The sequence below is a fragment of the Nitrosospira lacus genome (genome assembly GCF_000355765.4).
Taxonomy (GTDB): Bacteria; Pseudomonadota; Gammaproteobacteria; order Burkholderiales; family Nitrosomonadaceae; genus Nitrosospira; species Nitrosospira lacus.
On sequence record NZ_CP021106.3, the window covers coordinates 2,649,224 to 2,706,894 of the forward strand.

The window sequence follows — 57,671 nt, forward strand, 5'->3', positions numbered from 1 at the left end:
AAAGATGCTTTGCTGCCGGTATGGATGATTATCTTGCCAAGCCGGTTGAGCTGTATGAATTGGTCGACAAGCTTGACAGATGGCTTCCCATCCCCGCTGCAGGAAGCGCATCATCCGAGGAATTGCCGTATGGGAATACGAAGTGGCACTCCAGCACGATATCGGTCAATGCGGCCATTCCTATTGACCGATCAGCACTTGCCGGCATCTCGGGGGGTGATGAAATAATCGAACGGGATATCCTGATCGACTTTCGTCGCGTCAATGACGAAGATGCAATCATGCTCAGGAACGCCGTGATCAAAGGCGATAATCCCCAGATTATCCGTGCCTCGCATCGCATCAAAGGCGCGAGCACGATGATCGGAGCTATCAATCTCGCCGCGGTTTGTGATCGTATCGAGAGCGCCAGCCGCTCCGACGATCAGGCGGCGATCCACGCGAGCATGAGCGATTTTAGCTACGAGTTGAACCAGTTAAATACCTATCTGGATACATTTGACGCTTTGTATGCGAAGTCGCGAGAAAAATCCAAAAAAAGCCGCAGGTTAAAATGACCATGCCGATAGCGAATTTGCGCTTCCTCGTCGTGGACGATCACGAATTCCAGCGTGCGATGTTAAAACGAATGCTCCAATCTCTCGGCGCACAGCATATATACGAGGCAGCCGATGGTATTGAAGCGCTCGACATTCTGCGCCGTGAAGATCGGTGCTTCGATATTATTCTCAGCGATCTTGAGATGCCGGAGATGGATGGCATGGAATTCATCAGGCATTTGGGAGAGCTCACAACTGGCGTTTCAGTCATCCTCATCAGTGCCTTGGAGCCGTCTCTTATAGCTTCGGTCGAGACCATGACACAAGCATATGGCATCAATCTCCTCGGTGCCATGGAAAAACCTATCCTGATGCCGCAACTTGAAGCACTGATCAGTCTCCACAAGCCCTGTCAAACAAAACAGAAACAGTCATGTGTTGCGCAGGAGTTCACGCTGAAGGAGATTATCGACGGACTGAGAAGCAATGAATTTGAAGCTTTTTTTCAGCCCAAGTGCGAATTGGCTACAGGGCATATAACCGGAGCCGAGGCGCTTGCACGCTGGCGTCATCCGGAAAAAGGCATTATTCCGCCGGCCGCATTCATCAAACCAATGGAAGACAATGGACTCATTGATGACCTCACGTGGATCATGCTCAGAAAAGCTGTGGCGTTTCGCCCCATGTGGGGGGATATAAGCCGGAAAGCAGGAACATTGTCTGTTAATCTGTCCACCCAATCGCTAGGCGAAGTCGACATGGCCGGCCGGATCATAGAGATTGTGCACACCGAAAAACTTGAGCCCGAGCAAATAATTCTGGAGGTGACGGAGTCAGCAGCCGCGACCGATGTCGGCAAGGTGCTGGAAAATCTCTCGCGCCTGCGCATGAGGGGCTTTGGCTTATCCATCGACGATTACGGTACCGGTTATTCGTCAATGCAGCAGCTTATGAGAATTGCATTCACCGAACTCAAAATCGATCGTTCCTTTGTCGCGGATGCAATAAAACATGAATCCGCGAGAGTCATTCTTGAATCAAGTCTTAATATGGCAAGAAAACTCAAAATGAAAACGGTTGCTGAGGGCGTTGAAACCCAACCGGACTGGGATTTGCTCTGTGAGCTCGGCTGCGAGTGCGCCCAAGGATATTTTATCGCGAAACCGATGGAAGCCGATGCTTTTGCGGATTGGATTCAGGATTGGGAACGGGCTGTATGATCTTAAGCTTACCGGCGCTTCCGATGGGATTAAATAGCGATCAGCCCGCTCGATTTGCCCGCTCTTTTCGTTTGTATCTCTATCAAGCTTGGAAATCCGTGCGTAACAGCTCGTTCGAGCGCGGATTTCCGATTCCGTGCCTTGTCATAGCCAACCCCGCTCCCTCGTCATGCCGCCAGATTACAACGCAGGAGCGCGGTCATCAAGAAAACCGCTGAAGTTTGCGACAGCTTGGATAAGATTAAATAATTCGGTGGGAGCACATGGTTCTTAACAATTTCAGTCGGCCCGGTCTTACTGCTCTACTTGACAAAATAATGAGATAACTCCGTCAGTTATTTGTCCCGCTCCATCTGCCTCACTCTCTCAAAGAAGCATACCGCCGCCGCTGCGGCTGCGTTCAACGATTCGGTTCGGCCCCGCATGGGAATGCTGATTTGCTCGCCGCTTGCCTGCAGCACCGCATCCGACAGCCCCACACCCTCATTGCCGAACACGAACGCGATCGAGCCGGTCAATCGGGTCTGGTAAAGACTTATTTTCGCGCACAGCGTGGTAGCAATGACCTTGCCGCTGAACGCTCGCGCTACTTCCACCAGATCGGATCGTTCATGAACACGCAGCAGAAAATGTGCGCCCATGGCGGCACGCAGCGTCTTGGGCGACCAGGCATCCGCGCAACCATCAGAAAGATAGACGTCGCTTGCACCCGCGGCGGCGGCGGAACGCAGGATGGAGCCCAGATTTCCGGGGTCCTGTATGGCTTCGAGCAGCACACAAAAAAGGGCGTCCCTTTCACCCCCATCCTGAGCTGCAGGCTTGATTGCGGCCGGAGGAATGCATATCAGCGCCATAATACCGATGGGCGTTTTTACCGGAGAAGCCTCGCGGAACAGTGCGTCGCTCAGCACAACCATGTCTGTGCCCGCTTTCTGCTCCGCCAGCAAACGCTTTATCTCCGTGTTCTCGCAACCCGACACGCTCACGATAAGGGTTTTTGGCGAACCTGACGCCAGAAAGTAGGCGCTGATCAGATGAATGCCGTCAAGCAGCGTCAATCTGGTTGCTCTACGTTGCCGGGCGGAATCTTCCAGCTTGATGAGTTGCCTGAAGAACGGATTATCGCGAGAGGTAATGACTTTCATCGAATTTCATTGACGAGCCGATACGAAGTACTTTCCGACTAGGCCACATCTGCGCCTGTCCCCTGCCCAAATGATTCCATCGGAATCGCCTGGTATTTGACCTCCAGGATTTCCAGCTCTTCCGTTCCGCCCGGCGCGCGCAATGTCACTACGTCCCCTTCCTGCGCCTTGATCAGGGCTCGTGCCATGGGCGAAATCCAGCTGATGTAGCCTCGGGATGTATCAATCTCGTCAACGCCCACGATTGAAACCGTTTTTTCCTCGCCTTTCTGATTGGCGAAGGTGATCGTGGCACCGAAGAAAATTCTGTCTGTATCGTCCCTCGGCGCGGCAGGGTCCACGACTTCGGCCATATCGAGCCGCTTGGTGAGAAAGCGAATGCGCCGGTCGATTTCACGCAGCCGCTTCTTGCCGTAGATATAATCGCCGTTTTCCGAACGGTCGCCATTCCCAGCGGCCCACGATACCATAGCCGTCACCTGGGGACGCTCCTTGTTCATCAACCAGAGAAACTCATTCATCAGCCGCGCATAGCCGCCCGGCGTGATGTAGTTTCTACTTCCGGTGGGAATAGGATTGACAGCTTCTTCTTCGCCAACATCCTCGATCGGCTCGGTTTCCTTGGTAAATGCCTTATTCATGTGCCGAACACCTTCTCTCAAGTAGAATGGACCTGATCCAGCTACCGGTTATTATATGAATAATCCCGCCTCTCATTGGCACCATCTCTCCGCAGCGCCCCATCGCGGTATGTTCCTGGCCGGCACGCTGCAGGGAGTGCTGACGCTATTATGGTGGGTAGTCGAGCTCGCCGGACGCTACGGCGTCGCCGGCACCGCATCAGCATGGAGCATTGCTCCGACTTGGGCGCATGCTTTTCTGATGATTTATGGTTTTTTCTCGTTCTTTATCCTGGGCTTCCTGTTCACTACTTTCCCCAATTGGATGAATGGAGAAAAAATTCAGCCACGGCACTTTTCCGCTTCCAGCCTGCTGATGGCAGGTGGCATTGTGCTTTTTTATCTTGGTTTGGAGGCTGGTGAACTGATTGCAGCCGCAGGCGTTGCGACGCTGCTGACGGGATTCAGTATAGCGATTTATGCGCTGCTGCGCGTTCTATTCGGAGTAAAGAATCAGGACAGGCGCCACTCAATTGCCGCCAGTCTGGCGCTGATAGGCGGTTGGTTGGGCATAGCCGCTTGTCTGCTGTGGTTATTGACAGAAAACAGGGCATTGCTGGATTTTTCCCGCAGCGCCGGGATCTGGTTTTTCCTGCTGCCAATTGTCATGACCGTCAGCCACCGCATGATTCCATTTTTCTCCAGCCGGGTACTTGAAGATTATGTGCTGATCAGACCCTACTGGATACTCTGGCTGATGCTTGCCTGTTCAGCGGGCCACGGCATATTGCAGTTATGGGAAGCGGCATTCTCCTACCTGTGGCTATTTGATCTGCCGCTGGCCGCAAGCGCCTTGTATTTATCTTTTACCTGGGGATTATTACGCAGTTTCCGTGTCCATCTCCTGGCGGTGCTGCATATCGCATTTGCCTGGCTGGGGCTGTCGATGCTGCTGTATGGTATGCAGAGCCTGGTGTTTCTGGCTAGCGACGGGACATTATTGATATTCGGCCTTGCACCCTTGCATGCACTTGCAATCGGGTATTTCGCCAGCATGGTGCTGGGGATGGCTTCACGCGTCACGCTTGGACATTCGGGACGGCCGCTTGTGCTGGATAAACTTGGTTGGCTGCTATTTCTGGGATTTCAGGCCGCTGTTTTATTCAGGATACTTCCGGATATCCTGCCCGCCGCCAGCGGTATGGCCCCTGGCTTGTACATGCTGGCAGGATTGACCTGGCTAATCTGTTTCACGCTCTGGGCGGTCCGCTATGCACCGCTTTACTGGCGACCTCGAGTTGACGGCAAGCCCGGCTAGTTACGCCAAAAGTCGTTTAGATTCAGATCAACAATGGCAAGAGCGAAATGTTAAAAATGACTAGATTTGACACCAGACAAGACGCAAGGAGGCGCATAGTATTCCTGTGCAACGACAAGCAACGCGCGTGACGCAATCCAGTCATTTTTTTAGCAGCATGTGCTGCGCCTCGCGTGTGGCGCCCAGTAACCCGGCGTTTGGGTTCATGACAACACGCACAGGGATCTCACTCATCAGCTCGGAGAAACGCCCCTTGGCGCAAAATGCCTTCATGAAACCGCCTTCCTTCAATTTGTCGATGATTTTGGGTGCAATGCCGCCCGCTACGTACACGCCTCCGCGGCTCAGCGTTGACAGCGCCAGATTCCCGGCATAAGCACCGTATATTTCAACAAATAAATCCATCGCCATTACTGCAAGGGGATGCTTATGATTGAATGCGAGATCTGCCACCCGCGCCGCGCAGTCACCCCCTAGACTGGCTTGCACCGGGTCCGGGGCATCGTTCGGATGATGAAAATTGAGAAACTCGAAAATATTGGTCAATCCCGGTCCGGATAGTAGTCGCTCAACCGATACATGGCCAAACTTCTTCCGTAAATATTGGAGCAAGTGATCTTGCAATTCATCTGCAGGAGCAAAATCCACATGCCCTGCCTCGCTGGGCAACGGTATATAACGGTCGCCTTGCCAAATCAGCCATGCCACGCCCATGCCGGTGCCCGCACCGAGCACAACACCCATCTCCTTGTCGTAAGACACCCCCGCCTGCAACGCCACGAAATCGCTTGCAGATAAAATCTCGATGCTCAACGCCACGGCTTTAAAATCATTGATGAGCTTGACGGCGGGAATGGAGAATTCTCTTGCGATAGCCGCGCTATCCATCACCCACGGCAAATTGGTAAGACTCGCCCTCTGCTTCGTGATCGGCCCTGCCACCGCAAAACAGGCAGATGCCGGATTGCCACCCACTCCGGCCATCGCGGCACCATCCAGAAAATCCCTGAGCATATCGGAAAAATCCGGATAGTCACGGCTGGGATAGCGGCGTTCGTAGCACAACTGCATATCGCCATCAGTCGCCTCCGCCGCTCGCAGCAAAACCTTTGTGCCGCCAATATCGGCGCTGATGAAGTATTCGCTCATGATTCGATCCACCGTTGTGCTGGATCCTGGCGGTAAAACAATGCCAGCTGCTCATACACCGCTGAAAAATGTATTTTCACTACCAGCGGCATCTCAAAAAATGCTTCACTCATGACAGCAAAGAACTCCGCAGGGCTCTCGGCTGCGTAGGGATCGATATAAGAGCCTAGACCAGGATCGATGTCATGTTCGATATGAGAATCGATAATCATTGCTTCCACCGCATCCACCTCCACGCAGAAATCCGCATAGGCTTTGCTGAATACTTCACTCCACGCTTGCTGGCTCATGCCGGCATGCAACGGAGGCGATCCGTTGGCGTCACCGTTCAGCATATCGAGCTTGTGAGCGAATTCGTGTATGACCACATTGTAGCCGACACCCGCCCCCACCGCGGCGGCATCTTCCCAGGAAAGAATCACCGGTCCGCCGAGCCAGGATTCACCCGATACCGGCTCGCTCGCGTGATGCACCACCCCGGCCTCATCGGCATATTCGTAGTCACGAATGAATTCACCGGGATAAACAATAATTTCGACCCAACCGTCGTAATAGTCCAGGTCGAGATTCAGAATCAGAATACAGGCCTGGGCCGCTATCACCACATGCATCTCCTCGGTGACAATCAGTCCATGCGCCCCGCTTATTTGCTTGGCATGAAGAAACAGCGTGACGCATTCACGCAGGCGCTTCAGCTCGATCGGGCTCAGGCCCCGTAGAAACCCGAGTTGCGCCAGCGTTTTTTTCCAGAGATCGTCGGGGATGGATTCGTTTTCAAGAATGCGGTGTCGATACCAGTCTTTAAAATTCCAGGACATTAAAGAACCTTTGATTCAGTCCCCAAATGACTGGCAAGGGGCGCGACGTCAGGGTTCCTAAAATCAGTCCTCACCGGATTCCAGTGCATGTTTGCTTTCCAATTCCGGAACATCCACGTCGACCGCGTCTATTCGTGCAAAACGCTGACTGATCTTGCGGCTGGAAATATGCACCTCCTCCACATCCTGGTTGGCTTGGCGGATATGATCGGCGAGCTTCTTCATGCGTTCATCAAAACGCACAAAATCCTTACCGAGCCGGGAAAGCTCGTGCTTGATGATATGCACCTGCTCACGGGTTTCCATGTCCTTCAGCACCGCGCGCGCAGTATTCAATACCGCCATCAGCGTTGTCGGCGAAACTATCCACACCTGCTTCTGCATGGCGTAATCCACTACATCGGAATGATACGCATGGATCTCGGCGAAAATCGCCTCGGCCGGGACAAACATCACCGCGCCGTCACAAGTTTCCGGCGGCAGGATGTATTTGCCGGCGATATCATCCACATGTTTTTTTACGTCGACCTTGAATTGCTTTTGCGCTGCTGCCCGGCTGGCTTCATCCACATCGCGGTCGAACATGCGATGAAAGTTTTCCAGGGGAAATTTTGAATCCACCGCAACCATACCTGTGGGCGGGGGCAATCGCAAGACGCAATCCACGCGACTGCCATTGGAAAGCGTGTACTGCATGGTGTACGCAGCCACGGGTAAAATATTGCGCACCAGTGCTTCCAATTGCACCTCGCCGAATGCACCGCGCGAGCGTTTGTCGCCCAGCAGTTCCTGCAAACTCACCATGTTCGTGGTGAGACTGTCTATTTTTTTCTGCGCCTCATCGATGGTTGCAAGCCGCGTCATGACGCTGGTAAAAGTTTCGTTGGTTTTCTTGAATCCTTCGTCAAGGCGCTCGGTGACACGTCCACTGATGTGGTCCAATCGCGCTTCCACCGTTCCACGCAACTGCTCGGAAGTTTTAACAAGCGCTTCGGATAGCCGGTCACCCTGATTCGCAAGTCCTTCATGCAAGTCCTTGAGCATGTCGCGGTGCTTGTCCTCCATCATCCTCGCTTGTTGCCCCAGCAGGTCACGCACCATGGACGAAAGCATGCCCAGCCTGATCACCAGAAAAGCCATGGTTACCAGCAGGATGGCGGCGGCGGTAATAATCAGCAGGGTTTCAGGCATTATGTTGTAAAGTATACTGGAGAAACTTGATTCGCAAGCAGCTTGTCGGACTTCCTGCCTTTCTGTGTTTTTCAGCCCTGTCAAATCCGGCTGGCAGCAGGAAAGCCGCTGCCATACACCCATCACCGAGGTGGAAACCCCGTTAGGGGATTATATCGCTCGCTTTCCATCTGATGCCTCTGCCATTTACTCTGCTGGTGTCTCGCGCGACCCTGATCACCGGACTGCTGGGCCTGTTCATTTTTTTGTTCAAGCCGCTCTTTCCGGGCTTTTCTCCCGACCCTGCGCCTCTCGTCCGTAGCCTTCTGCTGTTTTATCTTGTCCGTAGCGTTCTGTTGCTCCCATGGCTTCACCTCCCATGGCTTCGGTTCCTGGCCTTGCTGCCTACTCTCCAGTCCCAATCCTGGTTGACTATTTTTCTGCGCTTGCTGCCTCGCCGGATTCGTTCCGGGTTCTCGCTGTGTCGAAAAAGCATCTTGATATGCCATGGCGGCGGGTTGCCAGCCCAGTGCGGCAAGGGTGGCGAATGCTGTCCAGAAGATTCTTCTCATGTGTACTCCTTTGCGAATAGTGTCTAGCTTGCGTTCCCGATAAATCGACACAGCCAAGGGTTATCGATTAATTACGTTTTGCTACATTTACTTATCGACAGAGCTCGTTGGTGCTTGGAGAGGATAACTGATCTTCAAGCCATCCGCACGCGCCCATGGTGTCAATATATGAGGTTTCCGTGCCCCGGCATTGATGATGTCTTCCACCCGTATACCGCGCAGGACAAGCGCATCGCCGATCAATGAACGGTGACAGCGCCACGGAACCGCTTCAGCGCACATCAGCGCGCAGCGCTCATGCGCCACGAATTCCATGACATCCTGCACATTCGTGGCGAATTCCGGGCTTTGCATGTAATCGGCATAGCCGCGAAAAGACGCATTACGCCAGCCTCCATTGATCGAATCCTTCCGGGGGCGGCGCAACCCGCCGAGCCCCGCCAGGTGCGTATATTTGATGCCGGAGGCTCGCAGAATGTCCGGGAGCGTTTCCTTATTGAATTGGGGATTCTGCCGGGAACGCGGCATGGTGCGCACATCAAGGACATGTGTAACTTCATTTGCTTTCAACAGATTGATAAATCCATCCAGTGACCGTGTTGAATGCCCGATGGTACATATTAAATCAGCCACCGGATGTTTATCCCCCCTTACGCTTGGCCCACTGGCGAAAATTGCAAAGGAACCCTGGCGCTATTGCTATTGCGCTGATCCGGCCGGGGGCGCCGCAATGCAGCCGAACCGCGATGCGTTGAGTGCCACATCGGCACGTGCCCACACCTTTTTGAAGCGTGCCTCGATCAATGCCGCCTGGCCGTCCTTTTTTTGTGCGCGCAACGTCTGCAACAACCCGTAAAGCGCCCAACCGTTGTTACGATTCTTGCGCAAATCTTCCCAATACACTGTCTCCGCTTCGGCTGTGCGCCCCGCTTCCAGCAGAATGGCGCCCAGCACCAGCCGTGGGGGAGACTGCCATTCCGACGGCTCCGTGTAAACCAGCGCATCCTCAAGACGAACCGCCCGGTCAAGGTGCGCAATGGCGGAAGCGAACTGTCCCCGGGCGGCCTCGATCTCGCCAGCAAGCACCTCGGGACCAATACTCAATACGTCGCGTGCGGTATTCAACGACATAAGCGGCCAATCCAGCGACCCATTCTTCATGATCCCTCGCAGCGCTTCCAGCTCTTGCTCGGCTTGCGGCAACTGCCTGGTTGCCGCAAACGCCAGGCCGCGCACATAATGCCAGCCCCCCTTAAGAAAAGCATTGGTAGCCGGCGGCGCCGGTTCCTGAAGAATCTCGTTCCACTTCCCGAATTTCGCGTATGCCCAATACGGTGTGACACGGAATGTTCCCGTTCCCGGCACCGCATCCAGCGCCGCATCATCTATCGTGCTTGCCAGCTTTCGCGCCGATTCGATCGCAAGTCGGCTTTGCCCATCCATCGTGGCGGCAAACCACAGAAAGTGAATGTTATGGGGAGTGTACATGATAGGGTACATTCCCTGCACATGACTATGCGACAGATACTCCTCGTCGGCCGCGATGGCAAGCTGGTTACTCTTTATTGCATCGGCATAGCGGCCCACGCGCTGATAGATATGCGACGGCATGTGTACCGCATGTCCGGCCGCCGGCATCAGCGTAAGAAGAGTATCGGCCGCCTTCTCTGCCCGCTCGGGCGTACTCGTCGGCTCGACGAGGTGAATATACATATGCACCGCGCCCGGATGCTTCGGATTGCGCCGCAGCACCTCTTCGGTCAGTGCGACAATTTCAGCAGTACCCTTGAGCGGATACCCATCCCGCATCCAGTAACCCCAGGAGTTGAGATCCATCATCGCCTCGACATAGAGCATCGCGATGTCGAGATCATCCGGAAAATGCATATGAACTTCCCGCATCGCGTCCGCATAAGCCTGGTTGTTCGCCTTGCGCTGCTCGGAGCTGCCGGTATACCGTTTCTCCAGCGCACCGATGAGCGCCCGCTCGCGCGGAGATGCCTTCGCCATGAGCGAGGCGGCTTTCCGCGCGAGTTCCAGAGCCGTCGCTTCGTCCTTAGGCTCCATCATTGCGTTGATATTGGGCCCAAGCACAAGCGCCTGGCCCCAGTATGCCATCGCAAGCGAGGGATCGAGCCGCGCTGCTTCCCGGAACGCGCGGCCCGCCTCGGCATGGTTAAATGCGTAGGAAAGGTTCAGGCCCTGGTTAACGAATTGCTGGGCTGACTTGTTCCGTGTGCTGACCGGGAATGCATGCGACCCAAGGTTCAACAGCCTGGGTGTAGCCTGATCATTCTGGACAACTCGCGCGTGATGTCCATGGCCAGTCCCGGATACTGTGGATGGCGAGGCACCGTCACCCGTGTGAGCGAAGGTACCGGTAACACTGCTGGCCGTCACCGCCAGCCCCCACATCATGAAATGAAGTGCGCGCAATTGCATGGTTATTTCCTCCTGATTCTTGATTATCCTGAATCCGGCCGGTGGCGCAGCTCCGCGAGGCGCGCCAGACCGAAATGAATGAAAGCCAGGGCCGCCAGCACCGGCGCGAACAGATTGAAAAACGGTATAAATTGTACCAAACCGGTCAGCAGTCCCAGGCCCCAAAGCGACGGGCGATAGGTTAAAAATATCGCGCGCATCTCTTCGCGGCGCGCGTGCTCTGCAAGTGCATCATAACGGAACAGGCGCTGGTTCAGATACGCCGCGGCAATAAATGGGACAACCACTCCCGCGCCGACCATCCACAATGGAATGGTGACAAGCCATATGGCGATAAACATGCCGATGGCGAGCAGGGCATTGAGCAGACTGCCTGCAATGCCGCCGCTGCTCTCGTGTTCGAGTTGCGGGTAGTCGCGATCCGCCACTAGGTGAACCAGCGCTGGCATGGCGAACAAGGCAGTAATCACCAGCGCCGTAATAAAAACCAGCGGCACAAATAGAATCAGATGCGCCACGCCCTGTATTCCATATGCAATCCATCGCGGCTCCACGCCTTCCAGCCAGGTTTGAATGCCGATCGCCGTGAGGCCACTGGCGATCCATCCCGAGAAGGTGCTCCAGAAAACCACGCCCAAAATCAACCACAGCAGAGCAGCCGCCAGGATTGGCCAGATGACAATCCACAAGACTTGAAACCGGAACAAATCGCGAAAAGCGTGCGAAAGCGCATCGAATACGGGGATCATGGATAGTTCTCCTTCGCGGAGCTGGACTCATTGAATTCCACTCTCGCATCGCGGGTCCGCCGCGTAGGCAAATGCGTTGTACCAAGTGGTCCGCTCCCAGATTTCCTTGCACACCTCGGCGCAGACTTCGCGCTCGAACCCGCACATCCCGCCTAGCTTGAAGCGCGCCGTATAGGCACCTGCGCCTTCCCCGCCTTTCAGTTCGATAACAATGCGTGCATTTTTTTCAAAGATGCGCAGTCGATAAGTATTGGTGAGATCCTGATAGAACTTCCTGGGAATAACGAATTCCCTCCCGTCGATGGAAACAACAAAAACCCCGGTGACAAACCGTGGAATCCCGCCATCCATGCCCCACATGCCCGCGTCGACTTCGGGGCACTCACCACTCTTGCATGAACGCTCCCGGAACGAAACGGCAACTCTCTTGCCGGAAGGCGTCACGGATATCTTCTCGTACGCAAACGGAACTGCTTCCGTTTGCGCGAGTGCACCCAGGGACACGAAGGACAATGCAGCAGCAAAGATTTTCAAGAACCTTAACATTGTTCAGACGATGCAGCTATGCTATCTCGATGAATATCTTTTCGGTCTCGGATGCGGTCTTCAATTTAGTGAAAAGCTGTTCAAAAGCCAGCCTGCTTTGGCCGATAAAACCCGTATCTTTCGTCTGGCCCACCAGTATACATCCCTCCGTATCCGCAGCTGTATTTCCGGGATGTATCCGTACCCCTTCAAAGTTAGGCACATTCAAAAAAAGTGGGAGCGGGCGTCCGAATCGCTGGGAATAGTTAATTATGACTTCATAGCGTCCCGCAGGGATGGCTGTCTTCCCCTTGATCTTGACCGGCCGGACTTTATCTTCCAGGGTATAGCATTCAAACTGATTATCCACGTATAGCTTGCCAATCGTGCTATTTTCGGAAAAATCCGTCCTCTCCACCCTCAGCTCCATTTTCATTTCTCCTTTTTTATATGGCGGAAATGACATCATCCCATTTCCTCCTCCGCGCTTTCTCTCTTTTTTTTAAAATAGTATATATACGAATTATTTTCACTATTTCCGCGAGACTATATCGGATCAATGACATGACCCTAAATCCGGCAGTTCAACGCTCATTTATTATATGAGTGCCAAATTTTTTTGCTACTTGATCCACATTTTCTGAGGCAAATCCGCTACAGAAGCGGATTCAGGATGACAGGAGTTGAGCGGATATGCCGTCGTCAGCCACCTTGGGAAGGATGTTAAAAAAAAGCGACAGGATGAGCAGGCGTGGGGTTATTCTCGCCTGGAATTTTGCAAGGATGGCAGGGTCGGTGAACTTCCGGTTCAGGAAGGCAACAACACTTACCCCCGCCGCCAGGTGGTGCCCTGAGATCCATCCTCCAGGATAATGCCGGCATCCAGCAACTCCTTGCGGATACGGTCAGACTCGCCATAATCCTTATTGCTACGGGCGATGAGGCGTTGTTGAATCATTTGTTCAATGTGTTCCTGGCTAACTACGAAATCTCCCATGGTCACGGCATCCTGGAAATATTGCTGTGAATCCTGTTGCAGCAGTCCCAGGACGCCACCCAGGGCCCTCATCAATGCTACATCCATGGGTGATCCGGTTTTATTGATTTCGTTGGCAAGATCAAACAGCACAGCGATGGCATCGGGGGTATTGAAGTCATCGTTCATGGCTTCCCTGAAACGCCGTGCCGGAGCCTCGTTCCAATCTATCGCCTCGCCGGACACGCTTGCCCGGCTTCCTTTCAGCGCCGTGTAAAGCCGGTCGAGCGCACGCTTGGCATCCTCCAGATGCTGGTCGGAATAGTTCAGGGCGCTGCGATAATGCGCACGTAGAATAAAAAATCGCACCACTTCCGGCTGGTAGCAATTGAGAATTTCGCGCACGGTAAAAAAATTGCCGAGCGACTTGGACATCTTCTCGTCATTGACGCGCACGAAGCCGTTGTGCATCCAGTAGTTGACAAAAGGATGGTCATGCGCACCCTCGCTTTGCGCTATCTCGTTTTCATGATGGGGAAACTGCAAGTCCTGGCCGCCGCCGTGAATGTCGAAATGCTCACCCAGATAATGCTCGCTCATCGCCGAGCATTCGATATGCCAACCGGGACGCCCCGTGCCCCAGGGCGAATCCCACTGCGGCTCACCGGGCTTGGCAGCTTTCCACAGCACAAAATCCAGCGGATCTTTCTTGTGCGGATCAACGATCACGCGTTCCCCTGCGCGCAAATCGTCAAGCGATTTTCCGGATAGTTTTCCATAACCCGGGAATCGGTGTACGGCGTAATACACATCCCCATTGGCTGCGGCATAGGCAAGATTCTTATCCACCAGGGTACGGATCATGGCCACCATTCTTTCCACATGCCTCGTAGCCCGCGGCTCGCAAGTGGGTGGCAGGACACCGAGCACAGCGGCATCCTCTTCCATCGCCTGAATGAAGCGGCTGGTCAGAGTTTCGATGGATTCGTTGTTTTCCAGCGCACGTTTGATGATTTTGTCGTCAACATCGGTAATGTTACGCACATAAGTAACATTGAGACCGGTCGCCCGCAGCCAGCGCACCACCATATCGAATACCACCATCATGCGTGCGTGGCCGAGATGGCAATAATCGTAAACTGTCATGCCGCAGACATATATTTTAACGTTCCCGGGCGTCAGCGGAACGAAATCCTGTTTTTCTCTTGCAAGCGAATTATGGATCTTGAGCATCTGGCGAGATTGTGAAATGGACAGGCTTCTTGGTAGAATCGCCAAGCCTCTTGGCAGAAGCCAGAATATTCTGGGCTGGCTCAACAAAAACCGGAGCAGTATAGCACAATGAAAACGCTAAATTTTCGCCAGACAAATGCGTTCATGGCAGCCTGCGCCGCTGCCTTGCTGCTTGCAACTGCTGCCACCTTTGCCGATGAAGGCCAAGAAGTTGCCAAACTTTATAAGCAGGGCAATCTGGCCAAGGCGCTGGAACAAGCGGAGGCTTATCTTGCCACCAAGCCTGGAGACGCCCAAATGCGCTTCCAGAAGGGACTGATTCTTACCGAGCAAAACAGGATTGCGGAGGCCACTAAGGTATTTGCTTCACTATCGGAAGATTACCCGGATCTGCCCGAGCCGCACAATAATCTTGCCGTGCTTTATGCCAGCCAGGGTCAGTATGATAAGGCCAAGAATGCGCTGGAAGCGGCGATACGCACGCACCCCAGCTATTCCACCGCGCACGAAAATCTGGGTGATATCTACGCCAGGATGGCCAGCCAGGCATACGGCAAAGCTTTACAGTTGGACAAGAGTAATACAGCCGCGCAGACCAAGCTCGCGATGATCAAAAACCTGGCTACAATGAGCAGGGGCATTCAACCCGCTTCCTTATCAGCAAGCAAATCATCAGACACAGGTCCAGAAAAAATCGTGGAGAAAGCCCGGGATAAAATGCCGGCGAAACCCGCTGAAAAATTGGTGCCGGGAACCCCCTCCCTTGCTGAAAAACCGGCGGCTCCCGATAGCGGCTCCAAGGAGATCCTTAAAGCCATAAACGCCTGGGCCAAGGCATGGTCCGACAAGGATGCCACCACGTACCTTGCATTTTATGCAGGTGATTTCCATACTCCTCCCGGCACCTCGCGCCCGGCATGGGAAAAAAGTCGCCGGGAGCGCATCGGCAAGCCAAAGTCTATCCACGTCGAAATTACCCATCCCAAAGTCAGCTTTATCGATGAGGCGCATGCCAGGGTGAGTTTCAAGCAGTCGTATCACTCGGATGCGATCAAGAGCACCACCACCAAAACCCTTGAAATGGTCAAGACAGGAGAAGAATGGCTGATACAGCAGGAGCAGGTAGGACGATGAAATCGCCCATGCGCCTGATGTTCCCGAAGCAGGGTTGCGCAATGGCGAAAGCCACGATAACCACAGCCACGCTGGCGGCATACTGCCTTGTAATCCCAGGAGTACTGGCAAGTGAAAGCTCAATCCTGACGGAGCTGTCCATGGCCGGACCGGAAGCTGCGCTCGTCAAAAGCCTGCAGGAAATCGCTGAGAGCCGCGTGGACTCGGCTCTCAGCGGAATCGAGCAGTTACTCAAGACCAACCCCAACTTCCGGCTAGCGCAATTGATCAAGGGGGACCTGCTGCTGGCTCGGGTCCGACCCATTAATGATATGGGCAATACCGGGGGGACACCCCAGCAGGATATTGCCGATCTGCGCGAAGAGGCGCGAGCAAGAATGCAGCGTCATCGGGAATCGGTCCCGCACAATGCGATACCGAAATATCTGCTGCAAATGCCGCCGGAACAAAAATACGCAATCATTGCCGATACTCGCAAATCCCGGCTTTATATATACCAGAATATCCGTGGCGAGGCCCGCTATCTTGCCGATTATTACATCAGCAGCGGCAAGAATGGATCGCAAAAATTGAAAGAAGGCGACAAGAAAACGCCTGTGGGCGTATATTTCATCACCGCCAACCTGCCGCGCGAGAAACTTACGGACTTCTACGGCAGCGGCGCATTCCCGATCAATTATCCCAACGAGTGGGATAAGCGTCATGGGCGCGATGGCTACGGCATATGGCTGCATGGGACGCCCTCGAATACATACAGCCGCCCGCCTCGTGCCAGCGATGGGTGCGTGGTACTCTCCAATCAGGACCTGAATGCGGTGAGCGCGACCCTGCAGGTCGGCATAACTCCCGTCATCATCAGCGACGAAATGGAGTGGGTAAAAACCGATGACACAACCATGCTCCGCAACAAAATCACACAGCAATTGGAAAGCTGGCGGCGCGATTGGGAAAGTGGGAATACCGATGCCTATATCAGGCATTACGGACGTGATTTCTCCAGCGGCAACCAGGGCCTAGCTGAATGGGTACAGCACAAACGCCAGGTGAATGCGGCTAAAAGCTGGATCAAGGTAGGCATCAGCAATGTCGGCATGTTTCTTTATCCCGGCAGGGACGACTTGGTGGTGGTTAATTTCGACCAGGAATATTCCAGCAACAACCTGTCCAATAAAATGAAAAAACGCCAATACTGGATGAAGGAAAATAAGAAAGGCCCATGGAAAATTATCTATGAAAGCGCGGCATAGTTTCTGGTGTTATCATAAAAATGATCGATAAATTTTTTTACGGAAAGCCCATGCATATCATCAAGCTTCTCTCGGTTTTCTCGCTTCTTTTCAGCGCAATTACAATTGCCTACGCCGCCAATCCCCAGGTTGAAATAAAGACCAATTCTGGCACTATAGTGCTGGAACTCTATCCGGATAAGGCACCGAAGACAGTATCAAATTTTTTGAATTACGTGAAGGACGGCTACTATGCAGGCACCGTATTTCACCGGGTCATCCCCGGATTCATGATTCAGGGTGGCGGATTCGACAAGACCCTTAAACAAAAGCCCACAAGACAACCCATTGAAAATGAAGCGGCTAATGGTCTCAGGAATGAGATCGGGACCGTTGCCATGGCCCGCACGCCGGACCCGCATTCAGCATCGGCGCAATTTTTTATCAACGTTGCCAATAACGCTTTTCTCAACCATACCGCGCCTACGCCGCAAGGTTATGGCTATACCGTATTTGGAAAAGTCATAAAGGGAATGGAGGTCGTCAACAGGATCGCCGACGCTCCCACCGGTCCTGCGGGACCTTTCCCGAGCGATGTGCCTAAGGCAACCGTGGTCATCGAAGAAGTCAGACTCATCGCGGCGGGACCCTCTGCCGCAGCCAGCACTCCCACCAAATAAAGGACAAACATGATCAAACTGCATACCAGTCACGGCATCATTACACTTGAACTCGACAGCGAGAAAGCGCCGTTGACTGTTCAGAATTTCATCAACTATGTAAATAGCGGACATTATGACAATACGATATTCCATCGTGTGATTGATGGCTTCATGATCCAGGGGGGCGGCTTTGAGCCCGGCATGAAGCAAAAGCAGACTCGTGCGCCGATTCAGAATGAGGCCGCCAATGGACTCAAGAACGAAAAATATACGATCGCCATGGCACGCACCTCCGACGTGCACTCTGCTTCCGCTCAATTCTTTATCAATGTCGCCGATAACAATTTTCTCAATTACACTTCATCAACCTCTCAGGGTTTTGGCTATTGTGTATTCGGCAAGGTCACGGAAGGCAAGGATGTGGTGGACCAGATCAAGAAAGTAAGAACAGGCGATCGAAGCGGACATCAGAACGTGCCACTGGAAGATGTGGTGGTGCAGAAAGCGGAAGTAGTCCAATAGCCAGATCGTTGGGAAAGCGCCCTTGAACAAAAATTTTCTCTCGCTCTGCCTTGCCACAGCGCTATGCATGTCCACTATGCTGCACGCCCTGCCCTTTGCGGATACCGTGGTCAGCTTCGTCGGAGGCAATGGTTTCGGGATTGACGATGGAATCGTCGATGGAGAGGGTATCGATGATCTGCGGGCGGTAACGGCCGCGATAAGAGCATTGGACGGGACAATAGTTGCCTTGGGTGGCGCCACGGGGGCTCCAGGTACCATCACCATGCATTTCAGTAGTGGCGAGGTGCTTGACGGAACCGGTCCGGATCTCCGGTTTTTTGATACTTTCAGCTTCCTGGACGGATTCAGCCTGGACATCAGCGCTGATGGATCCAGCTTCACGCACGCATTTTCCCTTGCCGGAGATCTGCTGAATTTTTCATGCTCCCTCGCATTCCCGTGCGTTACGAATGTGGACATATCCAGTACGGGACTCAGCGCGATCAGCTATCTCAGGATAACCGCCGCAGGCAACAGCGGACAAGGTTTCCCCGAAGCCTATACGCTTGATGCCGTGGAAGCGCTTAATTTTCGTTCCTCCATCGCCGTTTCCGAACCTGGGATACTTGCGCTGTTTGCCCTGGCTGCCGCCGCACTCATGGTCATACACCGCCGGAAAATATTGAAGAATCCTTTCCCAGGTTCTGAATACATATGATAGATATTCTTTATTGGGAGAAATCATGTCCATTTTTCGACTTCTTGCAGCTATATCGATCAGTCTGTGGTTAGCAGCGCTCAGCGGTTGCGCAACCACCACCGCGGGGGGCGCGGTGGGCGCGAACCGCTCTCAATTCATGCTTATTTCATCGGAACAATTGGAGCAAACAGCAGCGCAGGGTTACACCAAGATGAAAGCGGACGCGATAGAAAAAGGTGCGCTGAACCAGGATAGCAAACTGCTGCAACGAGTACAGGCCATTGCCCGCAAGATCGAGCCACACACCGGCGTGTTCCGCCGGGATGCCCCCGGCTGGAAGTGGGAAGTCAATATAATTGATAGCAATGAGCTCAATGCCTTCTGCATGCCCGGCGGCAAGATCATGTTTTATTCCGGGTTGATTAATCGCCTGAGACTGACTGATGAGGAGATTGCGGTCGTAATGGGGCATGAAATCGCCCATGCCTTGCGCGAGCACTCGCGTGAGCAGGTCTCCCAGGCGATCGCCGCACAGGCTGCGATGGGTGTTGGGTCGGCGGTGCTTGGCCTTAGCCAGAATGCAGCTCAGCTTGCCAACATTGGTTACGAAGCGCTGATAGCCACCCATTTTAGCCGTACCGACGAGGCAGAGGCCGATCGTATTGGTCTGGAACTGACCGCCCGTGCGGGCTATAACCCACGTGCCGGAATAAGTTTGTGGCAAAAGATGATGAGCGCCAATAGCGGCTCGCGGCCCCCCGAATTTCTGAGCAGCCATCCAGCGGACTCGACCCGGGTTCAGCAGATCAAATCACTGATGCCAATCGTTATGCCGCTCTATCAGGCTGCCCGCCACTGAAGTTGAGCGCTATGGCGGCGGTTGTATGTAAAAATTCCGTAATCGTCTTTAGTTATCGCCTTTAATTCTTGCGGTATGAATTTGAGTTTACAAGTAACCGACCCGATCAAGCTAAATCGGACACATAGTCTCTCGGGTTCAGGCACTGCCGCTGGCGTCAAGATTATATTAATAGTATTTTGCAACCAATCACGTTGCCTATAACCCGGAAGGATAAGTTTCATCCATTTCGCCCGGTCTTTTATGGGCGAACGATGGCAATGGCCTCACGGCTTCTGTTTCATCAATATGAATCATGAAATCAAATTGCCGTGGCAGGGATGTATGGAAATAGTGGCTCATGCGCTCTGTTTCAGGCCGATAAATGACGCCGATGGCACGCTGCAATCTCTCGTCTGCCAGCATGTAGGCGGCTTCGCTTTTTCCCCGTAAATCGAACAAGAATCGCCGCTTTTCGAGACGCGAGAAAATTTCTTCATAACTGCCGGGCAGCGGCTCCCGGATCGTCTTTGTTTCCGCCGGTCCGTCCCAGTCTGAAGCCGCCGTCACCGTACCACGGCTGGTCGAGAATCCAACACGAAGCCCCCCGTTCCCGTATTTTTCACTGACTAATTGGCCGATATTGATTTCGCCGCGACGCCCCATATCGGTTGCCGCCGCGTTGCCCACATGAGAATTATGTGCCCAGACCACGATTCGTGCTTCCCGCCCTTGCTGCATACCCAGATGGGCGGCAAGTTTTTCCAGCGTTTCGAACATGTGGCGATCCCGCAGGTTCCATGTGTTGGGTCGTCCCCTGAACATGGCACGATAGTATTCCTCGGCATTTTTTACCAGTTCGGCATTCTGTCGTGCCGAAAAATACTCATTTCCGGCAAAGGCACCTTCTCGCTCGATATAGGACCGTGCCTTCTGTTGCAATTGGATGAGCTGGATAATGACTTCCCGCTCGCAGGAATCCCATCGTCCCGATGCAATGGCATAACCATATGCTTGTGGATCATTGATGAACTGGCCAAAACAGGCATAACGCGCGCGCGCAGCTGCAGCTTCCTTCGGGTCGATTTTGTCCAGATAGGCAAGAACCGCCTGCATCGAGGTCGTCATGCTATACAAATCAAGACCATAGAAACCAATTGGTTGCGTCCGGCCTATCCGATCCTGGTAACCCCCACTTGCTCCATTATAATCGTGCAGCCATTCGACAAATGCCTGAACCTCGGCATTACGCCACATCCAGGTAGGGAACCGCTCAAAGCCCGATAAAGCCGAGTCTGCTTCCATATCCCCCAACTGCTGCGGTTGACCCGATACATAACGATGAACCCTGTAAGCGTCCGGCCAGTCAGCTTCAACGGCAATAGCATTAAAGCCTTCTTCTTGGATGAGGCGCCGGGTAATCTCAGCGCGAATCCGGTAAAACTCCATCGTGCCATGAGTGGCTTCACCGATCAGGACGAATATTTTTCTTTTTGTATTGCCTGAAGCATCCCCCCGGACCGCCTGTATTATCGCATCATAGTCATTCTCGAAACCCGGCAGGGGCTGAGCCTGTGTTTCCAGCGCGTCAGCCAGTTTATGATCAAAATCGAGGCCAGGCATACTATGCGCCCTCCTTCATTCTGGGGAATAGCCAGTTTCATCGAATAATCACGATATAGGAGGCCGCCCGGCGTTTGTAGTGACTTGATTTAGAAGCGCCAGCACATCCTCATCCGGTGTCCGGGAAAAATCGTCGGATCATTTTCCGCTCCGCGCCAGCTCTTCCTGTCCCGGCACACCAAGCTTGCGGATCAACCATAGATCCATCGGCACAATAAGAATATTGCTTCTGCCGGCATGGCCGGAGAGCGCATTCGTAAGTTGCTTCCCCGCTTCTGGTCTGTTTGAAAAGCGATGAAAGACAGCCGTCATCCGGTTGATCTCTCGGCTATTCCAAGTGATCGCGAAACCATTGGGCCGCCAGAAGCGCAGCGGCTTCAAGCGTGCCGGATTCTTCAAACAAATGCGTTGCGTTCGGCACGACTTCCAGTTTTGATTGGGCATTGAGCTGCGCCAGTGCCCATTTATTGAGATCCAGAACCTGGGGATCGTTTTCTCCGACGATAAGCAGTACGGGCGCCATAACCTCCCGCAGATAATCCCCAGCCAGATCCGGTCTGCCGCCACGTGAGACGACCGCCATGATATTTTCCGGACGCCGGGCTGCGGCAATCAACGCGGCGCCAGCTCCTGTACTGGCACCGAACCATCCAATTTTAAAATGGCACGTCTGAGCTTGACTTTGCAACCAAGCCGCGATATCAACCAATCTGCCCGCCAGCATTGGAATATCGAAACGCAGATGCCGCGTCCGCAAATCAATGACCTCTTCTTCTTCCGTAAGCAGATCAGCAAGGAGTGTTGCAAATCCATACCTATTCAGTGTTTCCGCGACATAACGGTTTCGTGTACTGTGCCGGCTGCTGCCGCTCCCATGCGCAAATGCAATAATGGCTTTCGCACCCGCTGGTATAGCCAGATCCGCACTCAACAGCACACCACCCGCCGGTATACGTAGCGCTGTGGTCTCGGGAGTATCGTGTAGCGGACGGATGGGCATAGGATTTTTACACTCCCAGTTTGATGAGCCAGACAAAGTAATCACAGCCCCTATCAATTAACGACGTTTTACTAATTACACTACTACAATAGCATAACTGTGAGGGAGTTCCCGGGGGATTTCCGTGCGATTCCGAACATAGCCGGATGTTTCTTAACACGGGACCAACGTTGGAACCGGCTGGATATTCCGGCCACAAAATAAGATTGAGTCTGCTTTATCAGGTAAAAATTACGGAAATTGTCACCGCCTCGTACTATGATGAAAACGGGGAACGGATCCTTCTTCAATTCTTTATAGGAGCAGGTAAAAAATGAAAACGATTTACCGGATTTACCCGGCGATAGGAATCGCGCGGATAGGGAATAGCGAGACCGGCTATTTTCTGGGTCCCGAATCTCCAGGTATTGTTCCGGAGGGACCCTATCGTGACAGTTCATCATCCGGAAAAATAAAACCGCAGGGTGTCCGGTTCCGAATCTATAAATTCACTCGGGATGAGTTTGGCAAGGAAATGCTAAACAACGAAGTTGTGCTGGATAAGAAGACAAAAATCATGTGGAGCGTTCATCTTGTCAACCGCAAAGCGGCGGGTGGAAACTTTCCCCCAGGGGGTTCGTCTTCTTCCCCGCGAAACACCGGCTATGACCGCGCCGGATTAGTCGTGGATGCTTCGTTACAATTAATATCCGGAAAAAACAAAACCGCTATATCGTTGAATGGAGAAATCAATTTTATACGAAACGGTAACATCGAAGGCAGCGAAAAGATTGCGCTTGGGCGGCTCCTGACCGATGAAAAAGGGCGACTCATTGTTGTTGGCGGTCCCGGTAAATCAGGCTCTCCCACCGGCCGGGGCTTGGATAGTTTCGCCAACAACGATGGGTGGTATGACGGCGTTTCCGATGGTCCGGTGAGCGCTGTGGTGGAAATCGACGGTGAACCACCTATCACGGCGGAAGGGGGTGCGTGGGTTGTTGTCGCTCCTCCGTCGTATGCCCCAGGGATCGAAAATGTAACCACATGGTACGATCAGGCTCTAAATGTCGCCGTAAAGAATTTCTCTCCGCATCTCGTAAAAGATGTGCCGTCATTTACGCGCGATATCTATCCCATATTGAAGCGGACAGTGCTGCTACACTGGGTGGTCGAACAGGAAAACCGTCATCATGGCAGCGCGGGAAATTTCTTGAATCCTGCACGGCTAAACAAACTCATAGACAAGACCGAAAGTGGAAAATCCGCACGTGAAGCGGTTTTTAAGTGGCTGATGAAACCCAATACCCATGTTGACCCCAATACCCCACCGCCACAACTACCTCCGGCCATGCCGAAAGTGAATAGCGGCCTGGATCCCGATAACCCCGAGCGCGGCGAATATACCGCACTGACGGAGCATCAGTATGCAATGATGGAAAAATGGTCGCAGGGTAAATTCCACGCCGACTGGACCGCCGAGCCTGCAGCCGTTCCATTCGATGAATTGCCGCTGGAACAGAAGCCCGATGCCTTGACACGGGCATCATTGGAAGGGTGTATTGGCGCGCCCTTTTTCCCCGGTATAGAAGTAACGTATGTGATCGCGCAGGCCGCAACCTACGAAGCACCGTTTCGAATCAAGCATACCCTCCCCCCTGGTTTTCTGACTGAGCGCATGGCATTGCCATGGCAGGCTGATTTTCTGGCGTGCGGTGAGCTATGGTGGCCCGCTCAGCGCCCCGTCGATGTCGTCACCGCATCGGGGCAGATTCAGTCATTCTCGCGAGGCATACAAGACTATGGGGATATGGTCCGGTGGTGGACGGAGCTTGGCTTTATTGTAAAGAAAGGCGAAAAATTTGTTGAGGACGAACGTAATCCCATCGATGGCCAGTCTTAAACCAAATGTAAAGATCACCCTTGAGGCTGTTTGAAAATGGCGGGGTCAAGCTGATATCTTTGGAGAAGCTTATAGAATTCGGTGCGATTACGTTTGGCAAGACGCGCGGCCTGGGTCACATTGCCACCTGTGATTTTCAGCACGCGCACCAGATAATCTCTCTCGAAGCTCTTGCGCGCATCCTCGAAAGAAACGAGTTGCTCCTCCTCCTTGTGCATGGCATCGTATACCAGCACCGGTGAAATCAGCGGGGCGGTACTCAAGACGACGCACTGCTCCACAACATTCATGAGTTGCCTCACGTTTCCGGGCCATGAAGCGGCTACCATCATTTCCATTGCCTCGGGTGAGAATCCATTGATATTCTTGTCGTATTTGACAGAAAATATACCCAGGAAATGATTCGCCAGCAAAGGAATGTCTTCCCGCCGTTGCGATAAGACCGGAATGGTTAACGCCACGACATCCAGTCTGTAATAGAGGTCTTCCCGAAAACTGCCGTTAGCGATTTCAGCCTTGAGATCACGATGAGTAGCGGAAATGATACGAACATCCACAGGGATTGTCTGCATGGATCCGACCGGTCGCACTTGCCTTTCCTGGAGAACGCGCAATAATTTGACTTGAAGCAAAAGCGGCATGTCTCCGATCTCATCCAGGAACAACGTCCCTCTTTCCGCCAGCTGCAATAAACCCTTGTGATCCCTGACAGCGCCCGTGAACGCTCCCTTGACGTGTCCGAACAACTCGGATTCCAGCAATTGTTCCGGAATCGCTGCACAATTTATAGCCACAAACGGATGATGACGACGCTTGGATGCTTCGTGTATGGCGTGAGCAAACAATTCCTTGCCAACTCCGCTCTCGCCATAAATCAGCACACTTGCGTCCCCTTCCGCTACCAGTCCCGCCTTGGTGAGAAGATCCTCCATTACCGCACTTTGCGTAATAATGGCTTTGGACCACGATGCTTGTGACGTCTCATTCTGTCCCGCGGCACCGGGGACAAGCCTGAGAGCTTGACTAATGTTGGCCAGCAGTGTCTTGCTGTCAAAAGGTTTGGCAAGATAGCCGAATACACCCCGCTGAACAGCCGCCACCGCATCGGGAATAGTCCCATGCGCGGTCAGAATTATCACTGGCAATGTGGGTAGCGTACGATGAATTTGTTCGAATAGCGCCATCCCGTCCATGCCACTCATCTTCATATCGCTTATGACGAGTTGGGGGCGTGACACGTCCAGATAATTAAGCGCCGCCTCCGCGCTTTGCACAGCTTCCGTTTTATAGCCGGCGGCCGTAAGCCGTATCGTGAGTAACTCAAGCAGATCGGTATCATCATCGACAATTAGGATTCGTGGCTTGGAGTCAGGTATGTTTTTACTCAAGTTTGCAATCCTAAATCCGCGGTTGAATGGGGCGAAGTGTGTAATTTTGGGGATATGGGGTAAAGTGCGCCCGCGCAGGCGGGCCAGCACCCTCCGCTGCCCTGCTGTGCGGGAAACCGCAAATCCCCAGCGAAACTCAAGCAGCGTGAGAAGTCTTTGTGGATCATGGTACCAAACATGACACATGAGCGATCAACTGTAGGATTCAAGATTGTTACGGTTCCCTGAGAATAAGATTTTTTTCCATGCTTTTAATGGCTTCAATCTGGTTTTGTAATGTTTCCACGCGTTTTTGCTCTTCCTTCAATTTTAATGCCAGCTCATCCACGCTATTATTTAGCCGTTGCTGTTCCGTTAGCAGTGACGCAAGCAGGTTTCTGAAACTCTGCAAACCCGTTGCCGGCTTCACATCGCGTGGCCATTCATTTAGCAGATAAAGCGCCGAGGTGGTGTCGCGGAAAGGAGTGTTGGGCAACATAAGAAGCAATATCAGTCTGGCCCGATTTGCATCACTTTTGTTTTGTACGAAATTCTGTTTTACCCTGTCGTATACGCGAGCAAGTTCCGCCGGTGGCTGCTTACGCAAAGTATCATAATATTGCATCAGATCTTCCATCTGACCGGTGACGATCAAGTCGAACGGCAGCGGCCCTGCAGGTTGCCGATTTCCAGGAACTGTGGAACAGGCGGCTAGCAACGCCAATACAGCCACCGGCAGAATCCAGAGTTTTCTGCGTGCGCTACTCATAAGGTTCCTTCCACATCACGAATCGGCAGGGTAAGACGAAAATGAGCACCATTGACGCCCTGCTCCTGCTGCACAAGCTCTATAGTGCCACCATGCGCAAGAGCGTATTCACGCGCGATGGATAACCCCAATCCGGTTCCCTTTATGTGACTGTCAAGTACCTGTCGCCCCTGATAAAAAGGCTCGAATACCTTTTCACGATCCGCCTCATCAACACCGGCGCCGGCATCCAGAATATCGAATTGCACCGTCTCGTCTACTTTGCTTGTCCAGATTCTTATACGTCCCCCAGGGGGGGAGAACTTGACGGCATTCGATAGCAAATTATCCACAATAACCTTAATTTTTTGTTTATCGCACTCAATTATCAACTCCGGGCAGGAAACCTCGATTTTCAAGCCTTTGCTCATGATAATAAGATTCTGGTCTTGTAGCACCGCATCGAGAATTTTTGTCAGATTCGCCTCTCGTTTTACCAGGGCCGCTTTCTCGGTCTGAAGCGCGCTGTAACTCAGCAAATCTTCAATGCGCCGTTGTAATTGTATGCTGTTGCTGTACAGGATATTTGCGATACGCTGTTGCTCTTCGGTCAGTTCCCCGGCCACGCCTTCCGCAAGCAGGTCGGCACCTTCGCGCATGGCAGTAAGCGGTGTCTTGAGTTCATGAGATACGTGCTGCAGAAACCGCGTCTTCTGTTCCTCCAGTTTGAGCAACCGGCGGCGCAACCAGTCCAGGCGTTCGCCGAGATACCTTAAATCCTGAGGACCATCCACCCGTATGGCTTTAAATAGCGCACCTTCCCCCATGGTACGAATCGCCTCGTCAATTTGGCGTATTGGATGCGCAATCCGCAGGGAAAAGATAAATGCGAGGAGAATCGCAAATGGAATTAACGCCAGCAACTGCCATCCGACGGTAAAGCGGGCATCCCCTGCCATATCCTGCATTTCGCCCACTTCGCGTTCAATCAACGCGTAACCGACTGCTGAAAATGTTCGCGCTGAATCCCGGAGGGGCACAAATTTGCCAATCAGATCGCGGAGCTCTTCCGGCGACTGCGCCATGGCTGACACGTTCCCGAAAATCGATACCTCCAACAGCTGCATCTGCTCCAGCAATTGTTTCTGTTCAGTATGCAGGGAAAGCTCAAAAAGATTCGTTGCCGTGCTCTCGAATTTCTTGTGTGCCCTGAAATAATTCTCGAGCAGGGATGTGTCGCCAAGGATGTGTGTCTGCCGTACAGCACGTTCCATGGCTGCAATTTCATCCGCCAGGACCCGGCTGCCGTGCGCAATTTGCGCCGCCTGATATACAGCCCTGCGGCTTTGATCCGCCAGCCGGTCGATGGAGAATGCACTGTTGACGAGTGCGGTGATAAGCGGCAAGCCCACCAGGGCAAACCCGAACAAAATCAATTTCAGGAAAGATTTGGGCTTACGCCGCAACCGTGACAAGGAAGCGGCGCCGGTGCCGCTCTCTTGCCTTACGGTATCCCCGTGAACAACCATTTATATCCTTTGACTGGAAAACCCGCCAGGGGTCGACATCCGGATTGATATCCAGATTACTTTTTTCTGATCCGCAGATTATGCTGGTAATTCAGAAAAGCTGAATAGTCTTATTGGTCGCAATCCCTCTTGTCACCCCACCCCCTCGGATTTAGAAGCTTGTAATGCCCTAAGGGCTTGACGCAATATAAGGCTTGCAATAATGCTTGGAAGGAAATTCCTTATTCCGGCGCGAATTCACAATAACATCGCCACCATTCTTTACACACTCCCTCATTGCGTTATTCAGACTTGCATAATGCTCATTTGGCTCTGTATTCTTTGAAACAGGAGACACTTTCTCCCGAATCTTGAGGCACGCCGCGGCTTCGTTGGGAGCAGAAGAAATATTTTTCGTGGGGGGTAATGCGCATAACTTGCACGGATTACCCGGACACAGGCATCCGCTACATTCCGCTTGCACCACGGTAGCAAATACCCCCAGCAGCGATGCAAGTATGAGTGGAATAATCAGCCGCAACATATCAATTGATTTCATATTCATATCATTTCGTCTTTCATATCAAGACCACCATAGACCCACCGCTCCGGCTCATACGGCTTGTGGGGCGCGGCTTCATTCTCTCGAGTCTCCGAGTAATTCGTTACAATAACTTCCTCACATTCTCCGGTGGCCGGCACAACACTGCTTCGTCACCACGCACGACAATCGGCCTCTGAATCAGGTCCGGGTTGTCCACCATAATCTTAATTAATTCGTCATCGGTTAACCGCTGTTCAGCCAGCTTCAAGCTCCGCGCCAGAGGTTCGTCGCTACGCAGTACATCACGTACCGGCACACCCAGTTTCTCGATCAGTTCACGCAATCCCGCGATGGTTAGAGGTATCTCGTAGTAATTGACTGCATCGAACTCTTGCCCGCTATCCTTTAGAAGCGCAAGCGTGGCACGGCACTTACTACAGGTGGGTTTGTGATAAACGGTAATCTTGTTACTCATGCAATTTTCTCCTGTCTCAATCACCAGCCTTGCCAGGCTCGATCCGCATTACTGCGAGCTGGAAACTGCTTGTAAAATCCACATTTCGTCGAATCAATATTAAAACGGCGGCCTGACGCGTATGGCCGGCCACCGTTTCATATAGCCGCCACTTTAGCAAATATATACGGATTCGTGACTAAACTCTCCCACGATAATCAAAAAATCGCCAGTGCGACCTGGCGCATGCATAAATCGTTAATGAGAAAAAAATTATACTGTAGGATTTCGGAAGATATCCTTCCACCCCTTGAGCAGTTTTACCCGCTTTCATCCTGCCTCTGCCTTGCGCGCTGCGCTGCTCACACCCTTTTGCCGAATTTTTTTAGTACATGATGCGTCATGCTGAGTGCAAGCTCATGTTCACCCAGAAGCACCGTGCCTCCGCTTTCTTTTCGGAGCAGCGCCGCTTCTTCTTCATTATGTGTACGCACGATAATCTCAATCGGCGGATTAAGCATACGAGCGATTTCTATCATCCGGCGTGCGCGCAGCGCATCGGGGACTGCAATCACCAGCATTTTGGCCCGCGCAATATGCGCTTGTATAAGCACAGCGGGTTCAGCCGCATCCCCCGCTACGGCATGGATTCCACGCTTGCGCAACCCCTCTACCATCTCACGGTTTTGATCCGCCACAACAAGCGCCAGCCCCTGCTCGGCCAGTGCTTCGCCAATGTGCCGGCCGACCCGGCCATAACCCACAAGCACCACGTGGTTGGTCACGTGGCTAGAGGCAACCGACATTGGCAGTTCAGCCAGGGGGTCGTCAGAGCGTTCCAGGATGCGGGCAAGCTTGGATCGGGAGCGTATCCATTCCTGCGCCGGTTCGATCACCTGAAATACCAGGGGGTTTAATGTGATCGAGATAAAAGCCCCCGCGAGTATAAGACTCTGGGCTTCGACCGGCAGGAGCCCGAGTGAAACACCGAGCGCCGCAAGGATAAATGAGAATTCCCCAATCTGGGCAAGACTGGCCGACACGGTTAATGCCGTATTGAGCGGATAGCGAAAAGCAAGAACCAGAAGGAAAGCTGCCAGTGATTTGCCGATAATAATAATCCCGAGTGTGGCAACAACGCGGAGTGGTTGATCGATGAGAACGTTGGGATCGAACAGCATTCCGACAGAGACAAAAAACAGTACCGAGAAAGCATCTCTGAGCGGCAGGGATTCCTGAGCGGCCCGATGACTCAAATCGGACTCCCTCATTACCATCCCGGCGAAAAAAGCGCCGAGTGCAAAGGAGACACCGAAGAGCATTGCGGAACCGTAGGCAATACCTATTGCCACCGCAATCACGCTCAGAATAAAGAGCTCGGTCGAGTTGGTGCTCGCGACATGCCAAAGTAACCAAGGAAAAACCCGTTTCCCGACAATAAGCATTAGCGCGATGAAGACCGCCACCTTGCCAAAGGTGAGCAGGAGCGTTATTAGCAGATCCTGGCTGGGCCCGTCCGCTGGGCTGCCGGCAGAGGTCCCAAGCCATCCGGCGAGCGGCGGCAAAAGAACGAGAACCATAACCATTGCCAGATCCTCGACCACCAGCCAGCCCACCGCAATCGATCCATTGACGGATTTGAGTACACCGCGCTGCTCCAGCGCCCGAAGCAATACGACTGTACTCGCGGTTGATAGCGCCACACCAAACACGATCGCCGCACCCAAGTCCCAACCCCAGGCAACAGCGACCGTCGCGCCAAGAGCGGTTGCCACTCCAATTTGCACCAGGGCGCCAGGCAGCGCAATCCGCCGGACAGCCAGCAGATCGTCCAAGGAGAAGTGTAGTCCCACTCCGAACATCAACAGAATGACCCCGATTTCCGCCAGTTGGCCCGAAAGCTCCATGTCGGCCACGAAGCCGGGTGTATTGGAACCCAGGATGACACCTGCAACCAGATAGCCAACCAATACCGGCAATTTCAAGCGGTGGGCAATAAGCCCCATAAGCAAAGCAAGACCGAAACTGACGGCAATCGTGGTGATCAGGGTAACACTATGGGGCATGTGTTTTGCCGTTTAGACAAGTGGGGTACAGCGCTGATGGGTTTATGGATTGTGGCGCGGCACTCCAGGATGGCAAGAGAACGCAAATTTATTTTCGGATTCCCGTCCGCTCAATATGAAAAATAGATCATTCAGGAAATATTATTAATGATGAAAAACATCTTTGTGGAGATCATAGCCAACTTAAAACATGAGTGAATCAATTGCCGGATTTCGCTCCGGATTTTATGAAGCATTCGGGTTAATCCAATAGGACAGGGATATTTCTCTCCTCGGCGTGCTCAGCCTCTCTGCGATATGTGCGGAAGCGCCAGCCAAACAATCCCAAGCCGGCAAGCATCATCGCCCAGGTCTCCATTTCGGGTACGGACGAAACCTGCCAGCCGATGTCTCTCATGGCAGCATAATCAAGCTCGGTAAAATATTTGCGTTGCCCGGCGGCGATAGAAGGATCCATCGCAGCTTCCTGGGCAAGATAGCGGAGTCCGTTTGCCCAGTGACTGTCACCCGCCAGGGGGGGATTGTAACCAAGCAAGGCGTGAACGGTGCGGCCGGTAAAAGAACCATCCGAAATCAGGTTATCAAAAGAATCGGCACCGCCAAAACCGAGTACATGCGCCAACTCATGCACTGCCACCGAATAAAGGTCAAAGCCGGAAAAGGATTCGGCAGTGGTGATATCGGAATCAACATACCAGTTGGAGGCACTATTAAAGGAGATCGCCCCGCCCCATGGTCCGAAATCGGTCTTAATCGGTGCAAGAGCCCCCATCTGGCCTCTACTGAGCGCGTTGTCAATGAAATCGGCGGAACCATTGCTGACGAATCCTCCTCGACCGCCTACCGCCAGCGTGCTGCCCAAATTATGGGCACCGGCAAAAACCACGATCTGATTCGCGGCAACGCTGAAATTGGAGATACCAGTCTTGTTACCGTTATCCGGCTGAAAGAAACTTACATCAAAACTATTCGATCCAGATGGCGTGATCGCGGTCAGCGCAGTCGGTCCGCTCTCCTGAAAGCGGCTCTCGAATGTAGAAGCTGCGGCATTCAATAAATTCTGACGTGAACTGTTAGCGCCTGTAAAAAAACCCAAACTGTCGTATCGATAGTCGAAATGGATATCGATATTAGCCAAAGCAGCCTGACTTGCGGCGAGCAATATGCCGGAAAATACCGAATATGCGAATTTCATCTTGACTGGCTCCTGGCGGTTTTAACTATTTAATCGGCATGCTCCAGCGCTTGCAACGGATCAACATGGCTCAAGCCAAATTCTTTTGCAACCGCGGGATAAGTGACCGAACCCCGATGCGTGTTAAGCCCGTATTGTAGCGCCAGATTCTTTCTTACCGCATCCAATCCTTCATCAGCCAGACGCAATGTATAAAAAGCCGTTTGCGCATTCAGCGCAAAGGTACTGGTGCGCGGGACCGCGCTCGGCATGTTGGCGACACAGTAATGCACCACTCCGTCAAGTTCATAGGTCGGATTGCTGTGCGTGGTCGGCCGGGTGGTTTCGACGCACCCCCCTTGATCAACCGCAACGTCGACGATCACAGAACCTTTTCGCATATTCGGCAACATCCCGGCTGTAATCAACCAGGGCGCACGTCCGCCAGGAATCAAAACGGCACCGATCACCAGATCGGCGTTGTAGATCACCTCTTCAATATTATACTCATCACTGATGCGCGTCTGTAGTTGCCCATGATAAATGTCATCCAGGTATTTGAGGCGATCATGATTGATATCCAGCACGGTGACCTGGGCACCGGACCCAACAGCGACGCGCGCGGCATTCGTACCGACAATGCCCGCTCCCAGAATCGCGACATTGGCTGAAGCTACGCCGGGCACACCGCCCATCAATACGCCACGGCCACCGTACGTCTTTTGCAGATACGTTGCCCCGATTTGAGTGGCCATACGTCCCGCCACTTCACTCATGGGCGTCAACAGCGGCAATTGACCTCCTTCGGTTTGAACCGTTTCGTAGGCGATACCTGTAACGCCATGCTCCAGCAACGCGATGGTAAGCGGCTCATCCGAAGCCAGATGAAGATAGGTAAAAAGGATCATGTCTCGATGCAGATAAGAATATTCCGCCGCAGTCGGCTCCTTGACCTTAACTACCATCTGCGCCGCCCAGGCGTCTTCAGCACGAGATACGATCATGGCCCCGGCTGACTGGTATTCCGCATCTGAAAGGAAGCTCCCCTCTCCTGCCCCGCTCTGTACCAGCACCCGGTGTCCATGTCGCGTCAAGGCTTTGACTGTACTGGGTGTCATTCCAACCCGATTTTCGTGATCCTTGGTTTCCTTGGGCAATCCGATCAGCATGGTTTTGTTCCTGACTGAATAAAATTGAAACTATTCTTCCGCAAAAGGCTAACCTGGTTCGAAGAATCTTGCAGATAAGCCCACCTCCGCAGATAACTTCATGCACTCCATACAATGATGGGCACTCCTGCGCTATTGATTTGGTGACTCGATAGCCCCGCTTCCTTTGCGCCAAGTATACAACCCGATCCTGGGATCGCTGAAAAAAAGTATTCTATTTGAGAATTTCTGGCTGCTGGAAGGCTCGCGCAGATCCGAACCGGCAGGTCAATGTGCGGCTGCCCTGATTTCAGGGCTATATAAACTTCACAGGCACTGTTGGTAATCGAATGTGAATATAGAGAGCGCGCTTCTGGCAATGAAGGATACACTGAAGCCCCGCATGGCTGATGCGGGGCACTCTGCAACGCGGCCCTCGCGGTCACGCGCGGGATGTGCCCCATGCATCGAGCCAACAGATAAAGCGGATAAATTGATCAGTACTTCATGAAAGCAATACGCGCCCGGATCGCGACTGCACCTGAACGTATCACAGTGAAGCGAGTATGTACGTTACAACGCCTTGACCATATCTTCAACAACCTTCTTGGCATCGCCGAACACCATCATGGTCTTGTCCATGTAGAACAGGTCATTGTCGAGGCCGGCATATCCCGCCGCCATGCTGCGCTTGACCACCATCACGGTGCGCGCCTTGTGAGCATCCAGAATGGGCATGCCGTAAATCGGGCTCCCCGGAACATTCGCCGCGGGATTTACCACATCGTTTGCGCCCAGCACCAGCACCACGTCGGTGTTGGAGAAATCGCTGTTGATCTCATCCATCTCCAGAACTTGCTCATAGGGTATTTCCGCTTCCGCCAACAGTACGTTCATGTGCCCCGGCATGCGTCCCGCGACTGGATGTATCGCAAAACGCACGTTGACACCTTTCTCGTGCAGTTTCTCGGCCAGTTCCTTGACTGAATGCTGGGCCCGCGCCACTGCCAGACCATAACCGGGCACGATGATAACGCTGTCGGCGTTACCCATCAAGAATGCGGCATCGTCGGCACTACCGCTGCGATGGGTTTTCTGTGTCCCGTCGCTCGCCGCAGCCACTGCCCCACCCTCACTGCCAAAGCCACCAAGTATGACGGAAAGAAATGGCCGGTTCATGGCCTTGCACATGATATAAGACAGAATTGCCCCGGAACTTCCCACCAGCGATCCGGCAATGATAAGCATGGGATTGCCGAGCGAAAACCCGATTCCCGCCGCAGCCCAGCCGGAATATGAATTAAGCATGGAGATCACTACCGGCATATCCGCGCCACCGATAGGGACGATAATGAGAAAACCGAGCACAAAGGCGATCGCGGTCATGGTGGCAAAGGCTGTCCAGTTGGTAGTCTCGCTAAAGAAGAACCACAAGCCAAAACCTACCATCACGATTGCCAGAATAAGGTTGACCATATGCTGGCCACCAAATGTAATGGGTGCGCCGCTCATGCGGCCGGACAGCTTCAAGAATGCGATGACCGAGCCCGACCAGGTCATGGCACCGATAAAGGTGCCGAGGAACAACTCCAGTTTACTGCCCATGGGCAATACCGCAGGCAGGCCGAATGAAGCCGGGTTATTGACTGCGGCGATAGCGATAAACACCGCCGCCAGACCTACCAGCGAATGCATGAAGGCAACCAGTTCCGGCATTGCCGTCATCTGCACACGCCGTGCAACAACCGCGCCGATGGTACCTCCCAGCGCGATACATGCGAGTATCAGCGCCCAGTTCTTGGTAATCGTAAGCGTGGTGATAACGGCGATTGCCATCCCCACCATGCCGAACAGATTACCGCGACGGGCGGTTAGCGGCGAGCTCAGGCCTTTTAGCGCCAGAATAAAAAAAACCGATGCGATCAGATACGCGAATGCGACCGAATTTGCGGACATTTACTAGCTTCCTTTTTTATCTTTTTTTCTGAACATTTCCAGCATCCGCTGGGTAACAAGAAATCCGCCAAATACATTGATCGCGGCCAGCGTCACCGCCACGGCTCCCAGCCATACGCCCCAATCGGTTTCCATAGGACCGGCAGCCAGCATTGCACCGACTAAAATAATGCCGGAAATCGCATTGGTTACTGACATCAGCGGCGTATGCAGCGCCGGGGTCACGTTCCACACCACGTGGTAACCTACAAATACCGCCAGCACGAATACGGTCAGGTTAATGATGGTTGGGTCAACTTCGCCGATCATGTTTACTCCTTCAATCCGTTAACTATTAATTCCGGGTCTTGAACAGCAGGGAAGGCGGAAGTGCAAAGCCGGACAGGCATCATTCCTTTCCGCCCACGACTTTTCAGGTTTTACCAGTTACTTCCCCATCGGCACAGACCAGCGTTCCGGAGATGACTTCATCCTCACGGTTCACCTTGAATTCGCCATTCTTCGCATCCAGCATCAGGTTAAGAAAATTCATCAGGTTACGTGCATACAAGGCGCTGGAATCCGCAGCCACCAGTCCGGGCAGATTGGCGATACCGACGAGATGTACGCCGTGCCTCACCACGATTTTGTCCAATTCCGACAGGGGACAGTTACCACCCGCTTCCACCGCCATATCAACGATCACCGATCCAGGTTTCATGGCACGGACGGTTTCTTCCTTGATCAAAACGGGCGCTGGGCGCCCGGGAATCAGCGCCGTCGTAATAATGATATCGGCTGCCGCCGCGCGCTGATGCACCAGTTCACCCTGACGGCGCTTATAATCATCCGACATTTCACGAGCGTACCCGCCGGCCGTTTCCGCTTGCGCTTTCTCTTCCTCGCTCAGCGGAACCTCGACGAATTTGGCTCCGAGACTCTCTACCTGTTCTTTTGCCACCGGCCGCACATCGAACGCTTCGATCACCGCCCCCAGCCGCTTGGCAGTGGCGATAGCCTGCAAGCCTGCCACCCCGGCACCCAGAACCAGTACCCGGGCCGCCTTTACCGTACCCGCCGCGGTCATCAGCATGGGGAAAAATTTCTGATAGACATTGGCCGCCATCAGTACCGCTTTGTAGCCGGCAATATTGGCCTGCGACGATAGCACGTCCATGCTTTGGGCACGGGAAATACGCGGCAGTTTCTCCATGGCGAATGCGGTCAGGCCGTGGCGGGCGAGTGCTTCAATACCTTCCGCCTGGTGCGGAGAAAGCAACCCCAGCAACACGGCATCCTTGCGCATCATCGACAGTTCGCCGGGTTCCGGCCCGCGCACCTTCAGCACGATTTGCGATTGCCCATAAAGCTCCGCCGCGCCGGCTACAATGGTTGCCCCGGCAGCCTGGTACTCCTCATCGGGTATGCTCGCGCCGGCTCCCGCACCGGACTGTACCAGAACAACATGAAAGCCTTTGGCGGTAAATTTCTTCACCGTTTCCGGCGTGGCCGCAACACGGGTTTCACCCCCGCGGATCTCCGCCGGTATGCCTATGTGCATTGATAATCTCCCTTATTTTTGGACATTTTCTATTTTTTTCCAGAAAACTTGCGAAAATTGGCCAATATCACGGCCTATTAATCGCAAAAACCGGATTATAAAGGAACCTGGGCGCGATGAATTATCCGGATTAACGAAAATAGCTCATTCCTGACAGAGATTCCCGGTAATTTCAAGTCCCCGCCTGGCTCGCTTCCTTTAAGCAATGGCTGATCCACCGGGTGGTAAGCTTCTCCTGGACGCTGTTCTGGCGTAAACGCGATGCCAGTCCGCCGAAATCAACCTGGTCAAGCGGCTGATCCTGATTGAAGCATGAGAATACGTAGGTAATTTCGCCTGTCTCCGGATCTTTGTGCGGTTGCAGACACTGAGCACAGATTTCTTTCATCATGCACTGCATCGGTGAATTGATCGAGCCGATCGCATAGTGATCCGTCTTCAAATAAGGCCGAAGCTTATTATGCCGCGCGGCACCTACCGCCGCCATCATCCGGTCGGAGCCAATAGCGATGATACGATCAGCATCCGACAACAGAATTTTCTGAGGACCCAGCGCACCGCTACCATACGCAGCCATCGCGTCCACGATATTACCAACGTAACTAAAATCGTCCGGCCGGGAGGGCGTGAAACCCGGTGCTTCATCGCAACACCATATCACGATGTCCGCCGCCGCCTCGATTTCCGCCACCTTATAGCGATCGATCAGTTTCTTGTAACCGGCAAAATATAAAATTTTGGATCCCGCGGCGCGAGCCGCGGCACCAATGGAAAACAATACCGCGTTACCCAGTCCGCCCCCCACCAGCACAACGGTTTCCTCCGGCAGGATCTCCGTGGGAGTGCCGGTGGGACCCATCAGCACTACCGGATCGCCAGGATTGAGTTTGGCGCACAAATCCGCCGACCCGCCCATTTCCAGGGCAATCAGCGATACCAGTCCGTGCGGAACATCAACCGAGGCTCCCGTCAGGGCGATTCCTTCCATCGCCAATTTCGTATCGCCCACCGTGGTGGCGAGTGTGGCAAAATTCTGGAAGCGATAGAATTGACCAGGGTGAAAACGCTCCACCGCCATCGGCGCATGCACCACCACTTCAATAATATTGGGGGTCAACCGCTCGACCTTATGCACGGTAGCGCGTAATCGCCTATTCATTTCAGCAAAAAACAGGCTGGTGGGCTTTGTTGATGCCGGCGCGACGCGTCCGAGCATCCGGCTAACCACCGGATAACCCTGTTTTGCGCTGGACATGGCCTTCACCACATTGCCCGAATAAGATGGATGCAGATCGCCAAAAAAGCTGATGAAACGCCCGTCGTCGCAACGGCTCAGCAATACCATCGAAGTGTCCGGCTTGGGGTTTCCCCGGGGGGGGCTCACTGGGTCGCCGTTTTCATCGCAGGCCGCGAAGTAACGCCCGTTCAGTTTGAAATTCTTTTCGTCTTCTCTGGCAAGTACCGTGTTTGGTTGAGTTCCCGCCGCAACCAAGACGGCGCTGGCGGGTAATTCAGCTTGTCCGGTTTCTTGCCATGAACCTGTTTCATCCAGGACCTGCACCGAGAATTTCACAGATCTCGCATGTTCCCACTTGTCGGCTTCCACTCGTACAGGCGTGAGGCCTTCAGCAAACCAGATGCCCTCCTCCAGCGCCTTTTCGACTTCCTCGTGATTGAGTGTGTAGGATGGGCTGTCGATGAGCCGTTTCCGGTAAGCGATGGTGGCGCCACCCCATGATTGAAGCAATTCCAGTACACGCGGCGCCCGTTCCTCCTTTTCCGCCGTCTTGCGCTCCGCGCGTATGGCGCGGGCGTGACTGAGAAACTCCTCGGCTATTTCCCGCTCTTCCTCATCCCATGCGCCGCGAATCGCCGCTTCACCCTGTACGGCTGTAAGAATCTCATAACGGCGAAGAAATTTTTCCACTTGTACGGGGTAATAAGCAAGCGCTTCGGTTGCCGTGTCGATGGCGGTCAGGCCTCCGCCGATCACCACCACGGGCAGGCGTAACTGCATGTTGGCAACGGAATTGGTCTGCGCCGCACCGGATAACTGCAGCGCCATCAGAAAATCGGATGCGGCGCGAACACCCCGTGCCAGCCCATTGGGCATATCGAGCACAGTGGGACGCCCGGCCCCCGCAGCCAGCGCCACATGATCGAATCCCATGGCCAAGGCGTCATCGGCGGTAAGCGTTCCACCGAAGCGGACGCCGCCAAAAAGTGCAAACTCTTCCCGCCGCTCCAGAAGCAAGCGGATCAACTTCAGAAAATTTTTGTTCCAGCGTACGGTAATTCCATATTCGGCAACACCGCCAAAACCTCCCGGCATGCGCTCATCCAGATTTTCTTCGAGCTCGCCGGCATCACGAATGGCATTGAATGAAACATGCTCACCCTGACTGTTCACACCTGAAAGTTCTGGATCCAAAGGCTCTATCTTGAGACCGTCAATGCCAACCACGGTATGGCCATCGTTCATCAGATGATGTGCCAGGGTATATCCAGCGGGTCCCATGCCCACTACCAGCACCTTCCGGCCGGTTGGTGCCTTCGGAACCGGCCGCCGCAGGTTGAGTGCATTCCATCGGGTAAGCAGACTATAAATTTCGAAGCCCCAGGGCAATTCAAGTACATCCTTGAGTGTACGCGTCTCCGCCTGCGGGATATCGACCGGTTCCTGTTTCTGGTAAATGCAGGACTTCATGCAATCATTGCATATGCGGTGGCCGGTACCCGCGCACATGGGATTGTCCACTACGATCATCCCCAGACCGCTGATGGCAAGCCCTTGAGTCTTTAATTTGTGGAACTCGGAAATGCGTTCCTCCAGCGGACATCCGGCGAGGAGTACACCCAACTGGCTTTTTTTGAATGATGGCGTTTCTCCCGGCGCCTTCGGCTTCTCCTTTAATCCTTTCGAGCACGAATCCTTGCCCTGCTCATGACACCAAATGCAGTAATTCGCCTCATCCAGGGCACCCACCAGATCGGTGCCGACATCAGTGAGCGCAAAACCCTCCCGGCGCCGTATATGATGAAGGCGATGAACGGTATAGCCGGCGGTGGTGTCGGCATCCGTTAATAAGAGATGCAGATAATCAAGCTTGGCGGGGGCCTTGAACAATATTCCCCCCTGATTACGTTCCCGTCCCGCCGCTGTTTTCAGCGCCCACGCCGCATAGAGCAAAGCATCCCCGAGCCGTTCTTCATTCGTGTTTTCATCCAACAGCCATTCTGTGACTTGGGTTGCAAAAACCAGTTCCGAAAAGGGCTTCCCGAATTCGGCGGCCAGTTTTTCCTCCAATGCGATGCCATCCACTGCGACCGCTTCCGCCTCGCTCACCTTGTTCATCGCCCGGCGCTGTACGAATTGTCTTTTGCAGGCATAAAGTGGAGCCAGCTGATGATGGCGAGCGGCAAGCGCACTGACTTCTTTCTCTATGCCGAACAGCCTGGCAATGAAATCCTCCATCCACGGTGCTACCTCGATCAGCAGGGCTGCTTCCTCTTTGCGATCCAGGCTATCGGGATTGGCGCGAGCAAGATCCAGGCGGACACGCAGCCCGGCCTCCCCTTCATGCAGAAAATCGAGAAATGCCTGATCCAGTCTTACCAGACCATCGCGGCGATACAGATCAGCAAAAACCATGTCGAATCCCAATGCGGGGAAAGCAGCTGTTGCCGGTTCAAGGTGAAGCGCCGATTGTAAGCTTGTTGTCATAATAAGGTCATTGATAGAATGAAAATGAATCAAAAAAGAGGCGGCAAACGTAATCGCTATTTTTTATTAGAGCGCGTCCGTGATTAAAGTTTTATATCCCTATTCAATTTATGTTTTTCACCGCTAAAAAATACAAAAGCGGCAACGCCGCCCCCTTCGCGCTGTCCGCCTTAATCGTCCTGTAGCTTCACAACCTGAACAGCCTTATGCCGGAATCCTCGGCGGTTGACCTAAAACGATCAAACTAATCCAAATTCCTTGCCGGGCAGATCATGCCTGCGGCAACGGTGTTGTTACTTACCTCGTCAATAACAATAAAGCTGCCGGTGGCATGGTTGCGCTGATACTGATCACATACCAGGGGCTGGTGCATTTTCAGCGCAACCCGCCCGATATCATTCATTTTCAAGGTTTCCACCACCTCATGATTAAGCGTATTGATATCCACGCGATAGTCTATACGTGTCACCAGCGCCTTTACGACACGTGTCGTGTGCTTGACGAGATATTTTCGCCGCGGGTCGAGGCTTTGCTCTGACAGCCAACACAGCATTGCCTCAAATTCCTTTGTCACCCAAGGAATGTCTCCCCCGGTTTTTACCAGCATATCGCCACGGGAAATATCCAGATGGTCTTCAATGGTCAATGTTACCGACTGGGGTGCGACCGCGTGATTGATAGTACCATCATAAGTCACGATTTCCTTGATATGCGAAGTCAGCCCGGAAGGAAGCACCTTCACCGCATCACCGACGCTGATGGATCCCGACTCGACCCGCCCCATGTATCCCCGGAAATCGTGCATTTCCTCGGTTTGCGGACGGCACACCAACTGCACCGGAAACCGGAAATCCTCGAGATTGATGTCATGGTCGATGGGAACGTTCTCCAGCAAATCCATCAACGCCATGCCCTTGTACCAGCCAAGTTTTTCTCCGCGCTCCACCACCATATCCCCATTCAGGGCGGACATCGGAATGTACGCAATATTATTCAGCCTGAGCCCGCCGGCAAACGCGGCGAAATCCTCGCAGATCTGCTCAAACACCTCACGGGAGTAGCCCACCAGATCCATTTTGTTGACTGCCACCACCAGATGAGGGATCCCCACCAGACTGGCCAGATACGCATGTCGGCGCGACTGGGTGAGCACCCCTTTGCGTGCGTCAATCAGGATAATAGCCAGATTGGCAGTGGAAGCCCCTGTCACCATGTTACGGGTATATTGCTCGTGACCGGGGGTGTCGGCGATAATAAACTTGCGTTTAGGCGTTGCAAAGTAACGATAGGCCACGTCGATGGTAATACCTTGCTCACGCTCCGCTTGCAAACCATCGGTGAGCAGCGACAGATCGACACCTTCCATGCCGCGCCTGCGAGTCGTATGAGTAATGGCGCTCAATTGATCTTCAAAGATGGATTTCGAATCATGCAGCAAGCGCCCGATCAACGTGCTCTTCCCGTCGTCCACACTGCCGGCGGTAATGAAACGTAACAACTCGGCGTGATCAAACGAAATATTTTCAACTGCTGACATTTACAGCCCTTCTGGAAATTTTTTCACCTGGAATTTCCCGGTCCTTCCGTATCTCGGTGAACGCTTATTAAATTCAAAATCCGGTAACCCGGACACGATAAGGGCATGAGAAAGCAATGCACCGTTATCGCCTGATCCGACTCTATTTATGGGGGCTACTTCAGAAATACCCTTCTTTTTTTCGCAACTCCATGGATGCATCCGAAGTCTGGTCATCCATGCGGGTCGCGCCGCGTTCGGTGATCCGGGTGGTCGCGGTTTCGGCTATGATTTCACTTATGCTGCTTGCCGTGGACTCCACCGGACAGGTGCAACTCATATCTCCCACTGTACGAAAGCGCACCATGATATTTTCCGTTTTTTCGCCCTCCTGAGGCTGCACCAGGTGGGAAACCGGCAAAAGACCACTCCCGCGTCTGATTACATCACGCTTGTGGGCGAAGTAAATATGCGGTACTTCCAGTTCCTCGCGGGCAATGTATTCCCAGACATCAAGCTCGGTCCAGTTGCTGATTGGAAACACACGGATATTTTCTCCCGGATGCACACGGGTATTGTAGATATCCCACAGTTCGGGACGCTGGCTCTTCGGATCCCATTGACCGAATTCGTCGCGGAAGGAAAATATACGTTCCTTGGCCCGCGCTTTCTCCTCGTCACGGCGCGCGCCACCGATGCAGGCATCAAAACGAAATTCGGCGATGGCATCCAGCAGTGTTACCGACTGAAACGCATTACGACTCTGATTTTCAGACCGAAGCACTACTCTCCCCTGGCGGATGGAATCCTCCATACTGCGCACAATCAACCGCTCACCCAGTTGCTGGGCTCGGCGGTCGCGGAATTCAATCACTTCCGGGAAATTATGGCCGGTGTCGATATGCAGCAGTGGAAATGGAAAACGTCCCGGGCGAAAGGCTTTTTCCGCCAACCGCAACAACACGATGGAATCCTTCCCGCCGGAAAACAATAATGCCGGATTGGTGCATTCGGCCGCCACTTCCCTCAGGATATGGATAGCTTCACTTTCCAACGCATCCAGATGGCCCAACTGTCTCGCAATACGTCGTTTGGATGCTGCCGGTTCACTTTTCATCACAGAACCCGGAACGGGAGTAATAAATCCTTGCACGTTGTTTCTCAATAGGGTATCCATCGTTCAGTCCTGATAGTTACGAACCACGAGGCTTTGTCAGCGCCTGGTCATGCTCTTTCTTTTCGTCCCGAGCTTGACCCGGAACAACCATATCCGCTGCCAAACGGGTAGCCACAGCCTTACGGCGCTTGTCCGGATGCAAACCGCACTCCTTGATTTCGGGATTTTCCCACCACCAGCGTCCGGCACGGACATCTTCGCCGGGAGTAATGGCACGCGTACAGGGAGCGCAACCGATACTTGTGTAACCCTTGTCGTGCAACGCGTTATAGGGAACATCGAATTGCTTGAGATAAGCCCACACGTCGGATAGATTCCAATCCAGCAGCGGACTGATCTTTTGCAAACCATTGTCAGCATCAAATTCCGATTCAGCCAGACCCTTTCTGGTCGGCGCCTGATCACGGCGCAGACCGGTGATCCACGCGCGCTTTCCACGCAAGGCACGTTTCAGTGGTTCCACTTTACGAATATGACAACATGTTTTGCGCAACTCCACGCTGTCATAGAACGCATTGGGACCATTCTGCGCAACGTATGCTTCCACGGCGGCAGGCTCGGGAAAATATACGGGAACACGAATGCCATAGCGCTCCGCCACTTCTCTCATCAGGCTATAGGTTTCTTCCGGCAGGCGGCCGGTATCCAGTGTAAACATTTCAATGCCGGGATAATACCGGGCGATGATATCCGTCAGCACCATATCCTCGGCACCGAAACTGTTGGCGAAAACGGCCGGAGCATAGTCTGTCTGCACCTTATCCAGCAGTATGCGCACGTCGGCAATCTTTTGATCCAGGCTCATGGCATCGATTCAATAACGGACATCAAGACTTGCTATAACGTGACCGATGACTGTGTCTGCTGGAGCGGCAATGGCTTGGCCGAAGCTTTTAGCGGCAGCGCGCCAGTCAGGTCAAGCTGATGATCGAAACCAAGGCAGAATTCCGCAGTCTCCATCGTCCACGCATCCAAGTCGGAAAACCATTCGGTCAGTCGAATATCACTCAATTCCTCGACCGGGCTCGCGAAATCCTCCGCGAATTTAGCCAATTGCCTGGATAAACGCGGCTTGGTAGGCAATACGCGACGCAGCTCCTCCGCCTGCTTGACCAGATCATCGTACTTCTGGCCACTGAGCAGCTCCGTCACACCCTGGCCGATCAACCGGGCGATCTCCTCCGCACATTTGACTGAATCTTCGAATTTTCGCTGGAACTTCAGCGCATCCCGGTAGTTCCGCTCATGGGCCGCTTCAAAAAAACTTGAACCGATTTTTACCTGACTGACTCCCGCACACTCGCCACCACCCAGTTGCAACACCTTGAAATCGCCATCCTTGCCATGATCGCGCAAGACAGATTCCAACTCCTCCGGCTTGACTTCGCCTAGATCCGCGAGCAGATCGGCGAAATAAGCCTTGCCTACACGCCTGGTCCAGGAGAAGAATGTTTCATTCGCCTCGCGATTGGATGCATAAGCCGATTTCACACGTTCCACCGCCGTCTCCACACGTGCCGAGGGAATCGACGGGCCTTTGATCGCCAGCGCTCCGCGCGCCATGCCATTGCCGCCAAAATACATCTGATAATGTGGCACAAGCTTGCCGTGCATGCGCTTGCCTTCCCCATAAATGCCAATGTCGCCGGTCTCGGGCTGTGCACAGCCGTTATGACACCCTGAAACACGAATTTTCAGATCATGCTTGCCACCGCTCAGTTTAGGCCCGACGATCGTGCTTGAAGTTATTCCCAGACGGCAAGTGGAAGTACCGGGACAAGCCACCACATCATCACCCGCCCGGGGTTCCCCCAGACCCAACGCAGCCAGGGCAGCTCGCAGCGGTTCGATTTTGGTTTCCGGCACATTCGGCAGAAACATGTTCTGATCCTGCGTTGCACGAATTTCATGCAACCCGTAAGTCTCGGCAATACAGGCAAGACCGCGCAGCTGCACCACACTTAGATTACCCATCGGCACACTGATCGGAAATACGTGATAGCCAGGCTGCTTTTGTGCGAACACATGACGCGGTGCACCAATACCGGGGACTTCGCTGTCGGCGCCACCGCTCCATTCGCCCTTGGGGTAATCCTGGGTCGCCAGTGCCGTTTTAGTACGGGCCAATTCTTCGCGATACTTTTCGATAAAGCCTTCGGGACCGAATTTGTCGACCAGAAACTTGATCCGCGCCTTGGCGCGCTTGATACGATCGGAATAGCGGTTGTGCAATGAAATAACAGCCTCCATCACAAGCAGCAAATCCTTTTCTTCGACGAACTCTTCAACGACGATAGCCTCGTGCGGTTTGTGTCCGAGGCCCCCTCCGGCCAGAACCTTGAAACCGAAACGGTCGCCATTGCGCACCGCCACGATTCCCATATCGTGCATCATGCCCTGGGCGCAATCGGATTCACAGGCCGAGAAGCTGATCTTGAACTTGCGCGGCATTTGCTGGGTCAGCGGATTGCGCAAAAAATGCTGAACCGCCCCGTCGAGATGCTTTGTGACGTCGACATGCTGACGAGGACACACCCCGGACAGCGGACAGGCGGTGACGTTACGTATTGTATTGCCGCAGGCCTCGCGCGTCGTCAATCCAGCTGTGGCCAGGTAACGAAGCACCGCGGGCGTATCCTCGAGCGGTACGTAATGCATCTGGATATCCTGACGCGTGGTGATATGGACAACATCATGATGCGCATATTTTTCCAGCATATCGGCGATCACGCTCAATTGCGGTCCGTTTACGCGCCCTCCGGGAAGCTTGATGCGCACCATATTGACGCCTTCCTGCCGCTGCCCGTAAATCCCCATTTGCAGACGGGCGGCGGTAAAACGATCGGCATCCATGCGCAGGCCCTGATAATCCTGCAGTGCCTGATCAAACGAATTTATTTCCTCGTCGTTGGCAAGGTAATTCAAGTGACTCATTCTGAAATCTCCACAATTTATGGTCGCGTCATTTTGACGCCGGCGGCAAGAGATCGCCGTAACTATTGACATAGCGGGTCGGGCATTGACCCCATCCACTCCGGGACCGGTCTGCCGCGGGCCGGATAGAATTCATCATTCCTGCCTAAATATAACCCGGCTCTATAACGTCCGCTCGCACCTTTCCCGCCGTATACCGCGCGTATAACCAGATATGTTGCCTCGGAAACAGCATAATAGCAACGGGTATATATATCACGAAAGAATATTATGTTAGATTATTATAACCTAACATTATTTAGAGTAAAAATCATGAAATTGCAGCAATTGCGCTATTTATGCGAAGTTGCCAATCAGGGCCTGAATTTGTCCAAGGCTGCGGAAATACTGCACACTTCGCAGCCAGGAATCAGCAAACAGATACGTCTCCTGGAAAACGAGCTTGAAGTGGATATCTTCGTACGCAACGGCAAGCGTGTGGTCAGAGTCACGCCACCGGGACAGGCCATCCTGGAAATAGCCGAAAGAATGCTGAAAGACGCAAAAAATCTGAAACAGATCGGCCAGGAATTCGCTAATGAAGCCACCGGCTCTCTCACTATCGCCACAACCCATACCCAGGCGCGATATGCGCTTCCCGCTGCCATCAAGCATTTTACCGCATGTTACCCAAAGGTAAAATTAATTTTGCGCCAAGGCAACCCGACCCAGATATCGGAACTGGTTACCTCGGGAGAGGCGGACATTGCGATCGCCACCGAAGCGATCGCATCGTTTGAGGAACTGGTAATGCTGCCATGCTACCAATGGAATCGTTGCGTCATCGTCACGCCGAGACACCCGCTGCTTAAGCTTGAGAAATTGACGCTGGAGGCTATCGCCCAGTATCCGATCATCACTTACGATTTTGCTTTTACCGGCCGATCGAAGATCAATCAGGCGTTCGATGCAAAAGGTCTGACTCCCAACGTGGTGCTTACCGCCATTGACGCGGATGTCATCAAGACGTATGTGGAATTGGGACTAGGTGTCGGCATCCTGGCCCAGATGGCATTTGAACCAAAGCGTGACAAGCATCTCAGATCCATCGACGCAAGCCATTTGTTCGAGTCCAGCACCACTCGCATCGGCATCAGCCGCAATAGTTACTTGCGAGGCTATGTTTATGATTTTATAGAAACCTTTGCTCCCCACCTTGACCATGCGACAATTATCGCCGCGATGAAGCAGCATTCATGAATGCGACGGTTCCCCAAGGGACCTGCTCTTCGGGTATCTCGCATACAACATGGAGAACTTGGGACGGTATAATGCACTTCATCCTGATTCCATTTCCGCCATGAACGCGATCAAGCTTCTTCCCGATCTGCTTATCAGCCAGATCTCGGCCGGCGAGGTGATAGGGCGGCCAGCCTCGGCACTCAAGGAGCTGCTGGAGAATAGCGTGGATGCCGCAGCCACGGAAATAACGGTGCAGCTTTTCCAGGGGGGAATCAAACTAATCCGTGTCGCGGACAACGGGACCGGAATCTCCCGGGATGATCTGCCGCTTGCGCTTGCCCGCCATGCGACCAGCAAGATCAACACATTGGAAGATCTGCAGAAAATAGCGAGCCTGGGCTTTCGTGGCGAAGCATTGGCAAGTATCGCGGCTGTTTCGCGCTTGACATTGACAAGCCGTGGGAGAGAGGAGAAACACGCCTGGCAGATACAAACAAAAGACCGTCATCTGTCACCGCCCGAACCCGCGGCTCTTGCCTCGGGCACCACGGTGGAAATACATGACCTTTATTTCAACATACCGGCACGGCGCAAATTCCTGAAGACCGAGGCTACTGAATACGCTCATTGTGACGAAATATTCAAGTGGATTGCCTTGTCGCGCGCTGACATCGGCTTTACGCTGCAACACAATGGAACCCTGCGCAGGCATCTGCGCCCGGCGGATCCACGGCTTCGCATTGCGGCGATACTGGGAGATGAATTCGCCCAAGCCTCGGTATTCGTCGACGAACGAGCAGCGGACTTGCGGCTGTGGGGTGCATCAGCGTTGCCCAACTACTCACGATCATCGCGCAATAACCAGTATTTTTTTGTCAATGGCCGTTTCGTACGCGACAAACTGATTGCTCATGCGTTACGCGAAGCCTATCGCGATATCCTCCATCCGGATCGGCATCCGGCTTTTGCGCTATTCCTGGAAATGAACGCCGATGGCGTGGATGTGAATGTGCATCCCACTAAAACCGAGGTTAAATTCCACGATTCGCGTGCACTGCACCAATTCATTTTTCATACAATCAACAAAGCGCTGGCATCGCCGCAATTGGCATCCGTAGCCTCTGTATCCCCCGCCCGGGACCAGGAGCCGAGGTACGGAAGCCGGGCGGTCGTTGCCCCATTTTCCACCTACGCACAGCAGCGCATCATGCCGCTTGCGCCGCAGATAATGCCGGATGCGGCATCCGCGCTGCCAGGGATGGCGGCCCAATCACAAGCGTTCTATCAAACCCTGTTCGACACCGGCACGGGATCATCAATTGATTCGATGGCAACTGCGATCGCTGACAAAAAACAGGAGGTCCCGCCCTTGGGATTTGCCTTGGGACAACTACTCGGCATTTATATTCTGTCGCAGAATGACCGCGGCTTATTGATCGTGGACATGCACGCGGCGCACGAGCGGATATTATATGAAAAACTCAAGTTGGCGCTCGACAACCACAGCCTCTCGATGCAGCCTTTGCTTATCCCCGTGACATTTCAGGCGGATAGCCTGGATATCGCGACAGTTGAGGAAAACAGTGCTGTCCTGTGCGAGCTCGGGTTTGAAATCTCGGTGTTTTCCCCCACTATGCTGGTGGTACGGGCTGTACCAGCCACTCTCAAGGACGCCGACGTGATAAAACTCGCGCACGATGTAATAAGCGAGATCCGGGAATTTGGTGCCAGCCAGGCATTGACCGGCAGACGTAACGAACTTCTCTCCACCATGGCCTGCCATGGCGCGGTTCGCGCTAATCGTATGCTGACCATTCCGGAAATGAATGCGCTGTTACGTGAAATGGAAGCGACCGCACGCTCCGGCCAATGCAATCACGGCCGGCCAACGTGGTTTGAGATCAGTCTTGCCGATCTCGATAAAATGTTCATGCGAGGCAGATGAAAACCGGGCTCCTGGGAGGTCTTTCGCCAAGAATTTTCCTACGCGATTACTGGCAGAAAAAACCCCTGCTTGTCCGTAACGCCCTGCCTGGCTTTCAGGGATTGCTGGCTCCCGGCGATCTCATTGACCTCTCCTGCCGGGATGATACGCAATCACGGCTGATCACACAGAGGAACGGCAAGTGGCAAGTCGGGCACGGTCCTTTTGCACGCCGGTCTTTTTCGCGTCTTCCGAAGAAAAAATGGACACTGCTGGTACAGGATGTCAATCACTTCCTTCCCGCAGCCCGCGAATTACTGCTTAAATTCAATTTTATCCCCCACTCTCGCCTGGATGACCTCATGGTCAGCTATGCACCCAGCGGGGGCGGGGTCGGCCCTCATTTTGACTCATATGATGTTTTCTTACTGCAGGGGATGGGGCGCAGGATCTGGCAGATATCCGCCCAGCGGGACAAGGGATTGGTTGAGGATGCGCCGCTAAAAATCCTGCGTGATTTCAGAAGGGAACAAGAGTGGATACTGGAATCAGGCGATATGCTGTATCTACCGCCCGGCTACGCGCACAATGGGGTGGCAAAAGACGATTGCATGACCTATTCAATCGGCTTTCGCGCACCGGCTCACCAGGAGCTTGTCACTCAGTTCCTCATTTACCTGCAGGATCATGCCGCGATCAAGGGCATGTATAGTGATCCCGATCTCACCTTGCAGCCGCATCCGGGACGCATTGGTTCGGCCATGGTGGATCAAGCCGGCACGGCACTCGATAAAATCAAATGGAATCGCATGGATGTAGAGCTCTTTATCGGGACCTATCTCACTGAGCCCAAACCCTACGTTTTCTTTATGCCGCCATCGGATCCCCTGACGGAGAAAAAATTTGTTCATGAGATCAGAGAAAATGGATTACAACTGGATCTAAAAAGTCGTATGCTGTACAGAAAGAAAACCATCTTTCTGAACGGGGATGCATATACAGCCGGTGCCACTACGCGGCGATCATTGGAAAACCTCGCTGATCGCCTCATATTGCCGACGGCGAAGCATTTTAACGACGAGGCTCTTGCATTGTGCTACCAATGGTATCTCTATGGTTATATTGAAATAGCAGGCCGACCAGCCGGGATTGGTACATAATTTTGTCATGGATTGGTGTTCACTCAGGCGGTTTGCAATTCAGCCGGCAAATGGGCTGCGTCGCAGCCCGTGAGGTAAAAAAATGATCAGCTACTGTTTTAATGATTCACTGAAAGCCTTGCCCCTTGGCCTTTACCACTATCACCTATGGCTCTGGGATGGACCATAAAAACTGGACAACATATCTTAATTCTGCTATTAAGATAGTGGTCTTTTCAGATTTGAATGGCCGAAATATTTTGATGATCTACCCGTGACTCGTTATAAACCATATAAAGGAGATTAAAAAAATGAAGTACTCGCTCCTCGCTGCCGCCCTGGTACTGGTACTAACCGGATGTGACCAACTGAGACAGAAAGAACCCGGAGAAGGGAAGCCGGGACAATATCCCCCGAGCCTCTGGGAGAAACGTGAAGGTCAGGTAAGTGATGCGGACATTGAAGCGGCCCAAAAGGCCGAGGCCGAAGCCGCCGCAGCGGCAGAGGCAAAGAAAAACGAACCCCCCAAATAATGGGCATTATATATATAAATAAGAATAAGCCCGCATTAAGAAAAGCCGTCCTTCGGGGCGGCTTTTTTCTTGTGGAAGACCGATTCCAGGAACAGGTAACGCATGAGCCTGCGGTTTCGGTTTGAATGACCACAAAGCTTTTGTTATACTGTGATTCCCTGTAATGAACTATAGGATAACTGAATAATGAAATACTCGTTTCTCGCTGTCGTCCTGGCGGCGTTAACATTAACTGCTTGTGATGGAAAAAAACACCCCATGGACAAGCCTCCGCCTTCCGCCTCGATCGAACGTGAATCAGCACCGAATTTTGACGAACTTGATAAACCTGCGACTGATGCGGCCAGCGGCACTGATGCCAATGTTAACAAGCAAGCACCCAGTAAATAATGAAAAACGGAAAGCTATTCCTTAGAATGGCCTTTATTGCTCGAAATAAGACTAAATAAGCGGATGCGGTAACCAATTGCTTCAAATTTGAGTGGTCCGGGGTATTTTTTTTAGTCCTGCGTATTTTTGTTATATACTATGGTTCGTCACAATCTATTTAATATTTTACTTAAGGAAGCCAGATATGAAACTTTCACTCCTCGCCGCTGCTTTGGTGGCTCTGACATTGACAGCATGTGATAGGCCCAAACAGGCATTGCCCGAGAATTCAACCACCTATGGAACCAGAACGGAAGAAGGCACGACGATGGATCAAGAACGTGCTGCTGCCGGCACTCCAAAAGAAGAAAAAGCTGCTGCGGCAGAGGGTGAAGATGAATATGCGGGACAGGCTGTTCTCCCGGGACACGCGCTTGATGGCAACGGCAACCCCATAAAGGAAGGCCAAAGCGCCATTCCGGCCGGCCACTAAAGCAGTAGGTAAATGCAAAAGCCACCCTTAGTGGTGGCTTTTTTATTGTACATGAACGACTCGCGTGATAAATCGTGAATCACTTCTTTTGATTCCGGCAATCCAGTCCCCTCATTTACGCATCCAGCTTGCCTCGAAAAATCAGGCAGCGTCGTTATACTAATTTTTCCAACTCTTCAGAGGAAATAAATAATGAGACTTACCTTTCTGGCTGCCACCCTGGTAGCATTGACAATGACTGCCTGTGGCAAACCGAATCAGGCGCTTCCTGAGCAGGAAAAGGCAAACTTCGAAAAAATCACTTCTCAACCCGCCACGCCAGCTTCCACCACGGCTGATTCGAGTACCTCCGCCTCTACCGTTGATGCCGCCAAACATAAAATGGATGACGCAGTCGACACCAGCAAAGATGCCATAGCAGACACCGTTGATGCTGCCAAAGAAAAAGCCGCGTCCGCCGGGGATAAAATTTCGGAGACGATTGACGCCGCCAAGGAGAAGTCGGAAGCCGCTAGAGATACGGTGAGTGAAAAAACAAGTGCGGGAGCGGACGCCGTGAAAAACACTGCAGCCGATGCGAAAAAAGATGTGTTGGATACATTGAAGAAATAACCCCATTCTGAAACTGGAAAAAGCCGCCATCCTTAGGGCGGCTTTTTATTGCCCTGGATATTTACAGTATGGCAGAGCCAAAAGCAGCTCAACTTAATGATTGTTCCCAAGGCGAATTAAAATCAGATCAACTGACGCCAGCCAAAACCCTCGCTCTGATCGGCCACCCCAATCCAGCCAGCTTCACAGTTTAAAACGCTACTCAGCGTGGCCTGTGCCAGCACCGGTGTATTATTCTTTTGACTCAAATGCGCAGCGATGACGTGTTGCAGACGACTGCAATCGAGACTTGCAAGAAGTTTTGCGGAAGCAGTATTTTCAAGATGACCAAGACGGCCGCCGACACGCTGCTTGAGATTTTGCGGATAGTCGCTATTCGCGAGCATCCGGGCATCATGATTGCATTCCAACACCAGTGCATGGCAACGGCTCAAGACCGCCTCGATATGAGGTGTGGAGCATCCAGTATCCGTCAATACGCCTAATCGCAACGCGCCGTTACCGAATACAAATTGCGCGGGCTCCTGGGCATCATGCGGAACGGGATAAGGCTCCACCTCGATATCCCCAATGGAGAAACGCCGATAACCATCTATGATATTTATCATCGGCAATAATGCGAATGCTTTTTCCACCCCGCGCAGGGTGCCGTGCGTCAACCACACCGGGATATTGAATTTGCGTGCAAACCGCGCTACGCCGCCAATATGATCGTCATGCTCGTGAGTGACTATGATTCCATTTATCATAGCGGGATCGAGACCGAGCCGCGAAAGACGAGCGATAGTCTCTTTCAGGGTAAAACCGCAATCCATCAGTAATCGGGTGCCCGCCACCTCGACCACGAGACCGTTCCCCTGTGAACCGCTACCTAAACAGGCGAATCGCATGCCGTAGTGAGCAAGTCTGATAATGGGGGGCGCATTTTACCGGCATGTGAAGGCATATTTTCAATTTTACCATCACTACCGCAACCTCCATCAACTACCCGTTAACATTCACATGAAAAGGAAGATTTCCGGCCGTATGATCGAATACAAGGCAAGCCTGACGGCCAGGTCGTATGTCACAAAATGGAAGTTGTTACCGGCTGGAGGAGCTTGTTGTCTCTCAAAAATAATTTGGATATCTCAATTGCGGGGAGCGGCTGCGCCAGGTAATAACCCTGGATTTCGTCGCAACCCCGCACTCGCAGAAAATCCAATTGCTCGAGGGTTTCCACACCCTCGGCTACCACCTTGACGTTAAGGCTATGGGCCATACCGATAATTGCCGTCGCAATTGCTGCATCCGCGGGATTTGTAGTCACGTCCGCAATAAAGGAACGATCGATTTTCAGCACATCGACAGGAAATCGCTTCAGATAGGCCAGGCTTGAATAGCCAGTCCCGAAGTCGTCGATCGAAATCCGGATCCCAATCGCTTTCAGCCTCCTGAGCGTATCAATCGTTCTTTTTGCATGCGCCATCAGTGAGCTTTCCGTCAATTCCAATTCCAGCATATCGGAGCCGATGCTGTTCTCCCTCAAAGCTCTTTCCGTCTGGAGCTCGAACTCAAGCAATTCCGGCTCGACATTGTTCTCTTGGGTGGCTCGAATAACATCCCGATTCAGATTGCCTTGTGAAAACTGTCTTCCGGATACATTGACCGATACAGGGATTTCTCCGACTCCCGAACGTCTCCATTCCGCGATTTGTTTGCACGCGCTATGGATAACCCATGCCCCCACACGATTGATCAACCCGGTTTGTTCAAGAACGGATATGAACTCGAGCGGCGCAACAAATCCATATCCGGGACGATTCCATCTTATCAGCGCCTCCACCCCCGTGATTCTTCCTCTCCCTGATAGCTCCATTTTCGGCTGGTAATACAAAACGAATTCATGTCGATCGAGCGCCAGCCGTAGGGCATTCTCCTGATCCAGTTTCTCGATCGCACGTTCATTCATTTCCGCTGTAAAGAAGCGATACGTATCCCTGCCCGCATTCTTTGACCGATACATGGCGATGCCACCGTTCCGGATTAACGTATCCACATCAAGCGAATCCGTCGGATAAACGCTGATTCCAATACTCGTCGTCACAGTCACCTTGTGGCCCGACAACGCGAAGGGCTGGCGTAATGTCTCTCTGAGCTTGCTTGCAACAATTCCGGCATCCCCTGAACCATCAGGGGTGATCAGAATGCATCCGAACTCATCGCCTCCCAAGCGCGCAATCATATCCCTGACACGCAGGCATTCCAGCAAGCGCAGACTAAACTGGCGCAGCAGCTCATCGCCAAGAACGCGTCCCAGTGTGTCGTTTATATTTTTGAAATCATCAATATCAAGAAATAGAATCGAAACAACTCGCTGATTTGTTTCAGCTTGTTTGATAATCTTCCTTAGCGACTCATAAAATAGAGCCCGGTTGGGAAGACGGGTAAGCGCGTCATAACGTGCGAGCTGCGGTAGCCGCCGGTCAATTTCCTTACGATGCCTGATGTCACTCATGCTTGATATTTCTCGTTTACCATAACAATACAACCGGTATCGGGCCGTCGCATTCACAGGGAATGCCATTCGCTCCCATGCCAATCTGTACGATTCCATGATTCAATTGGATGGCACGCGCCCTAGTGAAAAACCCCGGCCATTTATGCTCCGACTACTCCAGTATTTAGTAAGCATGATTCGTGCCAACTATTAAAAGAATTTGTATCAATTTGTATCCGCAGAATCCCCCGGGTTATCACAATAACCGCGGCAGAGCGTCTGTGCGAGACGGGATGTCCAAAACCCGGGGAGGCGAGACATCCGATAGCTGATTCCTTTCATGACAAACGACAAGAAGAACACGCGCAAAGTACCGCCCATAAAGACTTCCATGACATCCAGCCGCCAGCCGCATTTGATAAATCCCACGACGTTCTATCTTCTCCATACGCGCTATGCTGATTCCTATTTTTGCCGGCATACATTCTGGAAAACCTGTTCGGGGGCTTACTCGCGCGTATAAGTGGGTTATTTATCGGGAAGCTTGAGCAGCGTTGTAAAATTTATCGATAATCAGCGCAATAAATTATATGCGCGCGTGTTTACAATACTATTTTCCAGGAAAACCAAGGCTGAGCATGCTGCACAATACGATGGAATTCATGGCCCATTGGGGCATAACCGCCCTCTCTCTGTGGCTTGCGAGCATTATCTTTCACGGCATTTCATTCACCAGTAAAAAATCCCTGTTTGTTTCGGCCCTGCTATTGGGTTTCGCCAACGCGGTAATCAGACCTATTGTTATCATCTTGACGATTCCATTAACGCTCATTACGTTCGGATTTTTCTTGCTGGTAATTAATGCGCTTATGATGCTTCTGGTATCGACCATTGTGCCGGGATTCAGGATTTCAGGGTTCTGGACAGCTTTTTTTGCGAGCATCTTCGTAACGCTTCTCAGTTTATTTGTGGGATTGTTCATATTCCAGTCCGGCGAATATCCGATAAATCTTCCCGTGCATCAAGGTGTGATGATCTGACGAGCCACGAAAGAGATGATACGGAGGCATATCGCCCGTCGACCCTCATTCGGAGTACGACTACATGCGATCAGCATTCATGTGAGTACTCCGCTCCAGCTTCGCAATATCCAACAGCAGCGACAATTTTTTTGCATCGATATTCTGTTCGAATGGCAACACGCCCACCAGCGGACAATTGAGCCTCTGCTTCAGTGTGAGTATGTTTTCATCAAATGCGATCATTTGTGGATCGATGCGATTCGCCACCCATCCTGCGAGCTGCAGTCCCGTTCCGCGCACTACCTTGGCAGTCAGTAGCGCATGGTTAAGACACCCCAGTTGCATTCCTACCACCAGTATTACTGGAAAACCTAGCGCTCTCGCCATGTCGGAACCGTCCTGATACTCATTAAGCGGCACGAGAAAACCACCCGTACCCTCGACAATTACCAGGTCGGCTTTTTTTTGCAATTCGAAACAGGCCTTGCAAATGGTTGTCATGTCGATAGTGATACCCGCCTGGCCAGCCGCGATATGCGGGGCAATTGGCGGCGCCAGCGCATAAGGATTTACTTGCTCACGCGGAGCGATAACAGTGCTTGCCGCCAGAAGCAACTCCACGTCCATATATTGGCCGTTCTCGCATCCCACCGCTACCGGCTTCATACCTACGGCCGTGTTGTTACGCGCGCCAAAAGCATGCAGCAAGGCTCGGCTGACCAAGGTCTTGCCCACTCCCGTACTGGTGCCGGTGATGAAATAACCTTTTCCCATCTTTCCCCGGTTGGCCAATGCGTTTACTTGAAATCCGAATTTATAAAATTAGGCAAAAAAATCATTATGTCATATAAGGCCGAGTTGTCGTCTGAGTTCGGGTGTGACAATTGGCGTTCGCGGCTGCGGCTTCCAGGCGTGGCCGTAAACGACTTCAAAGGTTGCTGGCAGTTTGCCTTCCATTCGTAGCATTTCATAGTGATTTACCGCTTTTTGCCATGCGGCTTTTCCGGTCAAACCACGCCGCCTTCCCTGGGTGACATTATGAGCACCGATGGCTTTAAGGTCCCGCATCACGCTGGTTACGTCCTCATAGGTCAGCGTAACGTATTCCATATCCATGACCGGCGTGGCGAAACCGTTATGCACCAGCATGTCTCCAATGTCGTGCATGTCTATAAAACGATTAACGTGACTATAACTATCCACGTCACGGAAAGCATGGCGCAATTCCTTCAAGGTGTCCGGTCCGAAAGTGCTGAACATGAACAGACCACTGGTTTGCAGTATCCGGTGTATCCCGGCAAACGTATGCTTGAGGTCATTGCACCATTGCAGCGTCAGATTCGACCACACCAAACCGGCACACGAGTCTTTCAACGGCATTTGCTCCATGTCACCGCACACATAGCTTGTCTGATTCCCGCGAACAGCCAGCCACGGCTTCCACCAGGAAACGGGAGGGCGCGCCTGAGAATGCATGGCCGCCGCGATATCAATCGCCAGGATCCTGGCGGCAGGGTAGCGCATCAGCAATTTGCGCGAGCCATAGCCTGTGCCGCTGCCGACATCGACAATTACATCGGGTGTGTGCTTGATATAATCGAGCCGCGACAGCATCCGGTCGCACACCTCACGTTGCAGAACCGCTGTCCGGTCATAACTCGCCGCTGCCCGCTCGAAGGAACTACGCACCTGGCGCTTATCGATGGTATGGTCGTAATTCATTTAAACCTGATCCGGCAGCCAATCGCTTACAATTAATTCTAATACTTTGATTCATAACTATTTTTTGTCACTCAGCTTTACCTCTTTGATGGGTTTGCCGCAACCGCGGGATCAGGTTAAATCCTGAATCATACTGGCTACAAATTGATCCGGATAAGATAGAAACGGTGCATGACCGCAACGGGGCAACATGACCAGTTTTGAATTTTTCAATTGCTGACTCATCCATCTCGCCGCGCCGGGGCCGGTGATAACATCA

General features: G+C 52.8%; 53 protein-coding genes (2 of these 53 running past the window's edge). 18 read left to right on the forward strand and 35 right to left on the reverse strand.

Translation table 11 applies throughout. The annotated features are described in order from the left end of the window. Positions 1 to 557, forward strand: partial view of an ATP-binding protein gene (locus tag EBAPG3_RS12060; protein ID WP_004179312.1) — the end only. The gene continues 1,684 nt to the left of window position 1, outside the view; the window shows 557 of its 2,241 coding nt (coding positions 1,685-2,241); the start codon falls outside the window, past its left edge; the stop codon is at positions 555 to 557. Between the two features lie 2 nt (positions 558 to 559). Next, entirely contained in the window at positions 560 to 1,759 is a 1,200-nt protein-coding gene (locus EBAPG3_RS12065; RefSeq protein ID WP_040852803.1) for an EAL domain-containing response regulator, read from the forward strand. A 335-nt stretch (positions 1,760 to 2,094) separates the two neighbouring features. On the opposite strand, the gene EBAPG3_RS12070 is transcribed toward EBAPG3_RS12065, so the two are convergent. Together EBAPG3_RS12070 and greB are read right to left on the reverse strand one after the other, a co-directional pair. Then, on the reverse strand, positions 2,095 to 2,904 hold the full coding sequence (locus EBAPG3_RS12070; RefSeq protein ID WP_004179308.1) for a TrmH family RNA methyltransferase: 810 nt from the start codon (positions 2,902 to 2,904) through the stop codon (positions 2,095 to 2,097). Positions 2,905 to 2,942: 38 nt separating this feature from the next. Beyond that, positions 2,943 to 3,545: a transcription elongation factor GreB gene (gene greB / locus EBAPG3_RS12075; RefSeq protein ID WP_004179306.1), complete on the reverse strand. Its 603-nt coding sequence runs from the start codon at positions 3,543 to 3,545 to the stop codon at positions 2,943 to 2,945. A gap of 55 nt (positions 3,546 to 3,600) precedes the next feature. Here greB and EBAPG3_RS12080 point away from each other — a divergent pair, with 55 nt between their 5' ends. Further along, positions 3,601 to 4,842 (forward strand): NnrS family protein, encoded by a 1,242-nt coding sequence (locus EBAPG3_RS12080; RefSeq protein ID WP_004179303.1) that lies wholly within the window; start codon positions 3,601 to 3,603, stop codon positions 4,840 to 4,842. Between the two features lie 141 nt (positions 4,843 to 4,983). Here EBAPG3_RS12080 and glk read toward each other — a convergent pair whose 3' ends face one another. The 10 genes from glk to cysS form a co-directional block, all read right to left on the reverse strand. Further along, complete coding sequence (gene glk / locus EBAPG3_RS12085) at positions 4,984 to 5,991, reverse strand: glucokinase (RefSeq protein WP_004179302.1); 1,008 nt, start codon at positions 5,989 to 5,991, stop codon at positions 4,984 to 4,986. Further along, positions 5,988 to 6,809 (reverse strand): M90 family metallopeptidase, encoded by an 822-nt coding sequence (locus EBAPG3_RS12090; RefSeq protein WP_004179301.1) that lies wholly within the window; start codon positions 6,807 to 6,809, stop codon positions 5,988 to 5,990. Before EBAPG3_RS12090 ends, glk begins: the two co-directional genes overlap by 4 nt. A gap of 63 nt (positions 6,810 to 6,872) precedes the next feature. Further along, positions 6,873 to 8,000: a DNA recombination protein RmuC gene (locus EBAPG3_RS12095; RefSeq protein ID WP_040852801.1), complete on the reverse strand. Its 1,128-nt coding sequence runs from the start codon at positions 7,998 to 8,000 to the stop codon at positions 6,873 to 6,875. 122 nt (positions 8,001 to 8,122) lie between these two features. Further along, the gene (locus EBAPG3_RS12100; protein WP_040852746.1) at positions 8,123 to 8,551 is read right to left on the reverse strand and encodes a hypothetical protein; all 429 of its coding nucleotides are present in this window, start codon (positions 8,549 to 8,551) and stop codon (positions 8,123 to 8,125) included. An 87-nt stretch (positions 8,552 to 8,638) separates the two neighbouring features. Next, positions 8,639 to 9,184, reverse strand: coding sequence for a DUF488 domain-containing protein (locus EBAPG3_RS12105; protein WP_004179298.1), 546 nt, complete (start codon positions 9,182 to 9,184; stop codon positions 8,639 to 8,641). A gap of 66 nt (positions 9,185 to 9,250) precedes the next feature. After that, positions 9,251 to 10,993, reverse strand: coding sequence for a tetratricopeptide repeat protein (locus EBAPG3_RS12110; RefSeq protein ID WP_004179297.1), 1,743 nt, complete (start codon positions 10,991 to 10,993; stop codon positions 9,251 to 9,253). A gap of 23 nt (positions 10,994 to 11,016) precedes the next feature. After that, positions 11,017 to 11,742 carry an EI24 domain-containing protein gene (locus tag EBAPG3_RS12115; RefSeq protein ID WP_004179295.1) on the reverse strand — a complete coding sequence of 242 codons (726 nt, stop codon included), beginning with the start codon at positions 11,740 to 11,742 and terminating at the stop codon, positions 11,017 to 11,019. A gap of 27 nt (positions 11,743 to 11,769) precedes the next feature. Further along, positions 11,770 to 12,276 carry a hypothetical protein gene (locus EBAPG3_RS12120; protein WP_151898944.1) on the reverse strand — a complete coding sequence of 169 codons (507 nt, stop codon included), beginning with the start codon at positions 12,274 to 12,276 and terminating at the stop codon, positions 11,770 to 11,772. A 28-nt stretch (positions 12,277 to 12,304) separates the two neighbouring features. Continuing rightward, positions 12,305 to 12,736: a DUF5675 family protein gene (locus tag EBAPG3_RS12125; protein ID WP_227869210.1), complete on the reverse strand. Its 432-nt coding sequence runs from the start codon at positions 12,734 to 12,736 to the stop codon at positions 12,305 to 12,307. Between the two features lie 357 nt (positions 12,737 to 13,093). After that, a complete protein-coding gene (cysS, locus tag EBAPG3_RS12130) occupies positions 13,094 to 14,476 on the reverse strand; it encodes a cysteine--tRNA ligase (RefSeq protein WP_004179288.1) in 1,383 nt (460 codons plus the stop codon). 108 nt (positions 14,477 to 14,584) lie between these two features. Between cysS and EBAPG3_RS12135 the strand changes: the two genes are divergently transcribed. Genes EBAPG3_RS12135 through EBAPG3_RS12160 form a run of 6 tightly spaced genes read left to right on the forward strand, consistent with a single transcriptional unit; the run spans position 14,585 to position 19,561 of the window. Then, positions 14,585 to 15,610, forward strand: coding sequence for a nuclear transport factor 2 family protein (locus EBAPG3_RS12135; protein ID WP_004179286.1), 1,026 nt, complete (start codon positions 14,585 to 14,587; stop codon positions 15,608 to 15,610). Continuing rightward, positions 15,577 to 16,857, forward strand: coding sequence for a L,D-transpeptidase family protein (locus tag EBAPG3_RS12140; protein WP_227869211.1), 1,281 nt, complete (start codon positions 15,577 to 15,579; stop codon positions 16,855 to 16,857). The genes EBAPG3_RS12135 and EBAPG3_RS12140 overlap by 34 nt, the downstream gene beginning before the upstream one ends. Before the next feature lie 50 nt (positions 16,858 to 16,907). Then, the gene (locus tag EBAPG3_RS12145) at positions 16,908 to 17,516 is read left to right on the forward strand and encodes a peptidylprolyl isomerase (RefSeq protein WP_151898945.1); all 609 of its coding nucleotides are present in this window, start codon (positions 16,908 to 16,910) and stop codon (positions 17,514 to 17,516) included. Between the two features lie 9 nt (positions 17,517 to 17,525). Continuing rightward, positions 17,526 to 18,020, forward strand: coding sequence for a peptidylprolyl isomerase (locus EBAPG3_RS12150; RefSeq protein ID WP_040852744.1), 495 nt, complete (start codon positions 17,526 to 17,528; stop codon positions 18,018 to 18,020). Between the two features lie 22 nt (positions 18,021 to 18,042). After that, entirely contained in the window at positions 18,043 to 18,720 is a 678-nt protein-coding gene (locus EBAPG3_RS12155; RefSeq protein ID WP_040852743.1) for a hypothetical protein, read from the forward strand. A gap of 25 nt (positions 18,721 to 18,745) precedes the next feature. Next, on the forward strand, positions 18,746 to 19,561 hold the full coding sequence (locus EBAPG3_RS12160; protein ID WP_004179280.1) for a M48 family metallopeptidase: 816 nt from the start codon (positions 18,746 to 18,748) through the stop codon (positions 19,559 to 19,561). 198 nt (positions 19,562 to 19,759) lie between these two features. Here the strand turns inward: EBAPG3_RS12160 and EBAPG3_RS12165 are convergent, their stop codons facing one another. The 3 genes from EBAPG3_RS12165 to EBAPG3_RS12170 form a co-directional block, all read right to left on the reverse strand. Next, a complete protein-coding gene (locus EBAPG3_RS12165; RefSeq protein ID WP_004179278.1) occupies positions 19,760 to 21,163 on the reverse strand; it encodes an erythromycin esterase family protein in 1,404 nt (467 codons plus the stop codon). Positions 21,164 to 21,301: 138 nt separating this feature from the next. Beyond that, positions 21,302 to 21,544 carry a hypothetical protein gene (locus EBAPG3_RS15050; protein WP_151898946.1) on the reverse strand — a complete coding sequence of 81 codons (243 nt, stop codon included), beginning with the start codon at positions 21,542 to 21,544 and terminating at the stop codon, positions 21,302 to 21,304. Next, complete coding sequence (locus EBAPG3_RS12170) at positions 21,492 to 22,163, reverse strand: dienelactone hydrolase family protein (RefSeq protein ID WP_004179273.1); 672 nt, start codon at positions 22,161 to 22,163, stop codon at positions 21,492 to 21,494. The genes EBAPG3_RS15050 and EBAPG3_RS12170 overlap by 53 nt, the downstream gene beginning before the upstream one ends. Positions 22,164 to 22,476: 313 nt before the next feature. On the opposite strand from EBAPG3_RS12170, the gene EBAPG3_RS12175 reads away from it, so the two are divergent. After that, entirely contained in the window at positions 22,477 to 24,042 is a 1,566-nt protein-coding gene (locus EBAPG3_RS12175) for a LodA/GoxA family CTQ-dependent oxidase (RefSeq protein WP_004179270.1), read from the forward strand. A 14-nt stretch (positions 24,043 to 24,056) separates the two neighbouring features. Here the strand turns inward: EBAPG3_RS12175 and EBAPG3_RS12180 are convergent, their stop codons facing one another. The 15 genes from EBAPG3_RS12180 to EBAPG3_RS12255 form a co-directional block, all read right to left on the reverse strand. Next, positions 24,057 to 25,616: a sigma 54-interacting transcriptional regulator gene (locus tag EBAPG3_RS12180; RefSeq protein WP_004179262.1), complete on the reverse strand. Its 1,560-nt coding sequence runs from the start codon at positions 25,614 to 25,616 to the stop codon at positions 24,057 to 24,059. A 28-nt stretch (positions 25,617 to 25,644) separates the two neighbouring features. Beyond that, positions 25,645 to 26,178 carry a hypothetical protein gene (locus EBAPG3_RS12185; RefSeq protein WP_004179259.1) on the reverse strand — a complete coding sequence of 178 codons (534 nt, stop codon included), beginning with the start codon at positions 26,176 to 26,178 and terminating at the stop codon, positions 25,645 to 25,647. Next, positions 26,175 to 27,686 (reverse strand): sensor histidine kinase, encoded by a 1,512-nt coding sequence (locus EBAPG3_RS12190; protein ID WP_004179257.1) that lies wholly within the window; start codon positions 27,684 to 27,686, stop codon positions 26,175 to 26,177. Before EBAPG3_RS12190 ends, EBAPG3_RS12185 begins: the two co-directional genes overlap by 4 nt. A 644-nt stretch (positions 27,687 to 28,330) precedes the next feature. Continuing rightward, on the reverse strand, positions 28,331 to 28,684 hold the full coding sequence (arsC, locus tag EBAPG3_RS12200; RefSeq protein WP_004179252.1) for an arsenate reductase (glutaredoxin): 354 nt from the start codon (positions 28,682 to 28,684) through the stop codon (positions 28,331 to 28,333). A 341-nt stretch (positions 28,685 to 29,025) separates the two neighbouring features. Next, positions 29,026 to 30,729: a cation:proton antiporter domain-containing protein gene (locus EBAPG3_RS12205; protein WP_004179248.1), complete on the reverse strand. Its 1,704-nt coding sequence runs from the start codon at positions 30,727 to 30,729 to the stop codon at positions 29,026 to 29,028. Between the two features lie 241 nt (positions 30,730 to 30,970). Continuing rightward, complete coding sequence (locus tag EBAPG3_RS12210) at positions 30,971 to 31,924, reverse strand: matrixin family metalloprotease (protein WP_004179244.1); 954 nt, start codon at positions 31,922 to 31,924, stop codon at positions 30,971 to 30,973. Between the two features lie 29 nt (positions 31,925 to 31,953). Continuing rightward, positions 31,954 to 33,072, reverse strand: a complete 1,119-nt coding sequence (gene ald, locus EBAPG3_RS12215) for an alanine dehydrogenase (protein ID WP_004179241.1) — start codon at positions 33,070 to 33,072, stop codon at positions 31,954 to 31,956. Positions 33,073 to 33,624: 552 nt separating this feature from the next. Continuing rightward, a complete protein-coding gene (locus EBAPG3_RS12220; RefSeq protein WP_004179232.1) occupies positions 33,625 to 35,007 on the reverse strand; it encodes an NAD(P)(+) transhydrogenase (Re/Si-specific) subunit beta in 1,383 nt (460 codons plus the stop codon). A gap of 3 nt (positions 35,008 to 35,010) precedes the next feature. After that, positions 35,011 to 35,316 carry an NAD(P) transhydrogenase subunit alpha part 2 gene (locus EBAPG3_RS12225; RefSeq protein ID WP_040852741.1) on the reverse strand — a complete coding sequence of 102 codons (306 nt, stop codon included), beginning with the start codon at positions 35,314 to 35,316 and terminating at the stop codon, positions 35,011 to 35,013. A 103-nt stretch (positions 35,317 to 35,419) separates the two neighbouring features. Further along, on the reverse strand, positions 35,420 to 36,547 hold the full coding sequence (locus EBAPG3_RS12230) for a Re/Si-specific NAD(P)(+) transhydrogenase subunit alpha (RefSeq protein ID WP_040852739.1): 1,128 nt from the start codon (positions 36,545 to 36,547) through the stop codon (positions 35,420 to 35,422). A gap of 172 nt (positions 36,548 to 36,719) precedes the next feature. Beyond that, positions 36,720 to 40,271 carry an FAD-dependent oxidoreductase gene (locus EBAPG3_RS12235; protein ID WP_004179229.1) on the reverse strand — a complete coding sequence of 1,184 codons (3,552 nt, stop codon included), beginning with the start codon at positions 40,269 to 40,271 and terminating at the stop codon, positions 36,720 to 36,722. A 244-nt stretch (positions 40,272 to 40,515) separates the two neighbouring features. Then, positions 40,516 to 41,808, reverse strand: coding sequence for a sulfate adenylyltransferase subunit CysN (cysN, locus tag EBAPG3_RS12240; protein WP_004179226.1), 1,293 nt, complete (start codon positions 41,806 to 41,808; stop codon positions 40,516 to 40,518). A 160-nt stretch (positions 41,809 to 41,968) separates the two neighbouring features. Beyond that, complete coding sequence (gene cysD, locus EBAPG3_RS12245; protein ID WP_051049050.1) at positions 41,969 to 42,904, reverse strand: sulfate adenylyltransferase subunit CysD; 936 nt, start codon at positions 42,902 to 42,904, stop codon at positions 41,969 to 41,971. A gap of 76 nt (positions 42,905 to 42,980) precedes the next feature. After that, positions 42,981 to 43,769 (reverse strand): phosphoadenylyl-sulfate reductase, encoded by a 789-nt coding sequence (locus tag EBAPG3_RS12250; RefSeq protein ID WP_004179216.1) that lies wholly within the window; start codon positions 43,767 to 43,769, stop codon positions 42,981 to 42,983. Positions 43,770 to 43,801: 32 nt separating this feature from the next. Beyond that, positions 43,802 to 45,898 carry a nitrite/sulfite reductase gene (locus EBAPG3_RS12255; RefSeq protein ID WP_004179214.1) on the reverse strand — a complete coding sequence of 699 codons (2,097 nt, stop codon included), beginning with the start codon at positions 45,896 to 45,898 and terminating at the stop codon, positions 43,802 to 43,804. Positions 45,899 to 46,210: 312 nt separating this feature from the next. On the opposite strand from EBAPG3_RS12255, the gene cysB reads away from it, so the two are divergent. The 7 genes from cysB (at position 46,211) to EBAPG3_RS12290 (ending at position 52,189) form a co-directional block, all read left to right on the forward strand. After that, complete coding sequence (cysB, locus tag EBAPG3_RS12260) at positions 46,211 to 47,137, forward strand: HTH-type transcriptional regulator CysB (RefSeq protein WP_040852736.1); 927 nt, start codon at positions 46,211 to 46,213, stop codon at positions 47,135 to 47,137. Between the two features lie 100 nt (positions 47,138 to 47,237). Continuing rightward, complete coding sequence (mutL, locus tag EBAPG3_RS12265; protein WP_040852773.1) at positions 47,238 to 49,064, forward strand: DNA mismatch repair endonuclease MutL; 1,827 nt, start codon at positions 47,238 to 47,240, stop codon at positions 49,062 to 49,064. Beyond that, on the forward strand, positions 49,061 to 50,203 hold the full coding sequence (locus tag EBAPG3_RS12270) for a cupin domain-containing protein (protein ID WP_004179211.1): 1,143 nt from the start codon (positions 49,061 to 49,063) through the stop codon (positions 50,201 to 50,203). Before mutL ends, EBAPG3_RS12270 begins: the two co-directional genes overlap by 4 nt. Positions 50,204 to 50,493: 290 nt before the next feature. Next, positions 50,494 to 50,715, forward strand: coding sequence for a hypothetical protein (locus tag EBAPG3_RS12275; RefSeq protein WP_004179210.1), 222 nt, complete (start codon positions 50,494 to 50,496; stop codon positions 50,713 to 50,715). 186 nt (positions 50,716 to 50,901) lie between these two features. Beyond that, on the forward strand, positions 50,902 to 51,105 hold the full coding sequence (locus tag EBAPG3_RS12280) for a hypothetical protein (RefSeq protein ID WP_085922038.1): 204 nt from the start codon (positions 50,902 to 50,904) through the stop codon (positions 51,103 to 51,105). 184 nt (positions 51,106 to 51,289) lie between these two features. Beyond that, positions 51,290 to 51,577, forward strand: coding sequence for a hypothetical protein (locus EBAPG3_RS12285; protein ID WP_004179207.1), 288 nt, complete (start codon positions 51,290 to 51,292; stop codon positions 51,575 to 51,577). A 192-nt stretch (positions 51,578 to 51,769) separates the two neighbouring features. Beyond that, entirely contained in the window at positions 51,770 to 52,189 is a 420-nt protein-coding gene (locus EBAPG3_RS12290) for a hypothetical protein (protein WP_004179206.1), read from the forward strand. 122 nt (positions 52,190 to 52,311) lie between these two features. Here EBAPG3_RS12290 and EBAPG3_RS12295 read toward each other — a convergent pair whose 3' ends face one another. Further along, positions 52,312 to 53,079 (reverse strand): MBL fold metallo-hydrolase, encoded by a 768-nt coding sequence (locus EBAPG3_RS12295; RefSeq protein ID WP_040852733.1) that lies wholly within the window; start codon positions 53,077 to 53,079, stop codon positions 52,312 to 52,314. Between the two features lie 176 nt (positions 53,080 to 53,255). Further along, positions 53,256 to 54,686 (reverse strand): putative bifunctional diguanylate cyclase/phosphodiesterase, encoded by a 1,431-nt coding sequence (locus tag EBAPG3_RS12300; RefSeq protein ID WP_051049048.1) that lies wholly within the window; start codon positions 54,684 to 54,686, stop codon positions 53,256 to 53,258. 620 nt (positions 54,687 to 55,306) lie between these two features. Between EBAPG3_RS12300 and EBAPG3_RS12305 the strand changes: the two genes are divergently transcribed. Beyond that, complete coding sequence (locus tag EBAPG3_RS12305) at positions 55,307 to 55,708, forward strand: phage holin family protein (protein ID WP_004179200.1); 402 nt, start codon at positions 55,307 to 55,309, stop codon at positions 55,706 to 55,708. Positions 55,709 to 55,768: 60 nt separating this feature from the next. Here the strand turns inward: EBAPG3_RS12305 and bioD are convergent, their stop codons facing one another. The 3 genes from bioD to bioH all read right to left on the reverse strand — a co-directional run. Then, the gene (bioD, locus tag EBAPG3_RS12310) at positions 55,769 to 56,464 is read right to left on the reverse strand and encodes a dethiobiotin synthase (protein WP_040852729.1); all 696 of its coding nucleotides are present in this window, start codon (positions 56,462 to 56,464) and stop codon (positions 55,769 to 55,771) included. 69 nt (positions 56,465 to 56,533) lie between these two features. Beyond that, the gene (gene bioC / locus EBAPG3_RS12315) at positions 56,534 to 57,412 is read right to left on the reverse strand and encodes a malonyl-ACP O-methyltransferase BioC (protein ID WP_004179197.1); all 879 of its coding nucleotides are present in this window, start codon (positions 57,410 to 57,412) and stop codon (positions 56,534 to 56,536) included. Between the two features lie 111 nt (positions 57,413 to 57,523). Further along, positions 57,524 to 57,671: the 3' portion of a pimeloyl-ACP methyl ester esterase BioH gene (bioH, locus tag EBAPG3_RS12320; RefSeq protein WP_004179195.1), read on the reverse strand. 614 nt of this gene lie beyond the right edge of the window; only the last 148 of its 762 coding nucleotides appear in the window; its start codon lies off the right edge, out of view; its stop codon occupies positions 57,524 to 57,526.

Coding starts and splice junctions, on each gene's coding strand:
- EBAPG3_RS12065 (WP_040852803.1), top strand. CDS start 560: ATGCCGATAGCGAATTTGCGCTTCCTCGTCGTGGACGATCACGAATTC.
- EBAPG3_RS12070 (WP_004179308.1), bottom strand. CDS start 2,904: ATGAAAGTCATTACCTCTCGCGATAATCCGTTCTTCAGGCAACTCATC.
- greB (WP_004179306.1), bottom strand. CDS start 3,545: ATGAATAAGGCATTTACCAAGGAAACCGAGCCGATCGAGGATGTTGGC.
- EBAPG3_RS12080 (WP_004179303.1), top strand. CDS start 3,601: ATGAATAATCCCGCCTCTCATTGGCACCATCTCTCCGCAGCGCCCCAT.
- glk (WP_004179302.1), bottom strand. CDS start 5,991: ATGAGCGAATACTTCATCAGCGCCGATATTGGCGGCACAAAGGTTTTG.
- EBAPG3_RS12090 (WP_004179301.1), bottom strand. CDS start 6,809: ATGTCCTGGAATTTTAAAGACTGGTATCGACACCGCATTCTTGAAAAC.
- EBAPG3_RS12095 (WP_040852801.1), bottom strand. CDS start 8,000: ATGCCTGAAACCCTGCTGATTATTACCGCCGCCGCCATCCTGCTGGTA.
- EBAPG3_RS12100 (WP_040852746.1), bottom strand. CDS start 8,551: ATGAGAAGAATCTTCTGGACAGCATTCGCCACCCTTGCCGCACTGGGC.
- EBAPG3_RS12110 (WP_004179297.1), bottom strand. CDS start 10,993: ATGCAATTGCGCGCACTTCATTTCATGATGTGGGGGCTGGCGGTGACG.
- EBAPG3_RS12115 (WP_004179295.1), bottom strand. CDS start 11,742: ATGATCCCCGTATTCGATGCGCTTTCGCACGCTTTTCGCGATTTGTTC.
- EBAPG3_RS12125 (WP_227869210.1), bottom strand. CDS start 12,736: ATGATGTCATTTCCGCCATATAAAAAAGGAGAAATGAAAATGGAGCTG.
- cysS (WP_004179288.1), bottom strand. CDS start 14,476: ATGCTCAAGATCCATAATTCGCTTGCAAGAGAAAAACAGGATTTCGTT.
- EBAPG3_RS12135 (WP_004179286.1), top strand. CDS start 14,585: ATGAAAACGCTAAATTTTCGCCAGACAAATGCGTTCATGGCAGCCTGC.
- EBAPG3_RS12140 (WP_227869211.1), top strand. CDS start 15,577: ATGGCTGATACAGCAGGAGCAGGTAGGACGATGAAATCGCCCATGCGC.
- EBAPG3_RS12145 (WP_151898945.1), top strand. CDS start 16,908: ATGCATATCATCAAGCTTCTCTCGGTTTTCTCGCTTCTTTTCAGCGCA.
- EBAPG3_RS12150 (WP_040852744.1), top strand. CDS start 17,526: ATGATCAAACTGCATACCAGTCACGGCATCATTACACTTGAACTCGAC.
- EBAPG3_RS12160 (WP_004179280.1), top strand. CDS start 18,746: ATGTCCATTTTTCGACTTCTTGCAGCTATATCGATCAGTCTGTGGTTA.
- EBAPG3_RS12165 (WP_004179278.1), bottom strand. CDS start 21,163: ATGCCTGGCCTCGATTTTGATCATAAACTGGCTGACGCGCTGGAAACA.
- EBAPG3_RS12170 (WP_004179273.1), bottom strand. CDS start 22,163: ATGCCCATCCGTCCGCTACACGATACTCCCGAGACCACAGCGCTACGT.
- EBAPG3_RS12175 (WP_004179270.1), top strand. CDS start 22,477: ATGAAAACGATTTACCGGATTTACCCGGCGATAGGAATCGCGCGGATA.
- EBAPG3_RS12180 (WP_004179262.1), bottom strand. CDS start 25,616: ATGTGTCATGTTTGGTACCATGATCCACAAAGACTTCTCACGCTGCTT.
- EBAPG3_RS12185 (WP_004179259.1), bottom strand. CDS start 26,178: ATGAGTAGCGCACGCAGAAAACTCTGGATTCTGCCGGTGGCTGTATTG.
- EBAPG3_RS12190 (WP_004179257.1), bottom strand. CDS start 27,686: ATGGTTGTTCACGGGGATACCGTAAGGCAAGAGAGCGGCACCGGCGCC.
- arsC (WP_004179252.1), bottom strand. CDS start 28,684: ATGAGTAACAAGATTACCGTTTATCACAAACCCACCTGTAGTAAGTGC.
- EBAPG3_RS12205 (WP_004179248.1), bottom strand. CDS start 30,729: ATGCCCCATAGTGTTACCCTGATCACCACGATTGCCGTCAGTTTCGGT.
- EBAPG3_RS12210 (WP_004179244.1), bottom strand. CDS start 31,924: ATGAAATTCGCATATTCGGTATTTTCCGGCATATTGCTCGCCGCAAGT.
- ald (WP_004179241.1), bottom strand. CDS start 33,072: ATGCTGATCGGATTGCCCAAGGAAACCAAGGATCACGAAAATCGGGTT.
- EBAPG3_RS12220 (WP_004179232.1), bottom strand. CDS start 35,007: ATGTCCGCAAATTCGGTCGCATTCGCGTATCTGATCGCATCGGTTTTT.
- EBAPG3_RS12225 (WP_040852741.1), bottom strand. CDS start 35,316: ATGATCGGCGAAGTTGACCCAACCATCATTAACCTGACCGTATTCGTG.
- EBAPG3_RS12230 (WP_040852739.1), bottom strand. CDS start 36,547: ATGCACATAGGCATACCGGCGGAGATCCGCGGGGGTGAAACCCGTGTT.
- EBAPG3_RS12235 (WP_004179229.1), bottom strand. CDS start 40,271: ATGACAACAAGCTTACAATCGGCGCTTCACCTTGAACCGGCAACAGCT.
- cysN (WP_004179226.1), bottom strand. CDS start 41,808: ATGTCAGCAGTTGAAAATATTTCGTTTGATCACGCCGAGTTGTTACGT.
- cysD (WP_051049050.1), bottom strand. CDS start 42,904: ATGAAAAGTGAACCGGCAGCATCCAAACGACGTATTGCGAGACAGTTG.
- EBAPG3_RS12250 (WP_004179216.1), bottom strand. CDS start 43,769: ATGAGCCTGGATCAAAAGATTGCCGACGTGCGCATACTGCTGGATAAG.
- EBAPG3_RS12255 (WP_004179214.1), bottom strand. CDS start 45,898: ATGAGTCACTTGAATTACCTTGCCAACGACGAGGAAATAAATTCGTTT.
- cysB (WP_040852736.1), top strand. CDS start 46,211: ATGAAATTGCAGCAATTGCGCTATTTATGCGAAGTTGCCAATCAGGGC.
- mutL (WP_040852773.1), top strand. CDS start 47,238: ATGAACGCGATCAAGCTTCTTCCCGATCTGCTTATCAGCCAGATCTCG.
- EBAPG3_RS12270 (WP_004179211.1), top strand. CDS start 49,061: ATGAAAACCGGGCTCCTGGGAGGTCTTTCGCCAAGAATTTTCCTACGC.
- EBAPG3_RS12275 (WP_004179210.1), top strand. CDS start 50,494: ATGAAGTACTCGCTCCTCGCTGCCGCCCTGGTACTGGTACTAACCGGA.
- EBAPG3_RS12280 (WP_085922038.1), top strand. CDS start 50,902: ATGAAATACTCGTTTCTCGCTGTCGTCCTGGCGGCGTTAACATTAACT.
- EBAPG3_RS12285 (WP_004179207.1), top strand. CDS start 51,290: ATGAAACTTTCACTCCTCGCCGCTGCTTTGGTGGCTCTGACATTGACA.
- EBAPG3_RS12290 (WP_004179206.1), top strand. CDS start 51,770: ATGAGACTTACCTTTCTGGCTGCCACCCTGGTAGCATTGACAATGACT.
- EBAPG3_RS12295 (WP_040852733.1), bottom strand. CDS start 53,079: ATGCGATTCGCCTGTTTAGGTAGCGGTTCACAGGGGAACGGTCTCGTG.
- EBAPG3_RS12300 (WP_051049048.1), bottom strand. CDS start 54,686: ATGAGTGACATCAGGCATCGTAAGGAAATTGACCGGCGGCTACCGCAG.
- EBAPG3_RS12305 (WP_004179200.1), top strand. CDS start 55,307: ATGCTGCACAATACGATGGAATTCATGGCCCATTGGGGCATAACCGCC.
- bioD (WP_040852729.1), bottom strand. CDS start 56,464: ATGGGAAAAGGTTATTTCATCACCGGCACCAGTACGGGAGTGGGCAAG.
- bioC (WP_004179197.1), bottom strand. CDS start 57,412: ATGAATTACGACCATACCATCGATAAGCGCCAGGTGCGTAGTTCCTTC.